The following is a 57671-nucleotide window of genomic DNA, read 5'->3' on the forward strand; positions in this document are numbered from 1 at the left end:
CTCAGCGCCTGCTCGGCCGCCGCCAGCAGTTCCCCCGCCAGTTCGGGGTAGGGCGCAGCCAGCCGGGCGGCGGCGCTCAGCGCATACACTTTGATAGCAACTGGCTCGGCAGGGGCGGCCAGCATTGCCAGGCACGTATCGAACGCCAGGGCCTGCCATTCTTCCGGTACGGCCATGAATTGCAGGGCTTTGGCCACGCTGCGGCGCACGGCCGGGTGGTGGTTGGTGCCCGGCTGCGCCGCTGCCAGCAGGCCGGCCAGGTGCGGCACCAGCCATTGCGGGCGTTGAGGGCCGGCCATGGCCAGCACATCGGCAGCCAGCTGCTGCCCGCGCGGGGTGCCGTACCAAAACGCCTGGAGCAATTCAGCGAAGCAAGCAGGATGCGAACAAGCGTACTCGGTCAGTCGCCGCGTCTGGCGCGCCGAATGTTCCCGCAGCAACTCCGTTCGAATGTTCATAGCCGCGAAAATAGCGCCGCCTGGGCTTCGCGCTACATGCCGACGGCCCCGGCCTGCCGCAAGCGCTACACCGTTACCGGTGCCGGAACGTGGGTTTCAATCACCGCGCCCAGCTCCGTGAGCAGCGCAAACAGGCCCACGTACGTCCGGTTGAGGTAAATGAAATGCTCGGAACCGCGCGGCTCGCGCTGTTTGCGCAGTTCGGGGTCGGCCATCAGGTCGTCGCCCAAGGCATACAGGGCGGCCATGTAGGTGGGGTCGCCGAAGTCGAACGTGGCTTGATGAAAAGGACGGCCCACCAGTTCCAACGAGGTTTGCATGGTGCGCAGATACAGCTTCCGCATGGCGGGGGCATCGGTAGCGCGCAGCACGCCGGCCTGGGTGAGCAGTGCGGCCAGCCGGGTTTCATCGGCAATGGTTTCGGCGGCCAGCAGGGCGGTAAAAAGCTGATACACCTCCTGCGGCACCACTTTTACGCAGCCAAAATCGAGAACGCCGAGGGTTCCGCCGTTGTCGGCGCGCATCAGGAAATTGCCGGGGTGCGGGTCGGCGTGCAGCTGGTGCAGGGTATTGAATTGAAACTGATAGAAGTCCCACAGCGCCTGGCCGAGCTGGTTGCGCACCTCCGGGCTGGGGTTCGTAGCCAGGAATTCCTTCAGGTGCCGGCCCGTGAGCCAGTCCATCGTCAGGATGCGGGCCGTCGAATACTCGGGGTAGTAAGCCGGGAATTCCAGGTTGCCCAGCCCCTGGCAGCGCGCCGCGATTTCCTGGCCCCGGCGTAGCTCCAGGGCGTAGTCGGTTTCTTCCAGCAGCCGGGTTTCTACTTCCTCCAGGTAAGGCCGCACCTGGGCTTCGCTCAGGCCCATCACCCGCAGGGCAATGGGTTTCACCAGGCGGATATCCGACTTAATGCTGTCGGCCACGCCGGGGTACTGCACTTTCACAGCCAGCTCTTTGCCGTCTTTGCGGGCAAAATGCACCTGCCCGATGCTGGCCGCCTGCCGGGCCTCGGGCTCAAACTCATCAAACAACTGATACGGTGACTTGCCAAAAGCGTCCCGGAACGCCTTCACTACCAGCGGGCCGGAGAGCGGCGGCGTCGAATACTGGGCTTTGGCAAACTGGTCGGCGTAGGCCGTGGGCAGCATATTTTTTTCCATGGCCAGCATCTGAGCCACTTTCAGTACGGAGCCCTTCATCTCGCTCAGCGTGCCGTAGAGCTCGGCGGCGTTGGCGGCGTGCAGGTCGGCGGTGGTCGACTCGGCGCCAACGGCTTTTTTGGCGTAGTGCTTAATATAGTTTGTGCCCACATTAAAGCCGGTTTTGGCAAAGCGGGCGGCGCGGGCCACCTTGGTGGTGGGGATGTCATTTAACATGTATCAATTAACATTTAACAGGTTCTGGGAGAATAAACTGCGGCCCATTTTTCAGGAGCCGCGCACGCTAAAATTGCTGCGAAATACAGAGTGTTAAATGATGAATGTTAGTTGTTAAATGAATTAGCGCTTTGCCAAAAACCGCACGAAATCCACGGCGGAATCAATTGTATTGCGGCCCACCAAATCGAAGCTCAGCGTCACGGCTTTTTCCACGGCGGCGTCGGTGCGCTCGAAGTTGATGGTGTCGTCTTTGGCGAAGTAGCCGAGCACGAACAGCGCCTGCTGCCAGAAGAAGCGCGGGTAGCCGTCCTGCACCAGCGGGCGGTTGGCAATTTCGCCACTCACGCGGCCCTCGCTCAGCAAGTCGCCCACAAACACCTCAAAATCCTGCCGGAAATCGTCGAGCACGCGGGGCGAGAGCGCCGGCACCCGATGCAGCGAGCGGCGCAGGCTCATCAGTGCGTAGGAGCGGTTGTTTTTGAGGATTTCGAGCAGCGTGTAGTAGAACGCCAGCAGCTTTTCGCGGCTGCCGTAGCCTTCCCACACGGGTTCGGCGGCGGCGGTTTCGCGGGCCTGCCGGCCGAAATCGGCCCACAGCTCGCGGTCGATGGCCTCGAAGTTGGGGTAGTATTTGTAGAATTCCTGCTCGGCCAGGCCCAGCTGCTGGGTCAGCTTGAACACCGAGGCGGGCGGGTGGCCTTCGTTGAGCACAAAAGCGAGATAGGCTTGTTTGATGCGGTCCTTTTCCATGCCCTAACAACCGCTAAGGCCCGGCTACGGTTCGGCTGAAACGATGTTATAAACGAATGATATTATGGCCTCAGCTCGCCGCAATGCGCGCCGCCCGAATGGCCTCCACGGCCCGCTCCCGGCCAAACTTGTGCTCTACAATGGGCGCCGGGTATTTCGAGGTGCCCACTTCGGGCACCCAGCGCTTCACGTATTCCAGCTCGGGGTCGACCTGGGCGAGCTGGCTCTCCGGGCTGTACACCCGGAACCAGGGAGCCGAAATGGCGCCGGTGCCGGCCATCCACTGCCAGTTGCCTACGTTGTTGGCCATTTCGTAGTCCAGCAGCTTGTCGGCAAAATACCGCTCGCCCCAGCGCCAGTCGATGAACAGGTGCTTCACCAGGAAGCCGGCCACGGTCATGCGCACGCGGTTGGGCAGGTAGCCGGTTGCGTTGAGCTCGCGCATGCCGGCGTCCACCAGCGGGTAGCCGGTGCGGCCCTCGCACCAGGCCCGGAACTCGTCCTCGTTGTTGCGGTAGGGGACGTGCCGCATTTTGGGGTCGTAGCTCTCGGTGGCCGTTTTGGGGAAGTGCCAGAGCAGCATCATGAAGAAATCCCGCCAGATAATTTCCGCCAGCAGCTTTGGGTTCAGGGCTTTGGCCTGCTGCATCACCTGGCGCGCGCTGAGGGTGCCGAAGCGCAGGTTCAGCGACTCGCGCGTGGTGCCGTGTTCGTTGGCGGGGGTGTTGCGCGTGAGGTGGTAGCCGCGCACAATGCGCTCGGCCGGCAGCTTCGCGGGGGGATAATATTGCGCTTTGCGCTCAAAACCCATGCTTTGCAGCGTGGGGCGTGGGCCGGCTTGCTCCCTGGAAACGTGGTGCAGGTTTTCCTTTTTAAAATCGCCTTTTGAGCCGTAGGGCAGCAGCATTTCATCCGTCAGCCGGGCAATAAAGGCCTTGTGGTAAGCCCCGAACACCTTCGGCACCGTGCCCGATTTCGTCAGAATTTCATCCTTAGCGAAGACGACCTGGTCCTTATAAAGAAAGAAGCCCACGCTGTGCTCTTGCAGCATTTTGGCTACGGCCGTATCGCGCTCCGTGGCGTAGGGCTCGTAGTCCTCGTTGGTGTGCACGGTGGCTACGTCAAAGTCTTTCACCAGCTGTTCCAGCACCTGCAGTGGCTGGCCGTAGCGGGCCAGAAAGGTGCCGCCCGCCGCTTCGGTTTCCTGCGCCAACTGCTCCACTTCGTCGAAAATGAAGGTGAGCCGGGCATCGGCCTTCTCAGGCAGGTGGGCGAGAATTTCCTTATCGTAGATGAACAGCGGCACCACCGGCAGCCCACTGGCCAGCGCCGCCGCCAGCCCGGCATTGTCGTGAATGCGCAGGTCGCGCCGGTGCCAGAAGATGCAGATTTTCATTTTACGTTGTTTGTTGTCAGTTATTCGCTGTCAGGGTTCAGAAAGCGCTGTCGGTAGAAGCTGACAACGAACAACTGACAACTATAAACCCTATTTCAATTTGCCCATGCCGCCGTCAACGGCCAGCACCTGACCGGTTACGAACGAGCTGTGGTCGGAGAGTAGGAACGAGGCCGTATAGGCCAAATCCTCGGGCTGGCCGATGCGCTGCAAGGGGTGGCGCCTGGCGCCAGCCTCGGCCTTTTCGGGCGAGTTGAGCAGGGCAGCGGCCAGGGGCGTGTTGGTGAGCGAGGGGGCGATGCAGTTCACGCGCACGCCGCTGGCGGCGTACTCGGCGGCCAGGGCGCGCGTGAGGCCTTCCACGGCGGCCTTCGCGGTGGCAATGCTGGTGTGGAAACTCATGCCCGTATCGGCCGCCACGGTGCTGAATAAGACCACGGACGCCCCCCCTTCGGCCTTTTTCAGGCGCTTGATGGTGGCTTGCAGCACCCGCACCGCGCCCAGCACGTTGAGGTCGAAGTCGGCTTGGAAATCCTCCGTTGGGATGCGCTCGAACGGGCGCAGCTTGATGCTGCCGGGGAAGTAGGCCACGCCGTGCAGCACCTCGGGCAGGGCGTCGAACGCGGTGCCCACGGGCTGGGTGGCATCGTAGGCAAAGTGGGTGGTGCCCAGGGCTTCCAACTCGGGCGAAAGGTGCCGCGAAGCCGTGAACAGGTTCACGTGCAGCTTGCTCAGCAGCTGCGCCGTGGCCAGGCCGATGCCCGACGAAGCGCCGATGAGTAGAATGTTTTTGTCAGTAAAATCCATGCAGGAAAAGCAAAACGGTGGCAGTGCCTTGCTAACCCGAGGACTCCTGGAAGGTTTGGGGCCGGAACCGGCCCGAAAGGCCGGCAGAATGCGGGAAGCGGAACCGTAGGCGCAGGAATCAACCCAAACAAAAGCCGGCCGAGAAGTGGTTTGTAGCAGCCTTTCGCGTAGTTTCGCCGTAAGCGCGCCTATTACTCAATGCTTCTATGAACATAACGAAACTCCTGGTCGCCAACCGTGGCGAAATCGCGATTCGCGTGATGCGCGCCGCCAACGAGCTCAATATCCCCACGGTGGCCGTGTACACCTTCGAGGACCGGTACTCGCAGCACCGCTACAAGGCCGACGAAGCCTATCAAATCGGCCGCGACGACGAGCCGCTGAAGCCCTATCTGGACATCGAAGGCGTCATCCGCATCGCCAAGGAAAACGGGGCCAATGCCATTCACCCCGGCTACGGCTTCCTCTCCGAAAATGCCACCCTCTCGCGCCGCTGCGCCGAGGAAGGCATCATTTTCGTTGGTCCGCGCCCCGAGGTAATGGAAGCCCTCGGCGACAAGGTGCGCGCCAAAGAAGTGGCCATGCAGTGCCAGGTGCCCCAAATTGAAAGCAGCGAGGCCGAACTGGTCGACTTCGAAACTGCCAAAACCGAGGCCAACCGCATCGGCTACCCCGTGATGCTGAAGGCGGCCAGCGGCGGCGGCGGGCGCGGCATGCGCATCATCCGCAACGACGAGGAGCTGGAAAAAGGCTTCTTCGAGGCCCGCAACGAAGCCCTGAATGCCTTCGGCGACGATACGGTGTTCCTGGAGAAATTCGTGGAGCGCCCCAAGCACATCGAAGTGCAGCTGGTGGGCGACCACCACGGCAACCTCGTGCACCTGTATGAGCGCGACTGCTCGGTGCAGCGCCGTTTCCAGAAAGTGGTGGAAGTGGCCCCGGCCATGAACCTGGCCGACCACCAGCGCCACCTCTTATATGAGTACGCCCTGCGCATTGGCCGGGCGGTGGGCTACGACAACGTGGGCACTGTGGAATTTCTGGTGAACCCCGAGTTCGACCGGATTTACTTCATCGAAGTGAACCCGCGCATTCAGGTCGAGCACACCGTGACCGAGATGATTACGGGCGTCGATTTGATTAAAACCCAGATTTACATCGCCGCCGGCTACAACCTCGCCGACCCCGAAATCGGCCTCGGGCCCGATGTGGTGCCGCTGCGCGCCGGCTTCGCGGTGCAGTGCCGCGTGACCACCGAAAACCCCGAAAACGACTTCAAGCCCGACTACGGCACCATCGTGGCCTACCGCACGGCCGGCGGCTTCGGCATCCGGCTCGACGAGGGCTCCGTGTACCAGGGCGTGGTGGTGTCACCGTTTTTCGACTCGATGCTGGTCAAAATCTCGGCCCACGCGCCCACGCTGCACGGCGCGGCCCAGAAAATGCTGCGGGCGCTGGACGAATTCCGGGTGCGCGGCGTGAAAACCAACATTCCGTTTCTGAAAAATATCGTCGGCAACGAGGAATTCCAGGCTGGCAACGCCACCGTCGATTTCATCAAGGACCACCCCGAACTGTTCAACTTTGAAACCCGGCAGGACCGGGCCACGCGCCTGCTCGGCTTCATCGGCGAGACGGTGGTGAACGGCAATCCCGACGTGCGGAACCTGCTCGACCCGCGCGCCAACCCGCGCCAGCCGCACCTTCCGGCCTTCGATTACGCGGCCCCCGCGCCCGGCACCAAGCAGAAGCTCGACGAGCTGGGCCCCGAAGCCTTTGCGAAATGGCTGCGCGACGAACCCCTGATTCACTACACCGACACCACTCTGCGCGACGCGCACCAAAGCCTGCTGGCCACCCGCATGCGCACCTGGGACATGGTGAAAGTGGCGGGCGCCTACGCCCAGCAGCACCCCCAAACCTTCAGCCTGGAAGTGTGGGGCGGCGCTACGTTCGACGTGGCCCTGCGTTTCCTGCACGAAGACCCCTGGGAGCGCCTGGCCCGCCTGCGCGCCGCCATCCCGAATATCCTGCTGCAAATGCTCATTCGCGGGGCCAACGGTGTGGGTTACAAGGCTTATCCAGATAACCTGACGGAGCGGTTTGTGATGCAGGCGGCCGAAACCGGCATCGACGTGTTCCGCATTTTCGACTCCCTGAACTGGATGAAGGGCATGGAAGCCTGCATCGGCTTCGTGCGGAACAAAACCGACCGCCTGGCCGAGGCCAGCATCTGCTACACCGGGGACATCATGGACCCGAACCGCACCAAATACAGCCTCGACTATTACCTCAAGCTGGCCAAACAGCTGGAAGATGCCGGGGCCCACATCCTCTGCATCAAGGACATGGCCGGCCTGCTGAAGCCCTACGCCGCCACCGAGCTCATTGCCGGCCTGCGCGACACGGTGAAGCTGCCCATCCACCTGCACACCCACGACACGTCCTCGCTGCAAGCCGCCACCTACGCCAAGGCCGTGGAAGCCGGCGTCAACGTCATCGACGTGGCGCTGGGCTCGCTCTCCGGTCTTACTTCGCAGCCCAACTTCAACTCGGTGGTGGAAATGCTGCGCCACACGCCGCGCCACCGCGAGTTCAACCAGCATTCACTCAACGAGTTTAGTAACTATTGGGAAGCTGTACGCGAGATGTACTACCCGTTTGAATCGGGCCTGAAAGCGGGCACTTCGGAGGTGTTCCAGCACGAAATTCCGGGCGGGCAGTATTCCAACCTGCGCCCGCAGGCGGCCTCCTTGGGCCTGCTCGATAAATTTGAGGAAGTGAAGCAGCGCTTTGCGGATGTGAACGGCATGTTTGGCGACATCGTGAAAGTGACGCCCAGCAGCAAAGTGGTGGGCGACATGGCCCTCTTCATGGTGAGCAACAGCCTCACGCCCGCCGATGTGATGGAGAAGGGCGAAACCCTGAACTTCCCCGAGTCGGTGCGCGAGCTGTTTCGCGGCGACATCGGCCAGCCCGAAGGCGGCTGGCCTGCCGAGCTGCAAAAACTGATTCTCAAGAACGAAACACCCTTCACCGACCGGCCCAACGAGCACCTCGCGCCCATCGATTTCGACAAAGAATGGGCGGCGTTCCAGGAGAAATTTCCCGGCGCGAAGTTCACCGATTTGCTCTCCTCGCTGCTCTATCCGAAGGTGTTTGAGGAATATTGGGCCTTCCGCCTGAAGTTCGGCAACGTGAGCAAGGTGCCCACCTCGACGTTTTTCTACGGCCTGAAACCCGGCGAGGAAACCATCATCGAAATTGCGAAAGGCAAGTCGGTGATTGTGCGCCTGGAATCGGTGGGCACCATCAATGAGGAAGGCCAACGCACCATCTTCTTCACCCTCAACGGCCAGACCCGCAACCTGCAAGTGCGTGACCAGTCGGTGGAAGTTACCAAAATCAGCAATGCCAAAGCCGACAAAGCCAACCCGCGCCAAATGGGTGCCCCGCTGCAAGGCATGCTCAGCAAAGTGCTGGTGAAACCCGGCCAGGCCGCACCCAAGAACACCCCGCTCTTCGTCATCGAAGCCATGAAGATGGAAACCACCATCACGGCTCCGCAGGATTTGGTGGTAGCCGACGTGAACCTCGTCGAAGGCAGCCGCGTGGCCGCCGACGACCTGGTGCTGACGCTGGAATAATCCCCACTCAGGAAAAAGCCAACGGGGACCCGACGTATTGGCGTCGGGTCCCCGTTGGCTTTTTCCTGAGTGGGGCGGGTTTGGCAACTGGCTGCCAGCAAAGCAAAAACGACAAAGTGAGGGCGCATGGCAGTAGAAATGAGTGGAGACTCAGGTTAACGCAAAAAAGCCTGCGTAGTAGCGCAGGCTTTTTCATGAATAGTAGTTGCGTGCAAAGGATTCGGCCGCCGGAATAGGCACTACTTGCCCACGTTAAATGTCAGCCCGGCCCCCACGGTGGAGGTGCCGGCGGCCCGGCCACTCACGGCCTGGCCGGCCGTTACGTCGAGCCGCATGGCGGGGATGGGGCGCCAGTACAGGCCCGCCGTGGTGCCGGTGCTAAAGGAGGAGCGGCCCGAGCTGTAAGCTTCTACAAAGAAACCGGCCTTCTCGCTCAGCGGGCCATTCAGAGCCAGGGTGCCCAGAAACTGGCCTTTCCCGACGTCCTGCGTGGTGAGGCCGCGCTGGCTGAAACCCAGGTTGGCTTCCAGTCCAAACCGCTGGCCGAGCTGCTCGCTCACCAGCAGGCGGCCGCCGGGGGCCCACTGGCGGCTGCGCAGCCCCTGGCTCCCCGAGCCCGGCAGCGCCGACTCGACCAGAATGGCCACCTGCGTACGGGTGTTGTAGTTGGGCGAGAGCATGAACTTGGCGCCCACCACCACCGGCGCCCAGCCGCTGGAATCGACCCGGCCGGCATCGGTCATCCGCGAAGGACCGTTGTGTAGATAAGGCTGGCTGATGCGCAGCTCCATGCTGTTGAAGAAACCGATGCGCAGCGTGGCCGCGCTTATGCTTTGGGCCAGCCCCACCCCGCCGAACTGGCGCTGAAACCCGGTTTCGAGCTGGAAGCGGCCGGGCTGCAGCACCTGGGCAGTGATGGTTTGTCCGGGGCGGTCGGCGCGAATGTTTCGCACGAAAGGGGCCTCCGAATTGGGGTTGTTTTCTTCCGGCGTGTTCTGGGCCAGGGTGAGGCCGGGGCTGCCCAATAAGGCAGCGGCGGCCAGCAGAGTGGTCTTGCGCATGCTTAAAAGACCGCCGCCACTACGGCATGGTTCAATTTTGGTTGCGATTGATAGAATTTTCACTTGATAATGCAATAGTCTTGGCGCGCGGTGCCACCATGCCGCCATCCGACGTAATTTTGTGTACAATCCTTCTACAAATGAGAAATTCGTACTTTTTCCGCCTTGCCGGGTTGTTGCTGCTCACCTCGGGCCGCTTGCTGGCTCAGCAATCCCAGCAGACTTTTCCGCTCTATTCCGGCTCCATTCCGAACTCTATTCCGAGTGCGGTGCAGGAAACCAGCCTCACGCTGCCGGGCGGAGGAGTGCGTGTTTCCAACGTGGTGCAGCCCAATCTCACGGCCTTTCTGCCGGCAGCGGGCACCGCCAACGGCACGGCGGTCATCATCTGCCCCGGCGGCGGCTACGCCCGGCTGTCCATCGACAGCGAGGGCTACGACGTGGCCAAGCGCCTGAACGAAATGGGCGTGACGGCCTTTGTGCTGAAGTACCGCCTGCCCAACGACCAGACCCAGCCCGACAAGTCCGTTGCCCCGCTGCTCGATGCCCAGCAGGCCCTGCGCCTCGTGCGCCAGCAGGCCGCCAAATACAGCCTCAACCCCGAGCGCATTGGCATCATGGGCTTTTCGGCGGGCGGGCACCTGGCGGCCACGGCGGGCACGCATTTCACGCAGCCGGTGGGTCCCAATTCCGGCCCGGTATCGGTGCGGCCGGCATTTTTGGTGCTGATGTACCCGGTCATCAGCTTCAGCGACACGCTTAAGCATGCCGGCTCGCGCGATAACCTGCTGGGGAAAACGCCCTCGGCTGACCAGATTCGGCAATATTCTGCTGAGCTGCAGGTATCGGCCCAGACGCCGCCCACCTTCCTGGTGCACGCCGAGGACGACAAAACGGTGCCCGTCAACAACAGCATCGTGTTCTATCAGGCCTGCCTGCGCCACGGCGTGCCGGCCGAGCTGCACCTCTACCCCAAAGGCGGCCACGGCTTCGGCCTCAACAATAAAACCACCAAAGACCTCTGGACTGACCGCCTGCGGAACTGGTTCGATGCCAACGGCTGGCTCACGAAATAATGCGCACCTGGATTGTTGTTGGGCTGCTGGGGGCAGCGCTGGCGTTGGCGACCCTGGCGGGCTGCGAGCAGAAAATCCACTCCACCAAGTCGGATTCGCCCGCCCTGCCCAGTGTGTCGGTAGCCCCGCTGCCCGCGCCGGCCGAAGCCCCGGCGCCTGTGGTCAGGGCGGCCCCCAGGCCCGCTCCCGAGATTCCCGGCTGGGCCCCGCCCGCCGCCGCCGATACGCTCGTGCTGCTCAACGGCCAGCCCTACCACCTGCTGCTGGAGGCCGAAACGGACTCGAACCGCCATCTCACGGCCACCTACGAGCCCACCCCCGGCCACCTGGAGCGGGTGCGTGGCTACGAGGGCCGCTACACCGTGACCCTGCGCGACCGCGCGGGCCAGCAGGTGTTTCAGCGGCAGCTGCGCAAGGCCGCTTTTTTCAAGCGGGCCGGGGCCGATATCGTGACCGAAAGCGAAGCCTATCTGCCCGAATTTCTGGGCTACAGCCGGCCGCTTGGCGCGCTGGTGTTTACTCTGGATTTCATGGTGCCCGACAGCGACGTGGGCGCGCAGGTTGTCCTCATGCTCGACCTGGCCGGCAACGTGATGCGCCTGAGCGACGGCCGCGGGCCCGGCGGCGGCCCCGAGTGCGAGCCCGCCCTCTCGGCCGACGGCTCGGTGCTGCTCACGGCCTCCGAGCTGCTGCGCCCCGGCCGGCCGCCGCTCCGCCTCACCCGGCTCGATGCTGAGCTGGTGGGGGCTTCTTTCCTGAGCGATACCACCATCCTGGTGGTGTATGCGCCCGGCAAAACGCACCTCATCCGCTCGCCCGATGGCATGGAAACCTTCGGGCGCACGCCCAGCCCGCAGCAGCTGCGCGCGCCCAATGCCTTCGTGCGGCACACCCGCAGCGGGCGGGTGCTCAGCAAATTTCGCTACCACGGCTTCTATGAGGAATTGGGCTACACCATTCCGGGCTTCCGGGCGCATGGCGTCCTCTACCTGCTCGATGCCAAACGGGGCCTGTACCTGCTGCCGCTCGGCACGCCCGGCAAGCCCACGGAAATGCGCTTTGCCGCCATGCCCCGTTTCATCCCGCCCCAAAAGCCCGTCGAAGTGCGGTTTGAGGTGCAAAGCGAAGGCAATGCCTTTGCCTTTTATGTGGACACCGTGAGCGTCGCGCCCCGTATTCGCTACCAGCGGCTGGAGAACTAATGCCACTTGCCCCGGTCCGACCGGCGCTTACCATTTGCTACATTTCGGTCAGCACCTGCTCAATCTCGGCAAACAGGGGCCGGGCGGCCACGTTGGGCTGCACGCAGCGGCGCTGCAAGTCCCAAAGGGCCGCGCTGGCGGCGGGGGCGGTTTCGGCTTCGTCGCAGTGGGTGAGCAGTTCTTCCAGCAGGCAGCCGAAGGCCCGCACTTCCAGCTGCTGCAAGGCGGTGGCAGTGGCCGAGGCATCGGGCGCGAAGAAGCAGGCCGCCCCGAAATCGCCCAGCAGGGCCTCGCCCGTTGGGGTGTTCAGGATGTTGTGGGCGTACAAATCGCCGTGCAGAATGCCCTGGCCGTGCAGGTGCCCGGCGGCGGCGGCAATGCCCACGGCAATGCGCAGGGCCGTTTCGAGGCGGAAAGTGGTGCTGGGCGCGTACACGTCGCGGGTGCAGGTGGCCAGGCTGGGCGGCCCGGCCAAGTTGCCAAAGGCGGGGTCAATCAGCTCCAAAACCAGCCCCTGGGCGGCGGCGGGGTGCTGGCGCACGCGGCCCCGCACGGCAATGAGGTTGGGGTGCTGGCCGGCGCTGATGCAGGCCGCCATCTCGCTGCGCGGCAGGCCGTCGCTCGTCACGGCTCCCTTAAACAGCTTCACGGCCACCTCGGCCGGCATGGCCCCGGCGTGCCGCCAGTTCGCCCGGTATATTACCCCCGAAGCGCCCTCTCCCAATTGCTGCTCCACCGCCAGCTCGGCCCAGGCAATGGTGCGGATGGGGTGGCTGGCCACCGCCTCCGCCTCGGCCCGCTCGCAAAACGGGTTGCCCGCGTAGGCCAGCCACGCCAGGCGCGGCAGGGCCAGCAGCCACGCGGGCAGCTCGGTGAGGTGGTTGGCGGCGATGCGCAGCAGCTCCAGGTTGGTGCAATTCGCCAGCGTTTTGGGCAGGGCGGTGAGCCGGTTGCCGGCCAGCATGAGCTTCTGGAGCTGCTGGCAGTTGCCGATTTCCGGCGGTAATTCTTCCAGCCGGTTATCGGTGAGAATGAGCCAGCGCAGGGCGGGCGGGAGGGCCGCCGCTGGCAGCGTGCGTATCTGGTTGGCTTTGAAGCCCACCATGCTCAGCTGCGGGCACTGGCCCAGCACGGCGGGCACCTCGGTAAACTGGTTGTCGGAGCAAAACAGCACTTGCAGCTTGTGCAGTCGGCCCAGGTCATCAGGTAAAGAGGAGAGGGCATTGCCGCTGAGGTTGAGGACTTCCAGCGTATCGGCGAGGGCGAAGATTTCGTGGGGGAATTCGGTGAGGCTGGCGCTCAGGTCAAGGCGCTTGAGGCCGTGGAGCGGGCCGGTGCGTAGTTGGTCAAGGGTGTGCATGGGGGCAAAGGTCGGCGTAACTAGAGTCCGCGCTACTGCTTTACTCCCCGTTCACCGACCGCGTGCCCGCATAATAATATAGCTCCGCCACCGCCTTTTCGTAGCTGGCGCGCAGGCTTTCCTGCTTGATGCGCAGGTCGATGAGCTTGGTTTCGCGGGCGTTGATGAGGAAGATGGTGCTTTCGCCGAGGTCGTATTTCTGGAGCTCGGCTTGCAGCAGGGTGCGCTGGTTGGCGATGGTAAGGGTCTGCACGGCCAGCTGGCGCTCGTAGGCGCGCAGGGAATTGTATACAGATGTGACCTGGTTGCCGATGGTGCGTCGGCTCTGCTGCTGCTCCAGCACGGTTTCGCGCACGTTGAGGCGGACCACTTGCAGCTGTCCCCGCGCCTGGCGCAGGAAAATAGGGAGGGCGAAATCTACCCCCACCTTGTAGTTGTTCAAGCCAAAACTGTAGCTCGCAGGCAGCTCCGGGCGATAAAAATCGCCCTGGCTTAGCAGCGTGCCGCTCACGTTCAGCGTGGGTTTGAGCAGCTCGCGGCGGTACCGCTCTTCCACGCCGAGCTGGAGGATTTTGGCGTCGAGCTTGCGCAGGGTAGGGTGCTCGGTGGCCGCCCGCTCGCGCAGGCGGGCGAACTCCTGGCGGGTCACGCTGTCCACGCGGGCGGGCTGGGGGATGGCGCGGGCGGGTAGCTCCACGGGCTGATTGTCCTGGTTCCAAAGGTGGTTGGAGAGCACTAGGCGGGCGTTTTGCAGGTCCACGGCCAGCTGTTCGGCCTGCACCTGGCGGTCCTGGGTGGTGATGCGGGCTTCCACGGAATCGACGGGGGCCTGGTCGCCCAAATCGACGCGCTGGCGGATGGCGCGGAAGCGGGTTTCGGCCAACTCAACCCCCTCTTGAATGAGGGCGGCCTGCTGGTAGGTGTAGTACCAGGTCCAGTAGTCCTTGGCGGCCTGTAGCCACACGTCGTTGATTTGCTTCACCCGGTCAGCCTCGGCCGCCGATACCAGGATGCGGGCCTGCCGCAGGGTGCTGCGCCGGGCATCGATGAGCAGGCCCTGACCCAGCGGCACCGAGAGGCCCACGCCAGCCAGGCCATTGAGCGGGGTGCGGGTTTCGGGGTTCACGTAGGTGCCCACGTAGCGGTCGTAGCCGGCTTTCAGGTCGATGCCGCCGAGCCAGATGGGGACTTTAAACTCGTTGGCCCACTTGTTATAGTAGTCGGTGCCGCCGAAGAGTTTGCGGTCGAACCCCGACGTGGCCTTGGGGTCGAAGCCGCCGCGGGCTTGCAGCACCTGGCCCCGCGCCCGCTCGCTGAGCAGGGCGGCCTGTTTCACGATGGGGTGGTTGGCAAACACCAGCTCGGCCAAATCCCGCAACGAAAACACGCGGGCCGTGTCCACGGGCACCACGGCCGTGAGGGGCTGCCCCCGCACCGGCAGGGGCGGGGCTACGGTGGGTGGCGGGGCCGGGCGCGGCACCTGGGCCCAACCAGTCGCCGACAGCAGCACCAGCAGGCTGACTTGCAGGAATAAAATATGCATCCTCATTTCGACTTTTCCTCCTTGCTGCCCCCGGCCGAAGTGGGCGTTGCGCCGTCGGGCTCCGCTTTCAGGCTGGGCGGGAAGCCGTTGAGCTGCCGCCAGATTTCGTACCACACCGGCACCGAATCGAGGATGACCCAGCCGTACACGCCCGAACCCAGGCGCAGCTGCCGGGGCCAAATGTGCGCGCGCTCGTCGCCCGCGCCGCGCAATGGCCGCACCAGCAGGCGGTAGCGGCCGTTGGTGCTGCTCACCACGTCAATCACCGACACCACGCCGCCGAACGTGCCCACCGCCACCGACGGCCAGCCCGAGAACTGGATGGCCGGCCAGCCATCGAACTGCAGCCGCACCCGCCGGCCGCGCTGAATGAGCGGCACGTCCATGGCCCGCACGTACATTTCGGCGGCCAGCACGGGGTTTTCGGGCTGGAGCGTGGCAATGGATTCGCCCTCCTTGATGTTCTCGCCGATGCCCGCCTTGAGTGTGCGGACCACGATGCCCGACTGCGGGGCGCGCACGATGTAGCGCCCGCGCCGCGCCTCCACGTTGCTGATTTTGTTCTGAAGCACGGCCACTTCGCCCTCCGCGCTGGCCCGGCTCGACACGGCCGAGCTGCGGTCGGACTGCGTTTTGGCCAGGTTTTCCTGGTACTTGGCCCGAATCTCACTGAGCGCGATGCGGGCGTTGGCCAGGCCCTGCTGGCTGCTGGCGAGCTTGTTGCGCTGCGAGGTCACTTTGGCCAAATCCTCCTGTAGTTTCAAGCGGCGGGTTTCGATGTCGGTGAGCGAAAACAGGCCGTTGCGGTAGCCCACTTCGTAGCGGGCCAGGCGGCTTTTGGCGGTTTCGAAGAAGTTGGTGACGGCTACCAAATCGGCCTGGTCGATGGCCACCGTGTTGCGGGCCTGCGCTACGCGGTTGGCCGCCGCCGCGAGCTGCACTTGCAGGCCGGCTTGCAGGGCGTCAATCTGCGCGCCGGCGGCCACCACGCGGGCGGCGTTGGCGCTCACGTTGCCGCGCTTGGCGGCCAGCTGCTCGCGCAGGCGCTCGGGCAGGTTGGGGTCGAAGTATTCGGAGTTGATTTCGGAGATGGTGAGCAGCGTATCGCCCTTGCGCACGCGCTGGCCCTCGCGCACGGCCCAGTGCTCGATGCGGCCCGCGATGGCGTTTTGCACGGCCTGGGGCCGGTCCTGCGGGGTGAGGGCCGTGAGGCTGCCGCTGCCCTCGATGGTTTGCCGCCAGGGCAGAAACAGGATGACTACGAACACGAGGCCCACCACCAGCAGCGTGCGGCCCAGCCAGTGCCCGCGCTCGGCGCTCAGCAATTCCTGCTGCGACTGCCGGGGTTTTTCGTGCCACACCGTTTCGGCCACGCTTTGGTTGCTGAGGTTAAGCATGGATTTTGGTGGTTTGGGAGTTGGCTTCTTCCAGGGGCAGGTCGGTGACGGCGGCCAGCTTTTCGGCCCCGGTCAGCATGTCGAACACCGTGCTCACGCCGCTCACCAGCTTCTCGATGGCGCTGCTGATTTGCACGATGAGCACCTCGGCGGCCACGAACTGGCCCAGGCTCATCTGGCGCGACACCACGAACAGGGTGCCCGCAATCAGCAGCCCGCCCGTGAGCAGCAGGCGCAGCGCGATGCCGTAGTTAAAGTAGGTTTTCAGCACCCGGAAGTGGCCGTTGCGGGCGCGCAGGTAGCCGGCGGTGAGCTCGTCGGCGCGGGCCAGGGCGTATTCGCGCCGGGCCTCCTCGTCGCGGTAGGCGGGCAGGTCGGCGGCCACCTGCTCCAGCCAGTCCACCACCTCGTACTTATAGGCCGATTCCTCGATGCTCGTGCTCAGGGCGCGCCGGTAGTTGAGGGCGTAAATCCCGACGATGCTCAGAATAGTGAACAGGCCCAAGGCAATGAACACCGGGTGATAAAAAGCCAGCACCAGCACCCCAAACACTATCTGGAACGCGGCAAACACCAGGTCAATCAGCAGCTTGGTGAGGCCCTTCTGCACCGTCAGGATGTCGAAAAAGCGGTTCACCAGCTCGGGCGGGTTCGCGCCGGCCAGGGCTTCGGCCCTGATGCGCGGCAGGCGGTAGGCAAACTCGATGGCCGCCTTGGCAAACAGCCGCTGCTCGATGGCCTCCACCAGCACCATCTGGCCCAGCAGCAGCACGCCGCCCAGCAGCACGCCGCCCACCACCACCCCAATCAGGATGTAGGTCGAAGCAAACACGGCCCCGGTCGAAACCAGATTAAACACCGCCTGGGTGCCCAGCGGCAGCGTCAGGCTGACCATGCCCGCCACCAGGGCATAAAAAAAGATGTAGCGAATGGTGTCGCGCTCGGTGTCCAGCATCCGCACCAGGCGCTGCCAGGGCGTGGGCGGGGGCGAAGCAGAAGCGTGTGCAGAGTGAGCCGCCATGCCAGTGGGTAAGGGTAATAATGGAATGCAAAATTACCGCCACCCGCCCAGGCCTCTGATTTGAATTCAGTTAAGAAGGAGTTAAAAAGAGGTTAAAAAGTGCCATGAGTGCAGTTGTGCGCTGGGGCTACCCGCTGGCCAAAAGCAGGAGCCACCGGGAGTAGCGCGAACTTTTAGTTCGCGTCCCCGCGCCGTGAGGTCGATTCAACCGGCGCAACGACGCGAACTAAAAGTTCGCGCTACTAGTAGCCCTCCTTCCGGAAGCCCCAGCTCCGCAGCTCGGCCTCGAACGTATCCGGATAATTCGCCTTCAGCGCGTACACCACGGCCTGCAGCACCTTGCGCAGCTCCAGCTTCGCGGTGTCTTTCTGGCTCACCGACTTGCTGACTTTGCCGGCCAGGCCATCGGTCTGGCCCAACAGGATTTTGTATTCATCGAAACGGGTTTGCCAGTAGGCGCTGCCGAACTCGCGGGCGGCAAAAGGTGCGGCGGCCACGCTGGGCAGCAGCATATCGCGCAGGGCCACGAGGCGCTGGTCGCGGTCGCGGCTCAGGATGAAGCCGCCGTTTTTGTTGGCCAGCAGGCCGAAGCCGGGCAGGCGGGCATCGGTGCGGGCTTTGTCGTAGCCGCTGTCTTCGTTCACATACTTTTTCAGGATGCGCAGGCCCTCGTCAAACTGGTCATCGAGCTCCTGCAAGCGCTGGCTTTGCGGGGTGCGGGCGGTGGCAGCCCCACGCTTTGCGGTGATGGCGGTGCTGAATTCAGCCACCAGCTGGGCAAAGTCGGCCTGGGCTTTCCAGCGCAGCAGAAACCACGTTTCCTTGCCCCAGGCATCGGCCACGAGCCGGGCCACCTCCGCCAGCGGGCCGTCTTTTTTGGGGATGAGGAGCTTGGGATTCACCACCGCATCGGTGGCTGGAGCGGGGGTGGGAGAGCCGGCCGGAATGGGCGTGGTAGATTGGTCTGCCATGAGGTAAAGAAGTAAGAATGAGGGATGAAATGCACCGTAAGGCTACGGCCCGCCTAAGGTGCGCAAAATTTTGGGAAAGCCGCTATTTCCCCCGCCATTTTGGGCCGCCGGGGCCGCCTGCCCAGGGGCATCCCTGCTGGCTTCGGCCCGCCGTGCCGGTGGCAACGGGGGCTCCCCACGGTGCCCGGCTCCGGCAGCCAGGTGCGCCGGGGGCTCCCCACGGCCTTCGGCACCCCGCGCCCAGGGCTCCGGGGGCTCCCCACTGCTCCCGGCACGAGGTGACATGGGCAGCGGGGGAATTTTTTCGGGTCCTGCTGGCGCGCTGCTTGCTGGCGCGCGTCTGCGACGCGCTGCCCATTGGCTTCGAGCCGGTGGCTCGGGCAGTGGGCCGGGTGTACAAGCCTAGCCGCGAGTCGTTCGCCCCCGAGCCACCGGCTCGGTTCCAGTCGGCAGCGCGTCGCAGACGCGCGCCAGCGGGGTGGAAATAGAAGAGGCTGACGTTCTTTACCGTTTCCTTATAACCCTCGCCACTTTCTTTCTCACATGCGCCTTCCATCTGCTGCGCTATTAAGCCTCGCATTTCTTATTGGCTGCGACCAGCGCACTACCAAAACTGAAACCAAAGCAGCGGCGTCCGCGCCAGTACCTGCGCCACCAACTGCCGCAATTCCGGCGACAGCTGATACTCCTTCTTTGCCTTATTGGGTACCCCCCACTTCGACCGATACGCTGCTCACCCTAAATGGCCAGCCCTACCATCTGCGTGTGCAGTCCGAATTGGATTCCACGCAACATCTGACCACGATGGTTGAATCTGAACCCGGCCGCTCCGATATGATACGAGGCTACGAGGGAAGATTTACTTTCACCTTGCGCGATTCACTTAACCGGCCAGTATTTCGGCGACAGCTGCACAAGGCTGACTTCTACAAGAGAATTGGCGCGGAAGTGGTGGTGCAAAGCGGTGCGGAAGCCCCCACCTTTTTAGGATACAGCGCGCCTTTCGGGGCGCTGGTCTTCACGCTCGGCTTTGCAGTGCCCGGCACCGACTGGGGCTCCGAAGCGGTGCTACTTCTTGACTTACAAGGCCGGGTGATACGAATGGCCAATGGCAACGATTATGGCGGTGGCCCCGAAAGCTTCCCCACGCTCTCCAAGGATGGCTACACCCTGCTCACGGAAGATGAAGTCCTGAGGGCCAATCGGCCCGCTATTCCTTTAGAGAAGCCCGATGCAGAATTAAGAAGCGCTTTTTTCTTGAGTGATACTGCCTTAGTTACTGTGTATGAACTGGGGGAATGGCAAAAAAAACGCACTCCTAAGGGCACTGAACAGGAATTTGTGTCTACTTCGGCGCAGAAGAAAATCCCCAATGCTTTTGTGCTGCATACTCGTACAGGTCAGCTGTTGGGTAAGTTTCGCTACGATGGATACGTAGAGGAAATGGGTTATACAGTGCCCCGGTTTTATTCGCCCGCTTCGTATACGCTATACCTTTTAGATGAAAACAAAGGCCTGACGTTATTGCCACAAAAAGACCCTGCAAACGCTGTTTTTCTTCCCTTTGCGGAGATGCCTAAATTCATTGCGCCCAAACGCAAAACGGAAGTAAGGTTTGAAAAGCAAGCGGATAGAAAGCAGTATGCCTTTTATGTTGATACGCTTGAACCAACCCATGCGCGCTGCCAACTGCTATACGATGGGAGGTAGTAGATTTTGCTGCATCACTTCGTAATGCCCTCACACCTCCACCACTTCCCCCGTCCCGAAGTAATAAATAACCCCGCGTACCTCCGCGTACCCCAGCTGCTCGAATAGCGTGGCGTAGTTCCGTAGCAGCCGCTTATGTTTCTCCTGCGGCGGGGGCAGGCGGAAATCCATCAGCGTGACGCGGCCGCCCAGGCGGTGGTGGGCTTCGAGGGAGGGTTCGAGCACCACGCGGTCGGGCTTGTAGTCGCGCAGCTTCACGCCGCCCACCAATATTTCGCGCTCCGTTTCCACGCTCAGGTGCGGGGCGAAGTAGGGGGCCAGGCGCGGGTCGCTCACCAGCCGTTCCAGGCTCTCGACCAGCCGGGGCCGCTCGCGGGCGCTGAGGATGCCCTCGGCCACAAGCTGGCTGGCCACCCGGCCCACATCGGCGGCCGTGAGCAGGCGGCGCAGGGCAAAGTGCAGCTTGCGGTCCCACTCGCCTTGGGCCTTTTGCTCGTCGAAATCGAAGAGCGTGGTGGCGTGGCGGCGCAGTTTCAGGCGGTCTTCCCAGGGCGCGGCGGCCAGGTTGGTGAGGTTATAGTTATTGGTTGTTGGTTGTTGGTTGTTAGGTTTTTTGGCGGCTGGTGTGCCTTGGGATATAACGAAAGACACTTGTTCCTCCTGCCACTCGCCGCGACCCAACAGGTAACCATGCAGCAAATCGGCCACCGTGCGGGCGGCGTCATTCGTTGTTCGTTGTTTGTTGTCAGTTGTTAGCTCCTTGTCGCCCGCACCAACAACTGACAACGAAGAACTAACGACTAACGCCGGCCGCTTGCTGATGACGTAGAGCCGGTGGCGCGGCCGGGTGAAGGCCACGTACAGCGTATTCAGCCCTTCGAGGAAGGTTTTCTCGCGCTCCTCGTCGTACTGCGCCCCCAATACCGTCTGCTGAATGCCCTTGCTCAGGCTCACCACCGCCACGTCGGGCATCTGCTCTATCGGCTTCTGGCCCGCCTCCAGGTGCCCCCACAGCAGGGTGCCCCGGTGCGGCTCTAGGCTCCAATCGGCAAAGGGCACAATCACCACGCCATACGCCAAGCCCTTGGCCTTGTGCACCGTGGTGATGGTGATGGCCGCCCGCCCGCCCGGCGCGTTGATGCTGATGCGCCCCTTGCGCTCCTCCCAGTGCGTGAGAAAATTGCCCAGGTTGTTGCCAAATTTCAGGCTGTATTCCAGCGTCAAATCGAGGAAGCGGAACAAGTAGTCGCTCTCCCCGTTGCGTCCCAACAGTCCGAACAGGTTCAGCAGCCGTTCGGCCAGCTCGTAGAGGCCCAGGTTGCCGGTTTCGGCCTCGTGCACGTCGTAGCCCAGCGCCCGCAGCTCATTAAAAAACGACGTGCCGCCCGCCGCATTCGCCACCTCCGCAATGTGGCGGGCCCGCGCCGGCGTGGGAGCCAACCCGCGCACCACCTTGTCCACGAGCAGCAGGGCTTCGGCCCGCGCCAGCGTATCGGCCGGCTGGTGCAGCACCCGCAGAATGCTCACCAGCAGGTTCACCACCTCCGCAAATTCCAGCGCCAGCGAATCGGCCGAAATAATGGCGTAGCCCCGCTCTTTCAGGAACTTGGCAATGGTCTTGCTGGCCCCGCGCGTGCGGCATAGCACTGCGATGTCCTGTAGCTCGTAGCCGTCGCGCAAGGCCTGCTCCACCAGTTGCAGGGTGAGGTAGCAGGTGCTTTCGTCGTAGCCCAGCAGCGCCTCCGGGGCGTGGCCGGGGAGGGGCTCGGTGGTGTAGGCGCCGGCCGTGGGGTCGTAGAGCAGGGCCGGGGCGTCCTTTTGGGTGAAGAGGAGTTCGACGTGGCCAACGGCCACCGCACCCCCCCGGCCCCCCGCAAATGCTTGATGCGCATTACCCGCGGAGAGGGGGGAGCCTGGCGATTTCGTTTGGGTGTCGTCTGGCTCCCCCTCTCCGCGGGAGAGGGGGCCGGGGGGGGAGGTGACGGCACCGGGTGCCAGCTGCCCAAAATGCGCGTCATAAATCCCCGTCACCAATCCCAGCGCCTCGTGCCGCTCACTCACCGCCTTAAAAAACGAGTTGTTAAAATCAATAATCTCCCGCGCCGACCGGTAGTTCACCTGCAGGGCGCGCGGCTCCAATTTGCCATTGAAAGACTCATACCGCCCGCGCAGCAGCTCGCGCATCTCCGGTTCCCGGGCCCGCGCCGCCAGCGCTTCCGTGTTGCCCTGGTGCAGGCGCAGAATCTGCTCCATCTCGCCCCCCCGCCAGCGGTAAATGGCCTGTTTGGCATCCCCCACCGCCAGGCTGGAGTGCCCATTCGCCAGGGTATTTTCCACCAGCGGCAGCAGGTTATTCCATTGCAATACCGACGTGTCCTGAAATTCGTCAATCAGAATGTGCTCATATTTCTCACCCAGCCGCTCGTACAAAAACGGCACCGGTTCGGTGAGCACAATGCTGGCAATGCGTCGGTTAAATTCCGATATTAAAACCACGTTGCGCTCGCGGCTGATTTGTTCCACTATTTTATTTAATTCACTCAGCAGCGAGGCGTGAAATAAATACGGCTGCATGGCCGCCAGCAACGTGTAATTTGGTAAATAGTCAGCGCGCAATTTATCCAGCGTCGCCACCAATTGGCTCAGCGGTTCCTTCACCGCATCCACGCGCTCCCGGTCGGCGGCGGTTTTTATTTTGCCGCTGTACCATTTGTCATCGGCCAGCGTGGCGCGCACGTAGCTGTTCGGCCCGGCCTCGGGTGCCAGCAAATCCACACCCTTCTGCACGTACCCAAAAATGCCGCGCTTGCCCTGAAAAAAGTCGGCCTCCGCCGCGCCCGCCGCGTCCAGCACCGCCAGCGCCACCTCCCGCGTCTGCCCAAACGCCGCCTCAATCTCCCCCCGCCGCGCCCGGATTTCCTTGTCCAGCCGCCGGAAATCGGCCAGGCTCAGCTTATCCAGCTGCGCCACCGCTTCCTGCACCGTCTCGTTAAACAGCACCCGGCCAAACCCCGCCAGTTCCTCCGGCAGGCGGCTCCAGCTTTTGCCCTCGTCGGCTTGTCCCAGCGCATATTCCGCCAGCGTCTGTGAGAGCAGCTTGCTGTTCGGGTCGCGGTTCACCTTATCCAGCAGCGCGGCCACGGCGCTTTGCAGCACTGCATCCGTATCCAGTTCCACCTCAAACGTGGCCGGTAAGCTCAGCTCCCGGGTAAACGCCGTCACAATCCGCTGCACAAACGAGTCAATCGTGCTCACCCCAAAATCGGCATAGTGGTACAGCACCAGGCGAAACGTAGCCGCCGCCCGCCGCTGCACCTCCGTCGTCGACAGGCCCAATTCGCTGGCTACCTCCGCCAGCAGCGTATTCGTTTTGCCCTCCTTGGGGTAGGCAAAATCCCGCAGCGCATCTACAATGCGGTGCTTCATTTCTCCCGCCGCATCGTTGGTGAAGGTAATGGCCAGCACCCGCTTGAAATACGCCGGGTCGTCGGCTCCCAGCGCCAGCAGCAGGTATTCTTTGGTGAGCTGATAGGTCTTGCCCGACCCAGCCGAAGAGGAGTAGATGCGGAAAGAAGGCTTCATTGCAATGTGTGCCAAACGCTTTTTCTAAAACTTAACCTCGGCTGCAACTTGCACCGATTCATACATGAATTCTGTGATGTTCGACCGCTGCCCAATTCCAATATGGTTCAGCCCGTGCATATAGCGCCCCGTCAAACTCACGTTTTTCAACACGTAATATTCCACCCCCGCCGTCGCCCCGACACTTCTTTCTTCCGTGTCATGTGTTATATCCAAAGAAGTTCCGCTCACTTGTTGTTTCGCCTGAATTAAGAAATCAAATTGCGGCCCTGCAAACACCGCGAAGCGGGATAGAAGCCCATATTTTAATAATAAAGGCAACGATAAATAGCTGAATTTGTATTCCGTGCCGGAATCCGTAATCTCGCCGCCCATCTGCGAAAAAAGATATTCCTGCTGCAACGAAAACGCCCTGCTGATAGGAACCTGCACCAGAAACCCAACGGCGATTCCGGACTTCCACTTAGTGCCGACGGGAACAACCGGGGGCGGCACCCCGCGATTGAAATTGGTATTGGATACGTTCAAACCAACTTTAGCCCCGAAACGAACTTTTTCTATTGGCGAAAACTGCTTAGAGCTTTCCTGAGCATTCGAATTCGCAGCAAGACAGCATATCAACGAAAGTAAAAGTAGAATGTGTTTCATATAAAAAAACGGGTGGTTGGATGGGATGAAGTTGAGCTATCGGGTGCCAGTATGCAAGCAGCAAATAATCCTTCATTGCTTAGTGCGTCTTACCCGAATAAGTCGGATAAGAGTAAATGCGGAAGGAGTGAGGATGACTTTATTCTTTGAATCCTGAAATGCTAATTCCAGAAATTAAATTAATTATGTCGCCAGATATTGAAGAATTAAGAGCGGCTGTTAGATGCAATTGGAATGAGGTAGCGGGAATAAGAAATAAATTAGGCGGAGAACCTGTCAGTGAAAATGTTGAAATGCCATTATGCACGATGTGCAGTCAATAAATGACCTGCTACGCGACTATTGATTCTGTTGGCGATAATTACGACTTGGGTGATTGTTGGGTAATCAATGTTTTCGTCTGCATGAAGTGTGGCACAACGAGCAGCCAAATAGACCAGGCTTACGCTTAAAGTAAGTCTTCAATTTGGCCGTAGCCAACTCACCATCTCCGCCGTCACCCGCACCGGCCGTCCGCTCTTTGGGTCGAGCAGCACCCAAGTGGTTTCCGCCTCGCACAGTAGCACGCCATCGGCGGTGCGGGTGAGGCGGGTGTAGCGCAGCGATGTGGCCCCACTGGTTTCGCCCACCCAGGTGCTGGCCCGTAGCGTTTCACCCGCGAAGGCCGATTGCAGGTAGCGAATGCGGTGCTCGCGCACCACCCAAATGTATAGGTCATGCGCCTCGGCCGGGCAGATGGACAGCCAGTGTGCCCCCGCCACGTCCTGTACCCAGCGCACATACTCCACGTTATTGGCATGCCCAAGGGCATCAATGGCACTTTCTGGTACTTGAAACTCGTGGGAAAAGCTGTGAGCTGGCGCGTCAGTCATATCGTACTAGAAGTGGGGAGCAGGCAAAGGTCGGCAGCCATTGAAAAAAATACCTATTGACTTGGTCATTTGGAATTTCTGCCTATCTTTGACGCAACCTAAGAAACCAAGCCACGGTGGCCCAAAAGCTTAGGGAAACCCACAACACAACCACCATGCCCACCGGAACGGTAAAATTCTTTAATGAGACCAAAGGCTTTGGTTTCATCAAAAACGACGAAACTGGCGAAGACATTTTCGTTCACATCAGCGACCTGCAAGTAAGCTCGATTCGCGAAAACGACAAAGTTCAATTTGAAGTAGCCCAAGGCAAAAAAGGCCCGAACGCTGTTAAAGTATCGCTGGTTTAGTCCTGCTTTAGCTTTGTGTTAAGAAAGCCTGCCTTTGGTGGGCTTTTTTTTGTGCCCGGTGGATGGGACAAAATCTGAAAAAGAATATCATGCTGAGCATAGCTGAAGCATGACGTTCAGTTATAGACTGGATAAATTCGTTTAATTGTTATAGCTTTTTCAAATAAAAACTCCTACCTTTGCACCCGCATTTGAGGATGGCCCTGAGTCCGCGCAAGCCTGTAGAGGCGTAACGCGTTGGCCGCGTAGTTTATTGGTTGTTTTTCCCGCCTGATTGTGACAAGGTAGAAGGAGGGGAAACGTCGCTGAGTACGGCTGTTTTCGGAGCGAAGTCTCTTACCCCCTTACCTTTTTCCACATTCATGGAAGCTGATAAAATTGTTGTTCGTTTTGACGAACTGAACCTCTCTGAGGAAGTACAACGCGCCATTACCGAGATGGGCTACGAGGAAGCTTCGGCCATTCAGGCTGCTGCTATTCCCGTGTTGCTCGCTGGCAAAGACGTAATTGGCCAGGCCCAGACGGGCACCGGCAAAACTGCCGCTTTCTCCATTCCCGCCATTGACGGGGTAGATGCTGAGAGCAAAGACGTACAAGTTTTGGTGCTTTGCCCTACTCGCGAACTCGCGGTGCAGGTTTCGGGCGAAATCCAGAAGCTGGGCAAATACAAGCGTGGTTTGATGGTGGTGCCGATTTACGGCGGCAGCCCCTATGACCGTCAGCTTCGCGCCCTGGAGCGTGGTGTTCAGATTGTTATCGGCACGCCCGGCCGCATTATGGACCACATCGAGCGTGGCACCCTAAAGCTGGAAAACACCACCAAAATCATTCTCGATGAAGCCGACGAAATGCTCGATATGGGCTTCCGCGACGACATCGAGTTCATTCTGAGCAAGATGCCGAAGGAACGCCAGACGGTGTTCTTCTCGGCTACGATGAGCAAGCCCATCATGGAACTCACCAAGAAGTACCAGCGCGACCCGCAGGTAGTGAAGGTGAACCACCAGACGATGACGGTGACCAACATCGAGCAGAGCTACTTTGAGGTGCGCGGCCCCCAGAAAAAGGATGTGCTGACCCGCATTCTCGACATGTATAACCTGAAGTCGTCCATCGTTTTCGCCAACACCAAGCGCATGGTGGATGAAATCGTGGCGGATTTGCAAGCCAAAGGCTATTTCGCCGAAGGCCTGCACGGCGACATGGGCCAGCAGCAGCGCCAGAACACACTCGATAAATTCCGCAAGTCGACTATCGAAGTGCTGGTTGCTACCGATGTGGCCGCCCGTGGTATCGACGTGGACAACGTGGAGGCCGTATTCAACTACGACTTGCCCGCCGATGAAGAATACTACGTGCACCGCATTGGCCGCACGGGCCGCGCTGGCAAGTCGGGTAAAGCCTTCACGTTTGTGAGCGGCCGCGACATTTACAAGCTGCGCGACATCATGCGTTTCACCAAGGCTCAAATTAAACTGGAGCAGGTGCCGTCGTTTGCCGATGTTTCGGAAGTGAAAACTACGCTGTTCCTGAATCAAATCAAGGAAATTGTAGAAAAGGGCAACCTGGAGAAATACGTGGGCCGCGTGCAGCGCCTGCTCGACCAGAGCGAGGAAATGACCTCGCTCGACATCGCCGCGGCGCTGCTGAAAATGACTATGAAAGAGGATAAGAGTGCTCAGCAGAGCCTCGACGCCAGCAAGGCAGCCGGCACAGCCCGCGCTGGCTTTACCCGCTTGTTCATCTCAATGGGCAAAAAAGACCGGATTCATCCCCGTGACATCGTGGATTTGATTTCGGAGTCGAGCAACCTGCAGGGCAGCAAAGTGGGCGATATCGCTCTCTACGATAAGTTCAGCTTCGTGGAAGTGCCGTCAGAATATGCCGATGAGATTGTGAGCAAACTGGGCCGCACCAGCATTCAAGGGACTCCGGTTACCTTCAGCGTTGCTACTCCGGTGCAGGAAGGCGCGGCTAAAGAAGAAGGATTCAACCGCACGGGCGGTGGTCCCGGCGGCTTCGGCGGCGACCGTGAGCGTCGGCCTTTCAGCGGCGGCGAACGCCGTGAAGGTGGTTTCGGCGGGGGCTACAAAGGTGGCAACCGCGGTGGCAGCAGCTACGGTGGTGGCGAGCGCCGCGAAGGCGGCAGCAGCTACGGCGGGGGGTACAAAGGTAACCGCGACGGGGGTAGCAGCTTCGGCAACAAGCCCGCCTACGGCAACCGCGAAGGCGGCAGCAGCTACGGCAATAAGCCGAGCTACGGTGGCAAAAGCAGCTATGGCGACAAGCCGAGCTACGGCAGCAAGCCCGCTTATGGCAACAAAGGCGGCTTTGGTGGTGCTCGCGAAGGCGATGCGCCCCGTGCCCCGCGCAACGAAAGCTTCGACGAATAGAACCACAGATTGAACGGATTCCAACGGATTGAACTGATTTTTTGTGGTTCCCCCGCCTGTGCAGCCCGAGCAAGTCGTTATGTTATTTATTGCTTGTTGAAAATGACTATTTGCTGATTTAGCTAAAAATATTTTTAACAAAAAGGCCCCTCAATTTCTTGAGGGGCCTTTTTGCTGTTTGACGAATTAGATTAAACGGAAATAGAATTACAGAAAATAAGTGGAACCACAATCAATCTGTTCAATCCTTTCAATCTATGGTCTTTATTTCGACGAATCGCGCAGGGCTTTAATTGCGTCGTGCGCTGCCTGAACGCCTTGGTATTGCTTTTCGATAACTGATTTCAGAGCAGAGGGCAAGTCTTCGGCTTTCAGAGCGGTTTGATAGGCTTTTTTGGCGTAGTCTTCGCCGCGCTCGCATTCGGCCAGTACGGCGTGGTTGTCTTTGCTGGTCAGGGCCGACTTCAAGTCAATCCAGGCGCGGTGTACTGTGCCCGTTACTGACGAGCCTTCATCGGTTTTGGGGTGAAGGTCCAGACTAAACATCTGGTCCTCAATTTCGGTGATGTAGCCGGCTCGCTGAGCGGCGTATTTTTTGAAGGTGTCTTTCAGGTTCGCATCCTCAACGTCGGTCATAGCATCGGCATAACCTTTTTGACCGTCCTTAAGGGTTTCGACCAATTCGTTGAGCAGGGCTTGAGTGGCTTTGGCTTCCATGGGAAAAGGGAAAAGAGTGGTATTTTAAGTGTAAAAACCTACCCGCTCTTTTACTGCCTCACTGCTGCGAAGGTTACACCGCCACAATTGCCGGGACGGCCATCGCCCTGCCGGCCAGAAAACCGGTGGTCCAGGCCGCCTGGAAATTGAAGCCGCCAGTGATGCCGTCGATGTCGAGCACTTCGCCGGCAAAGTACAGGCCCGGTACGCGGCGGCTCTGCATGGTTTTCAGGTCTACTTCATCAAGTGAAACACCGCCGCAAGTCACAAATTCTTCTTTATAAGTCGTTTTACCGCGTACAGCCAACGGAGTGCGGAGCAGTAATTCCAGCAACCGGTTTTGGGCTTTAGCCGGCAGGTCGCTCCAGCGGGTTTCCGGCACAGTGCCGGCTTGTTCGGTTAGGGTGCGCCATAACCGCTGGGGTAGGCCAAATTGGGGGTTGGAAGCCACCGTTTTTTTGCCGTTTTCCTGCCGAAACTGTTGCAGCCAGGGCCTCAGCGTTTCTTCGGTGTGTGCTGGTGTCCAGTTGATAAGCGCCGTGCCCACGTACCCCAGCTCGTGAAGGCGCCGGGCGCCCCAGGCCGACAACTTGAGCACGGCCGGCCCGCTTACGCCCCAATGCGTGACCAGGAGTGGACCTTCGTACTGCAGCTTTTCGCCGGCCAATACAATGCGGGCGTGGGGCACGCTGACGCCCATCAACTCACTCAGAGGAGAATTTGGGACGTTGAAAGTAAAGAGCGAAGGCACGGGCTCGACAATATGGTGGCCCAGCGCGCGCAGCCAGTCGTAGTTGGCGCTTTTGGGGTTGCCGCCGGTGGCTATAAGCAGGCGTGTAACCCGGAGAAACGGGCCGTGCTGGGCCGCGCCGCTGCCACTCAGCTTCAACTGAAAGCCGCCGTGGGGCAGGGGGTGAATTGCGTCGACGCTGGTGTTGGTAAGGATGCGAACGCCGGCTTGGCGGGCGGCATCTTCCAGGGAGCGGGCAATGGTTTCACTGGAATCTGTGAGGGGGAACATGCGGCCGTCGGCCTCCGTTTTTAGCGGCACGCCCCGCTGGGCAAACCAGGCGATGGTTTCGGCGACGCCAAAGTGCTGGAAAGCGGATTTAAGCTGCTTGCTGCCGCGTGGGTAATGCGCAACCAACTGGGCAGCCGTGTCGCAGGCGTGGGTCACGTTGCAGCGCCCGCCACCCGAAACGCGCACTTTGCTCAGCAGCTTGCCCGTTTTTTCTAATAGTACGACCTGGGTGTTCGGATTGGCCTCGGCGCAGGCAATTGCGCCGAAAAAGCCGGCCGCGCCGCCGCCAAGCACGGCCATCAGGGGTTGGACTGCATCACTATTCACGATGCAAAGGTACGGCGCCGCGCAAGGCGTGAACCGAGAAACCTAACAATAAGGCAGCGCCGCGAGCACGTCATCGTGCCGGAACTCATAGGGCAGCACGTTGCGCACCAGGCTACTGTCGATGGTTTTGCCGCTCACGTCGTTGCCGGCTTTGAACGTGGGCGATTCCAGTTTCAGGTATTGGGCTGCGGCGGGATAAAAGTCGCGCCGCAAAGGGTGCTGCGCCGCGCACACATTGAACGTATGGCCCCACGCGCCGTGCTTGATGATGGCGGAAAGTACGCCCACCACGTCGGTAAGGTGAACCAGGTTAACGGGCGCATTGCCCTGCGCCAGGTCACGACGGCCGGCCAGGAAACGACCAGGAGCCCGCTCGGGACCAATGAGCCCCCCCAGGCGCACCACGGTGCTTTTCCACTGGCCGTAACGCGGCACGAAATGGCCCTCGGCACGCAGCACATCCGAGGCCGCGTCGCGGGTGCTCACGGCATCCGACTCACGCATCACGCGGGCTTCATCGGGGTACACACTTGTGGAGCTGACAAATAGCACGTGCCGGGTGCCGGCCGCAGCCACAGCCCGGTGCACGGGACGCAGCAGCGCGGGGTAGGCTCCGGCGGCGGCCGCGCGAGGTGGTACGTTGAGCACCAGAACGTCGGCGGTGTGCAGCAGCCGGTGCAACAGCTCTTCGGCCGCGGTGCCAAAATCCGACCCGAGACGCAACAGGTGCGGTTCTATGCCCGCGGTCGCCATTGCCGAAAGGTGTTCGGGCGAGGTGGTGGTGCCCAGCACCCGATGGCCGGCGACAGCCAGGGAACGGGCGAGGGCCATGCCCAGCCACCCGCAGCCAAGAACTAAAACGGTTGAGGATTCCGCTCCCGAAACTGTGCTCGTGGAGCCCCCGGAATTGGAACTATTCATGTAAAATCAACACATTTGTCTGCTTAGCAGCACGAAGGTGCGAATAAATTGCGTAACACTATATTCGACATCAAAAATAATTAATCCCAGCTTCCGGCGGCCTTGGGCTAACATTCGCACCAGCAGCCTTGTACCTTCGGCCCGCGGATTAAGCCGCTCATCCCACCCTCATTCTTGCTTTCGCATGAACAATCCCTACACCCAGCCGATGCTACGCGACAACGCACTGGCCGGCAAAAACATCATCGTCACCGGCGGCGGCACCGGCCTGGGCCGGGCCATGACTACTTATTTCCTGCAGTTGGGCGCCAACGTTACTATTACCAGCCGCAAGCTGGAAGTGCTGGAAAAAACCGCCGAGGAATTGCGCCAGCAAACGGGTGGCAAAGTGCTGGCCATTGCCTGCGACGTGCGCAAATACGACGAAGTGGAAGCCATGCTGGAGCGTACCATCCAGGAATTTGGCGGCGTCGATGTGCTGTTGAATAATGCTGCGGGCAATTTCATCAGTCCGACTGAACGCCTGTCGCACAAGGCTTTTGATGTCATTGTAGATATCGTGCTACGCGGCTCCTATAACTGCACGCTGGCCGTGGGCAAGCGCTGGATTGCCGATAAAAAGCCCGGCACCATCCTCAACATCGTCACTACTTATGCTTCGGTGGGGTCGGCCTTTGTGGTGCCATCGGCGGCGGCCAAGGCCGGGGTGCTGGCCATTACCCGTTCTCTGGCGGTGGAATGGGCCAAATACGGCATTCGGTCGAACGCCATTGCGCCCGGCCCTTTCCCCACCGATGGCGCGTGGAGCCGGTTGTTTCCCGAGCCGCTGGCCAGCAAGCTCGACCCCGCCGCCAGCGTGCCGCTAAAGCGGGTGGGCCAATACCAGGAGTTGGCCAATCTGGCGGCGTATCTGGTGTCCGATTTTTCAGCTTACGTCAACGGGGAGGTGGTAACCATCGATGGTGGCGAGTGGCTGAACGGAGCCGGCGAATTCAATAAGCTGGAAATGCTGACGCCGGAAATATGGGACCAAATTGAAAAAACCATGCGCCGCTAATCATGGATTCAGCCGGATTTTTTGGATTTTACAGATTGGGCTTTTGCAGTCGTTGGGATATTGAAACAGCCAACTCTAAATAGCTGCGAACTAATTGAGTTAAGCGCAACCGGTAATCCCTGAAATCCAAAAAATCCGGTTAAATCCGTGGTTATAGTTTGTATCCTTTATAATCCTTGGTAAATTCTTCCAAAGGAATTGGTTGGTTAGGAACGACATCAAAAAATTCGAATTTCTCAAAGAATCCTTTATCATCATCTACCTGCACCATGGTGGGCAAGTAGGTTCTGGGGTCGACGCAGAGAATGGTGCGTCGACCGTAAGCGTTAGGCACTTGCAGGACTTTACCCTCCGGGATTTTCTCGCCAATACTTAGGTTGTTGCGGTCGATGATGCGGTATTCTCCGCAGCCAAACCGCTCGGCAACCGTGCCAATGGTTTCATTCTTGCCGGCCTTATAGTTTACATAGCGAAACTGTGGGAAATCGGAGCGCAATATGTGATTTGTGTGGCCCAGCAGCACGGTATCGCCGGTGTAGCGGAACGAGCGACTGTAGAAATTGTCCTGGCGCAGGCCGGTAGTGCGCAGCAAATCGGAGATAGTGCCAAAACCTGCCTGCAACGCGGTATGGTGCTGGCTGCTACGCATCAGTTTGCCGTTGGGGTCAAGGCTGAGTGTCACGTAAGGGAAGCTGGCCGGATACACCCAGGCATCGCCGCCGTTCTGGCCCGTTAGCCATAGCACTTCCACGCCCTTTTGGTTCTTGATGTATATCCGCAAAGGCTTGTAGGTGAGCTTCATGATGCTGCGGGCCTGATGGATAGTCCCATCGATGCGCTCCTGCGCCTTTACCGTGCAGCGCAAAAATTTCAGGCTTTCAATTGCCGAGCTCATGCGGGTAGTGAGCTGCTCAGTGGTGATGGTGGGAGGGGGCGCTGGCATTGCGGCCACTAGTAGAGCCAGGGCGCCAACGGGCCACGCGATTTTGAGGGGTGCAAGCAACGCTGCCATAAATACTAGAAAGCGGAAATTGGAGGGCAGCCAGTAATTAAAATGGTTGTACCAGGTTTATTAATTTAGGCTGATGTGAGGAAAGCGCGAAGCCGTACTATCGAAAATAAATAACTCATCAATTTCCACACCGTGCAAATAGCGATAGAGCGGAAACTGGGCTACCACGGCTTGTACAGCCGCCGCGTCGTCGCCATTGATGGTGACCCAACCCCGGCTCCGGTCGCTGCTGATGGCATATGCTTCCACTACTTTCTCGTTCAGCAGCTTGTTGATGAAGGCCCGGTGGCTGGGAATGAGGGCAACAAACTCCTCATCAAAGGCGTCGGGCAGGCGAATGGAAACGACAAACGTAGGCATAAAATTAAGGCGTTATAGCTAACGACTCAACGTTCGCTATTGCCGGAAAGTTGACGGTTGCGCGGCCGAAAGCATTCTTTTAGCTGGGCCTATAACCTCATATGTCCGGTCATTACTGCTCTTAAGGACTATCCTCCCGCTACGAATGGCCTAGTTCGGCCACGCTGGGTTGGGCAATGTCGCCGGCAGCAGGCCGTGCGGCCGCATCCGGACTGGCCACCGTGCGCCGCGCACTGAGGCTTTGGCCGCGCCCGGCGCGTTCCCAATCCCTAAACTTGGTGATTTCGCCATGAAACTTGCCCACATACCAACTGACCAGGCTCAAGTCGTCCAGAAAGCCGAGTACTGGAATGAAATCCGGAATAATATCAACGGGCGAAAGCACGTAAAGCAGCACGGCCAAGCCTGAGACGATGGTGCTGGTGGCAACCTCGCGGTATTCGCCGCTGATGTAGCTGCGCACCAGCCGCACCAACGTGAGCGCAACCTCAAAAAGCTGCCGGAATTTGTTGGTCTTGTTTTCCTGGTCTGCCAGCTTATCGGCCACCTCGTTCAGCACCGTAACCACTTTAAAAGGCCGCCCGAGCAGCTTGGCAGCCCGGCCAATAAAGAGCGAGAAGAGCGCGTTTTTGGATAGTTTAAGACCTTTATCGGAAAGTGAAGACATAAAATTCGGGTGAAGAAGGTGATAAGCCGGGCTTTACGCGCAACAGTTGCCTTGCGTTGTTTGGGTTCGTGCAAAGCACGCTCGCGCTGCCTTAGCGCTCAAATAGCGGCGAAGTACCGCCCACCCAATCTTTGTCTTTGTTAAAATCGACCCCAATCATTTCGCCGCGACTCAAACGGCTAAGGCCGGTTAATAACTCGGGTTGGTCGGTACCAGCAGGCCAAATATATAGCAGTCGAATTTCGCACTTAACCAAGCCGTCGGGCGATTGCACAACGGGCTCATACACGACTTTGCGCTGCAATAAATAGTTCTGTTTATCGGGCAGTGCATCCAGTTCCGCAGCCGTAACGTGCAGGCGAACACCTGCTCCGGCAAATGAAAACAACGGTTTTAGTACGTAATTGTGTAAATCGGTCGGATACGCTTCCAACTCGTGCAAATAGAAGCTGGGCGGTACAAATGGCCCTTGCAGCAGTGGCAGCGTGTATTTGCTGATGCGGAAAAACCAATTAGGATGCCCAACCCAGGTTACATCAACGTCATCGGTTAGCTCAAATTCCGGATTTAGATTCGGGTAGCGCGCTAATTCATCAAAAATAATGCGATTATAAATTCGATGAATTCGAATTAAGCGCCCGTCCTTTTCATAAAATAACTCTCGGCCTTTTTTCTGAATTTTGGTTAGGCAAACGGCTTCGATTCCCCAGAGTTGCTTCGATAAAACGAAGTCAATCCGGGTTTTTTGCTTCTCCGGAAATAACTCCAATAAAATAACGTTTTCTGCCGGTTGGTCAGCCAGGATTAAGAGCCGCATATGCTCCTGATACATCTGAAAATCAGGAACCGCAAGAAAAGGAGTGACCGAATCGGCAATTGGAAAGAAGCGACTGAATTCGCCGGGCAGCCAGGATTGAAACGCATAAAGCGACGGAAACCCTTGCATTTCGATGAGCTGCGGCTCCAACTCGCCAAAAGCGTTACGGCATACAGCGAAATCAAACGTCAGAAACTCCGGCCGTCCTTCTTCGCCGGGTACCCGCTGGTGTGCTGGAATGGCTGCTTCGGTTAATGCCTGAAAGTTGGGCTGCTTTATTACCTCAATGATGCTTTCGCCCGCCGCAATCAATTTGTCGCGCAAGCCCGCCGGAACAAATACCGGAGTTTCGGCCACCCGAAAATCAAGCTGGCCGGGCAGCTGGCGCTCGATATCGGCCAGCATTTCGTGGTAGCGGGCCGGAGTGAACGCGGCATTGTATGTCTGGCGGTGCTCGGGAATCATGGATTTTAGCGAAGGGTTAGGCGGCCGTGAGTTGGCTCAGCTGGGCCACGGCCCGGCGCAAAAAAGTGGGCACCACAATGGACTCGGTGTGCTCGATGGTGTCGGGATTGGCCAGCAAACGCACCATCTCATGGTATTTGGCTTCGCCGTAGGTGCTGATTACCTGCTGTTTGCGCTCATCGGTGAGCATGTAGCGCAACATGCCTTCGCCGTCAGCTTCGGGGTGAAACTGGGTGCCGAATACTTCGGGCGTGAAGCGAATGGCCATCACGGCGCGCGCCAGGGGCACGTGGGGCCGCTCTTTTTCCAGGCACAATATTTCGGCGCCTAGCTCCTCCAGCCGCACCAGGTTGAGGTCGGCAAGCTGGTAGTCGCGCGAATCGACGACGTAGAACGGCTCGGTCAGGCCCCTGAGCAATGGCTCGGCCAAGCCGGCGGGCGTGAGGTGCACCGGGAGCACGCCAAACGACGTGGATTTGCGCCGGCTCACATCGCCAATGCCCAAATGCCGGCTCACCAATTGGAAAGAATGGCAAATCAATAATAAGTGCTTTTTGTGCTCATGCGTTTGGTTATAAGCCAGCAGCGAGTCTATCAATTCAAAGTAGGGGGCCTCCCAGGCCTCGCCCGACGGGAGGGGGCTGCCGGGGCCGCCTGAGGAAACGTAAATATCGTAATCCAGGCCAGGGAGGATATTTTCGGCCCGCACATTAAACGTGTCGACGTGAAAAGGAACCTCGTTTTCGGCCGAACCCCGGGCCAGCAGCTGCCGGATGCAACGCATGCCCTCGTTCGGCGCATTGTTGTACATATCTAAAATGGCAATGCGAATAGCCTCCATAAAGCGGATAATTAATAGGTCATTCTGACCAAAAAATAGAAAAAAACCAAGCCAAGGCCCAGCCAAAAAAACAAGCAACGCCTACCGGACGGCAGGCGTTGCGCGTGCAAAGATAATTTACCTAGAGTCCGAAAGCAGTCTCGGCCAGAATGTAGTCAACCACCTTGCTCAAATCGCCGGTTTCGCGGAAAACGTGCAGCTGGCGGTCTGCGCCGGTGCCCATTTCCATCATTTTCAAGACGTATTCTACTTCGTGGCGGCTGCCGAGGTCGTCCACCACGTCGTCGATAAAATCGAGCAGTTCCAGGATTAGCCTGCGGGTGGGCACTTCTTCCTGAATGCCGAAGTCAATCATGTTGCCATCGAGGCCGTAGCGGGCGGCGCGCCATTTATTCTCCTTAATGAGCGCACTGCGGTAGACGCGAAAATTGAGGTTCTGGGCCTTGAGCTTGTAGATTTTGGCCACCAAAGCCTGCATGACGGCCGCCACGGCAATGGTTTCGTCGGCGCGCATCATCATATCACAGATGCGGTATTCAATGGTATCGAAGAAGGGGTGGAGGCGCACGTCCCACCAGATTTTTTTCCCGTTGTCGATGCAGCCCGTTTTTATCAGCAGCGCGATAAATTCGTCGTAGTCGCTGGCACTATGGAAAAACCCCGGAATGCCGGTGCGCGGGAATCGTTCGAACACCTTGGTGCGGAAGGACTTGTACCCGGTTTCGCGCCCTTCCCAAAACGGCGAGTTGGTACTAAGCGCAAACAAATGCGGCAGAAAATACCGGAGCGTGTTCATCATGTACACGCCCATTTCGCGATTTTCGATGCCGATGTGCACATGCATGCCAAACACGAGGTTGGAGCGGGCGGCCTCCTGCAATTCTTCCACGATTTTATCGTAGCGAGCGTCGGGCGTGATGGGCTGGTCCTGCCAGCGTGAAAACGGATGGGTCCCGGCCGCCCCAATTTTCAATCCCTGCCTATCGGCCAACTCGATGACCTGACGGCGCAGATGCAATACCTCAGTGCGGGCTTCGCCAATGTTGTGGCAAATATTCGTGCCGACTTCCACCACCGCCTGGTGCATCTCGGCTTTCACCTGCTCGTGGAGCGTGACCTTGCCGCCTTCCACAATTTGCGAAAGATGCGAGCGTAACTCCCTGGTTTCGGGGTCGATGGTCTGAAATTCTTCCTCGATGCCGAGGGTAAAAGTGCGCATGGCCATGGAAGGAGCAAATGAGGTGGGGAAAGGATAAGCACGGCCGTATCCGGCACGCTCTACGAGGGTGCCGGATACGGCCGACTCACAAAAAGCTATTCAGCTTTCTTGGGGGCGGCTTTTTTTGCCGCCGGAGCTTTAGGAGCAGCGGCTTTCTTTGCGGCGGGCGGGCTGGCGGCTTTGGTCGCAGCTGGTTTCGGTGCAGCGGTTTTGGGGGCGGCGGGCTTCTTGGCAGCGGGGGCTTTGGCTATGGTAAACTCGGTCGCGCCGGCTTTGGGGTGGTGCGGGTGCACGAAAGTGCCCCAGGTGAGATTGTCCTGGCCGGGCTTCTGGGCAATGGCGCGCTCGATGGCCATGTTGGCGGCGGCTTCTACCACCCACTCAAAGTTCTTCTCGCCCACGGAGTTAATGTCGGCGTCGGGGGCGGGGTTACCGAAATCGATGGCCAGTGGGATGCCATCACGCACGGCAAATTCCACGGTGTTAAAGTCATACCCTAAGCCGGCGTTGAGCTTCAAGACATAGTCTTTCATGGTTTCCAGCAGCTTCTTACCTGCCTCGCCGGTGGTTTTCATCTCGGTGGCGTAGCGCAGGTGCGGCTCGTTGCGGGGCTCGTAGGGCATGATGAGCACCTCTTTGCCGCCGATGCAGTAGCAGCGGAAGTAGTCGGTGAAGTCGACGGCTTCCTGAAAAAGCATCACCAGCTGGCCGGTTTCGTTGTAGGCCCGGAAAAAATCCTCGGGCGAGTCCAACTTGTACACGCTCTTCCAGCCGCCACCAGAATGAGGCTTCATGTAGGCTGGAAAGCCAATGTGGGCAAAAGCCGCCTCCCAATCCATCATGGCCAGGTTACGGAAGCTGCGCTCGCTGGTGTCGGCGGGGCGCTCTTTGCTGGGCAGCAGCAGGGTTTTGGGCACGGGCACACCGAGGCGCACGGCAAGGGCGTTGTTGAAGAATTTTTCGTCGGCCGACCACCAGAAAGGGTTGTTAATGACAGCGGTGCCCATGAGGGCGGCATTTTTGAGGTAAGCCCGATAAAACGGTACGTCCTGCGAAATCCGGTCGATAATGACGGCGTAGTCACTATCGATGTGCTGCTCAACCTGGTTGATTTGCACGAACTCGGCGCGGATATCAGCCGGTGCTTTCTCGTTCACGCGGTCGATAAAGGCTTGAGGAAAGGTGTTTTCTTGTCCGAAAAGAATGCCAATTTTTTTCATAGTCTGCGGTGTTGGGAAGTTAAATTGCGGTTAGGCGAGGTGGTGAAAAAAAGGGAAATTAAGGTTTGGCTTAGCCAATGGTGTCGAGGTATTGGGGAAACATTTCGCGCCACACGGGCCAGTCGTGGGTGCCGTAGGGCTTGACATCCAGCGTATAATGGATGCCTTTTTCGCTGAGCAGGCGGGCCATCTGGAAGTTGGCTTCTTTGCAGAAATCGTGCTCTGCCGTGCCCATGATGATGTTCATCCACTGGAAATGCTCGTTGTGAGCACCCGGCATGAACTCGGGTGGGTTGTTGTAATATACGTTGTCGTCGTGGTAGCCGTCCACGAATTGCCGGATATCAAAGGCCGCGCCCATCGTGAAAACATGGGCCACCTGGTCGGGGTGGCGGAAGGCGAAATTGAGCGCGTGGTAGCCGCCAAAGCTGCACCCGGCCACGGCAATCTTGTCGACGTGGCATTCATGCTGCAGCATGGGCACCAGTTCCTCACTCAGAAACTGGTCGTATAAAACGTGGTTTTTTACCCGGATATCCGGCGCTAAGTGCTTGGCGTACCACGAGTGCCGGTCAATGCTGTCGATGCAGAACAGCTTCACCCGGCCGGCTTCCACCAGGAGGCGGGCTGCCTCGATGAGCTTGAAGTCGCGGGCCTCGTTATCGTGGCCGCCCGAAGTTGGAAAAATGACTACCGGATAGCCCCAAGTGCCGAAGACCAGCATGTCGATGTCCTGGCCGAGGTGATGCGAATAAAAGCGGCGGTGTTGTTCGTGCACAGTGCGGGCGAAAGAAGGTGGGGCGGGGTGCTGCGGTCAAGCAGCACGGCAAACTAGCAAAGAAATAATGGACCCGCTACATTTGGCCGCGCTTATATTCCATTCCAGGGTCCATCGTGGGCGGGCGGCGTTAACTTTGTCTGATGCTTTCAGATACTATCAGCCCGCTTACGTCCCCCGCCGGTTCTCGGCTGTGTCGGGAGGTTCTGGCTTCCACCTTTTTGGGCCGCGACGTAGAATTGAGCATTCTGCTGCCTCCCCTGGGAAATACCGCGCCGGCTCCGTACCCGGTACTTTACCTGAACGACGGCCAGGACCTTGAGCGCCTGAACCTCCAGGCCACGCTTGATGCGCTTTATTCGCGCCAAGCCGTGCGGCCCTTCGTCCTCGTGGCTCCCCACGCCAACGACTTGCGCACCCAGGAATATGGCACGGCGGCTCATGCCGATTTCAACGGCCGCGGCAGCCTGGCGGGGGCGTATTCCGATTTTGTTCTGCACGAGCTGCTGCCTTTTGCCCAGGCCCGTTACCACGCCACCGCCGACCCGGCTCAGGCCGTAATGGCCGGCTTTTCGCTCGGCGGCTTGTCGGCGTTTGATTTGGTCTGGCACCATCCCGACGCTTTTGCGCGGGCCGGCGTGTTTTCGGGCTCGTTCTGGTGGCGGCAGCGCGCCGTGGGCGCTGGCTACACGCCCGCCGACCGCATTATGCACGGCCTGGTACGGGCCGGGCAGTTGCATCCCAGCCACCGTTTCTGGCTGCAAACCGGCACGCTCGACGAGCGCAACGACCGCAACGAAAACGGCGTCATCGACTCCATCGAAGACTGTCTGGATATCATCGATGAGTTGATTAAAACCGGCCTGGATGCCCACCGGGCCCTTCGCTACGTGCAGGTGGAGGGCGGCCACCATCACCCCGACACCTGGGGCCGGGTGATGCCCGATTTCCTGATTTGGGCATTTGGGCAGGAGGGAAGCCGCCCTCTGCTGCCGGCCCCACTGCCCGTGGTGCGCCTGCCCCTCAACCCCGACCTGGCCCCGGCCATTCTGCCGGCGTCGGCCGCAACGACGGCACCGGTTCTGGTGCCGCTTGAATTGCCGCAGGCCCCGCCCGTGGGGCAACCCGTCCCAGTCGCCGCCGTCTTTACGCCCACTTTATCATCTCCCGACATGCCGACTACCCGCCCCCTCGACGGCGACTTCCTGCCGTATGCCGCTGGCTACATCAACCTGGTGCCCGACGGAACGGACCCGCGCGAGGCGCTTCGCTCGCAGCCGCAGGAAATCCACGCCGCATTTGCTCATCTCAGCGAAGCACAAGCGGAAAAAGCGTACGCACCCGGCAAATGGACTCTCAAGGAAATGTTGCTGCATCAGATTGATAGCGAGCGGGTTTTCGCCTACCGGGCCATGCGTTTCGCCCGGGGCGATGGCCAGAACCTGCCCGGCTTTGAGCAAGACGACTTCGTGGCACATAGCGGGGCCAATTCGCGCTCCATCGTCAGCTTACTAGCCGAGTACGATGCCACTCGCGCCGCCACGGTGGCGCTGTTCGAGAGCTTCACGGAGGAGCAGCTCAGCCGGCGCGGCGCGGCAAACGGCGGCCCCGCCACGGTGCGGGCCCTGCTCTACATCGTGCCCGGCCACGAGCGGCACCATCTCAATATTATTCGCGAGCGGTACCAGCCCATTTTGTAGGGTTGGGACAAAATTTCTACCTTCGCCCGGCACAACACACCGGCCCGACCGTGCGTTGAAAACTTCGTATTACTCCATTCATTCATCACCTAAACTTCTTTTCAATTATGGCCAAAGCCCAGGATGCCCGCAAAGAGAAAAAGAAAGAGCCCGTAAAAACCACCAAAGAGAAGAAAGCGGAGAAAGACGAAAAGAAAGTAGCCCGTGCCCGGAAGCAAGAATAATGACCATAGAATTGCTCCGATTTTTCGGATTTCGCAGACGGTTTACAGAATAAAAAAGCCCGCGTCAGCGGGCTTTTTTTGTGCAGGGTACGTACCGTCCAAGTAATGCTTTTCACTGAGTGAGAACCGAGACAAGTGAAGCAACTGACTCATAAGGTGTAATATGGCTCTTTTTCTTTGTCGTGGTGGCGGATATAGCCGTGCAGCACGAGCTTGATTAACGTCTGAAAGGCTCGGCGCTTGCCAAAATTCACCAGCTTCATAAACTGCGCGAGTATGATGCGCGGGTGGCTGTTCAGATAGTCGATTACGGCCAGTTCCTGTTTGCTGAGGGGGATTTTTTCGAAGCGGGATTCGGGCTGCTGGCGTTCCAGCAGCTTTTCGGTGAGGCCGCTGGTTTGCACGCTGGCGTCGCGCACGCGCACGTAGCCGCGCCAGTCGCCGGGAGCCACTAAGGCGCGGTGGGGCTTGTGTTGGCTTTCGGGTACGGTCACTACCAGCACAATTCGGCCGTCTTCTTCCAGTTCGCGATAGCGCAGAGTCGTGAGCGGTGGTTCGATGTAGTGCGCGGCGGCATCGCGAAGCACAAATAGCTCTTCCTCAGCGTCGCGCACCCCCAACACGCGGCCGGCGTCGTCTACGCCTACCAGCACCTGCCCGCCCCTGGTATTGGCTAACGATACCAGGGTGCGCGATATTCGGTGCGGATGAGTGGTTTTTTGCTTGAATTCCAGCTCCTCGCCTTCGCCCCGCGCTATCAGCTCGTGTAAATCCATGCCCCATTATACAACGGCCGGCCATAAAAAATGCCGCCTCCGATGGTCGGAGGCGGCATTTTATCAGTGCTCGGGGGACTGGGTCCCACCACGTCAGCCTTAGAAAGGCAGGTCGTTGTCGTCGTCGCTCGCGATGGGGGCCGCCGAAGGCTGGGCCCGCAGCGTGGGGTTCTGGTTCTGAGCGGCTGGGCGGGGAGCGGCTTGCTGGCCACCGCCGTAGCTGCCACCGCCGGTGCTGGCGCCGGCGGGCTCAATTTTCCAGGCTTCGAGGTTGGTGAAGTACAGCATCTGGCCGTTTTTGTTGAAGCCACGGCCGCGGAGGTTGAAGGTAACCTTCACTTCGTCGCCCATTTTAAAGGGGTCGATGAGGCTGGTTTTATCCTGAACCATCTGAAACTTAATATGCTCGGGATACTGGCCGTCCTGGACTTCCAGCACGAATTCGCGCTTGCGGAATTTCTCGCTTACCTGCTGTTCGTCAAAGATTTCGTGCAGCCGGCCGGTTACGTCGTATGCCATAAAAATAGGGTGTTTTGGAGTTTGTAGACTTGAACATCAAACCTACGAAAAAAAACGCAAGCGGCCGGTCGGCCGTTCCCTCCGGCTACCTTTGCAGCCGCTTTTCTACGACTTTTTTTACTCCTTTATTTCAATGTTCGCACTCGCCATTCACGGCGGGGCCGGCACCATTGCCCGCGCCTCTCTCACCCCCGCCGACGAAATGCACTACCGCGCAGCCCTAGAGGCCGCGTTGGCTCTCGGCTATGACTTGCTGTGCAACGGTGGCGCGGCCCTCGACGCCGTAGAAGCCGCCGTGCGCAGCCTCGAAGACTGCCCTTTGTTCAATGCCGGGCGCGGGGCCGTGTTCACCCACGACGGCCACCACGAAATGGACGCCGCCATCATGGACGGGCCCAGCCGCCTTGCCGGGGCTGTGGCCGGGATACGTGAGGTTCAAAACCCCATTCGGGCCGCGCGCCTGGTAATGGAAAAAACGGAACACGTCCTGCTCGGCTACCCCGGCGCCGACGCCCTGGCCCGCGAACATGGCCTGCCGTTGCAGCCAGCAGAGTATTTCTTCACCCAAAAGCGCTTCGACCAATTGCAGGATGCCATCGCCTCGGGCAAAATGCAGCTGGACCACGCTGCCGACCCCAACTGGAAAAAAGGCACCGTGGGGGCCGTAGCGCGCGACACTCACGGCCACCTGGCCGCTGCCACCAGCACCGGCGGCATGACCAACAAGCGCTATTCCCGCATCGGCGACACGCCCCTCATTGGTGCGGGTACCTGGGCCGATGAGCGGTGCGCCATCAGCTGCACCGGCAACGGCGAATATTTTATTCGGGCAGTGGCAGCTTATGATGTGGCCTGCCTGATGGAATATAAGGGCTTGACTTTGGCCGAAGCGGCCCGCATTGTGGTGCAGGACAAACTGGCGCCTGTTGGTGGGGAAGGCGGGCTGATTGCGGTGGACGCGGCCGGTAACGTTACGCTGCCATTTAACTCGGAGGGCATGTACCGCGCCAGCCGGGTAGCAGAAGGCCCGGCCGAAGTAGCTATCTATAAGGAGTAGGGTGGGATTGGCAGAAACAACAAGCGCGGCATCCTTTAGAATGCCGCGCTTGTTGTTTCTGCTGAGTTGTTAGTGATTAGTTCTCATTGTTAGTTGGCTGGCAACTGCCTGGTTGACAACTAAGAGCGAGCAACTATTCCCTAACAACTAACACTTTACCAGCTGTAATGCACTTGTGGCCGGATTTTTTGGGCGTAAATGTCCCGTACGGCTTTCATTTGCTCGGGGGTGAGGGGCGGCAGTTCGGCGGCTTGCAGATTCGAAAGAATCTGCGCGGGGCTGGAGGCGCCAGGAATAACGCAGCTTACTTCATCGAACATCAGCACCCAGCGCAAGGCTTGCGCGGCAAGGGGCTGGTTGACAGGAAACACGTTTTTCAGGGCTTCCACGGCTTCGAGGCCGGTGGCGTAATCGACGCCGGAAAAGGTTTCGCCCTTATCAAACGCCTCGCCGTGGCGATTGAAGTTGCGGTGGTCGTCGGCCGAAAAATGGGTTTGCGCCGAAAATTTGCCCGTTAGCAAGCCGCTGGCCAGCGGCACTCGCACAATCAGGCCGATGTCGCGCCGGGCGGCTTCCTTGAACAGCAGCTCTGGTGGGCGCTGGCGGAACATGTTAAAAATCAACTGCACCGTAGTCACATTTGGGAATTCGATGGCTTTCAGGCCTTCCTCCACTTTCTCGACGCTGACGCCGAGGTGCTGGATTTTGCCCTCCTCCCGAAGCCGGTCAAACAACTCAAAAATCTCCGGCCGGTAATACACCTCGGTCGGCGGGCAGTGCAACTGAATCAAGTCAATGGTTTCTAGGTGCATGTTGCGCAGGCTATCTTCCACAAACTGGCGCAGCACGGCGGGCTGGTAGGCCTCGGCCGTGTGCGGCTGCAGGCGGCGGCCGCATTTGGTGGCCACGTAGATGCGCTCGGAACGGGAGCGTACCAGCCGCCCAACGGCTTTTTCGCTTTCGCCGTCGCCGTACACATCGGCGGTGTCGATGAAGTTGATGCCCGCATCAGCGGCGGCGTTCAGGATATTATCGGCGTTGGCGTGGCTGAAGGGCTCGCCCCATTTGCCGCCCACTTGCCAGGTGCCCAAACTTATTTCAGAAACGGAGAACCCGGTTTTGCCAAGCTTGCGGTAGTTCATCGTTAGTGGAGTTGGTAGCGAAAAAAGAGTTTTATTCAACCGTCGGAGCCGTTACAGCTTCGGGCGGGGCTACGCGGGCGGCCAGTGCGTCTTTGCTGGCGTAAAATTTCCGCTCTCGCATGTCGTACACGTTGCCTTTGGCCAGCACATGCATGGTGATATTTTCAATCGACAGGACGGTGCCCTTCTTGGCCGCCGCCGCGTTGTTGTGTTGAATATTGTGGCCATCCAGAATGATAACCAGGTTAGAGCCAACGGTTTCTACCAGGTTGCCCTCCGTGATGAGCACACCGGTGTCTTCGCCCAGCCCAATGCCGATGAGCTTGGGATGCAGGGCCACGGACTCGATAAGCCGCCCGAACCGGCCGCGCTTCACGAAGTGCGAATCGATGATGGCCGCCGGCAGCAGGCCCAGGCCGGAACCCATTTTCACGGCTCCTTTGAGCAGCGCATCGGGCACGGAGCCACCCCGAATCATGAATTGGGACATGGCCATGGCCCCGGCGCTGGTGCCGGCAATCACGAAGTTGGGCTCGGCGTAGTAGCGCTGAATCATGCGGTCGAGAAAGTCGGTTTCACCGAACATTTCGCGCAGCCGCGACTGATTGCCGCCCGAAAACATGACGACGTCGGCCGCCAGCAGGCGCTCCAGGTACTCGGGTTGGCGGGCATCTTCGGGCGTGCGAATGTCCATCACGCCCACGTTCAGGCAGTTGAGCATGGCAAAAGAGCCGGTGTAAATCGGGCCCACTTCCGCCGGAATCATGGAGGCGGTGGTGATGACTTCGATGCGCGGGTCAGTTTTGCCGGTTTCCAGCACAATGCGCTTGAGAATGCCCAACTCGAAAAAATTGAGGTAATACTTGCGGCGGGTTCGAGGATTGGGGTACGTGCCCTTGTCTTCGTTGCCGCCCACGGCGATGAGTTTGCCGAGAGGAATGATGGTTTTCAACGGATAACGGGATAACTGAGAGAATATAGCAGGGAGGGCCGCACGGCGGCCAGTGGAAGCGAAGCTCCACGCAAAGTTCGGGCCGGACGGCCTATATATACACTACGTACGCCCGCTTAATAGCGCGTCGAGTGTGCCGGTGGCCACGGAGTGGTAATTGGGCCGCGCCTCGGTGTAAATATTTCGGGCGCGCTGCAAGCCATTGGGCGCGGCGAGCAGTGCCCGGTAGAGCGGCACCAGAAACTTGCGCCGCCCAATGTGACGCAGAAAATTCTTCAGCGCCGGCTCAGCGGCTTCATAGCCTGCCCGCAGGGTGTGCGGAAACCAGGCCGCCAGAATTTCGGCGTTGCCGGAAGCCGTGAAGTGAAACGTGGCGTCGATGGCGGCCAGCTGCCCGGCGGGCAGGGTGGGCGGGAGGCCGTGCAGAAAATGCACCCACTCGTGGCTGCTCCAGGCGGCGGTGAGGGGCAGGAGGGCGGCCGGGGCGGCACCGGCCTGTAGCTGCGCCAGCGTGTGGTCGACCGCCTCGAACCGGCGCGACGTTACGGCGGGTGCGTTGGTGGGAAGGCCAGGGCCGTCGACCCAGGTGGCCAGATTCAGGCGGGCTTCCAGCCCCGGTTCCTTATCCAACAGCTCGGCGCGGAGGTAGTGCAGAAAGGTGGCCGTGTCCATCGCCTGAAAACTGAAGCGCGCGAAGTACTCCTTTATAAAGGTGTCGAGCCGGACCCGGCCGATGAGCGACTCCAGCGTGAGGAGCAGCGCGCAGCCTTTCTCGTAGGCAATTTCCGTCAGGCCCTCGTCGGGGTCGCGGCCAGCCAGGGCCAGGTGTAAATGGGTGTCGGGGCTGGCCACCCCAATTTCTTCGATGGTGTGGTGCAAGGCGTCGCGGCCCAATACCTGAAGCATGTCGGCATATTCGCGGCCATACAAATGTTCCATAATGCGCCGCTCAAAATAAACCGTAAACCCTTCGTTGAGCCAGAAATCATTCCACGTTGCATTTGTAACGAGGTTGCCTGACCACGAGTGGGCCAGCTCATGCGCTACCAAACTGGTCAGGCTGCGGTCGCCGGCCAGAATGGTTGGTGTTACAAATGTTAATCTTGGGTTTTCCATTCCGCCGAAGGGAAAGCTGGGCGGCAGCACCAGCAAATCGTACCGGTCCCACCGGTAAGGGCCGTAGAGCTGCTCGGCGGCGGCCACCATGTTTTCCAGGTCGGCAAACTCGTGGGTGGCGCCGGGCAGCGTGGCCGGCTCGGCATAAATGCCGGTGCGGCTGCTGAGCGGCGCAAACGCCAGGTCGCCCACTGCGAGCGCCATGAGGTAGGCCGGAATGGGCTGGGCCATGCGGAAGTGGTACTCGCCGGTGGCGTTGCGCTGCTGCGGGTTCTCGGCGCTCATCAGGGCCAGCAGGTGAGCGGGCACGCGCACTCGGGCCTCGTAGGTGAAGCGGATGCCCGGCGAGTCCTGGCAAGGCAGCCAGGTGCGCGCCAGAATGGCCTGCGACTGGGTGAAGAGGAAGGGCTGGGTGCCGGCCGTCTGCGCCGGAGCCAGCCATTGCAGCGCCGCGGCCGCAGGCGCCGTGCGGTAGCTGATGCGCAGGGCCGTGGTTTCGGCCCCCAGCGCGACGCGCAGGGCCTGGCCTAATATTGGGTTCGCTTCGCCCAACGAATATTCCACGGGGCCGGTCTGGCCGCTTGCGTTAAGTCCTTCCACCAACTCGATGGCCAGGTCGCGGGTATCGAACACTGCCTCCTGGGCAGCGCCAGGATTGGCCAGGTGCCAGGTGGCGGAGCCGGCCAGGGTCCGACTGTCGAAATCAACCGTGAGGTCAAGCACCAGGTGGCGCACCCGCACCGGGCTGTTGCCAGCGTGGCTGTGCGGGTCGGCGGGCAAGTTGAACGGCGCGGCAACGGAAGAAGCCATAGGAACAATCAAAAAGGTGTGTGATGTATAAAAAACGATAAGTGCCGGAAGCAAGCAATACGAGGCGGTCTGCCGGTGCCCGGAAACTCGTTGGAGTGCCCGAAGATTTGTCAAGGGCTTCAGTGTTTACCTCTCCTGGCACGGTAAGCCTGGCCTTAAGACCCGCCGGAAGCCAGCCATCGGGGCCCATTGCTGCAGCGCAAGTTTTACTGCCGAGCTGCTTGAAGTACGAAATTGGCACGATTCCGGCCGATGCAGCAAAGGCAGTGGCCGGTGGGTGCGTACTTTGCAGTCAAAGCCGCCCAAAGGTGGCCCGGCGCAACCCCGCCCCCCGCTTCGCAGTAAACCGCCCGGCCTCCGGCGGCTGCCCGAGGCTTTTATTCCGTTCGCATTCATTCGTTCAATGACTTTTTTATTTCGTTTTACTTTTTTGCTGTGGCTGATGGTCGCGGGGCTCGGCGGCCTCGCGTTGCAGTCGTGCGGTTCCAATACCGATACTAGTGGCCAGGCGGCCAATGGCAGCCCCGATACTTCGACCACGGCGTTGGCCGGACCACAGCCGCTGCTCGACAGCACCTTCGTCATCAATGCCATTCGGGCCGAGCCGCGCTTCAAGCCGCAGCTGCTGGCTGCCCGCCGCTTCTACCGCGAGCGAAAATTCCGATTGGGGTGGTTCAAGGACCACCAGCCCGTGCCTCAGGTCCAGACGCTGCAAAACATTATTGCGAAAGCTCAGGATGAAGGACTTAATCCTAAAGACTACCAGGTTAAGGACTTTAAAAAACTATTTGCTGACCTTGACAAGGTGCGGGCCGACTCCGTGCGCCGCAACGCTCTGGAGCGCCAAATCGACGTTGCCCTTACCGGTACCTACCTAAAATGGGCGTCGGACTATTACCGTGGGGTAGCCAACCCGCGCGATTCCAAGAGCACCTCCTGGCAGGTGAAACCGAATAAAATCAAGCTGAATAAGGCCTTGATGACCTTCTTGGGCGAGCGCAAAAGCCGGTACAACTACTACGAGTTTGCCCCGCTGCACCCCGAATACGACCAGCTGAAAAAGGCCCTGGCCACCTACCGCGCCCAGGAGCGGGCGGGCGGCTGGCCCACCCTGGCAGCCGGACTTACCTTGGCCCCCGGCCAGGCTTCGCCGGCCGTGGCAGCTTTGCGCAAGCGGCTTCTGGACAGTGCCGGCGGTGCCGCCAGCACGCCACCCACGGCTACGGCATCGCTTGGCAGCCCCGCACCTGTGGCGCAGACCTACGACGCTGAACTGGTGCAAGCCGTTAAATTATTCCAGCAGGATGCCGGCCTGAAGTCCGATGGCATCGTGCGTGGCGAAACGCTACGCCAGCTCAACGTGCCCATTAGCGCCCGCATCGACCAGCTGATTTTGAACATGGAACGCTGGCGCTGGCTGCCCAAGCGCTTCGAGCCAAACTACTTGCTCGTGAACATTCCCGAGTACACGCTGCACGTGGTTGAGGACAATAAGGAGGCCTTCAACATGCGCGTAATCGTGGGCAAAGTGCTGCACGAAACGCCGGTTTTCAGCGATAAAATGGAGTACGTGGTGCTGGCGCCTTACTGGAATGTGCCCTTCAGCATCATCGAAAACGAGTTGCGCGACAAACTTGTGGCCGACCCAAACTACCTCGACCGGCTCGATATGGAGGTGGTGAAAGGCTCGGGGCGCAAAGCCGTGGTGATTGACCCGGCCACCGTCGACTGGGCCAATGTGACTCAGGAAACCTTCAAATACACCCTCCGCCGTCGGCCGGGCCCGAAGAACGACCTGGGTGATGTGAAGTTTATTTTCCCCAATGCAAACGATATCTACCTCCACGACACGCCCCACGACGAGCTTTTTTCGCAGAGTGCCCGCAGCTTCAGCCATGGCTGTGTGCGGCTTTCTGAGCCCATTAAACTCGCCACTTACCTGCTGCGTGACAAGCCCGGCTGGGACCAGCAGACCATCCTCGACAGCATTGCCACGCACCGCGAGAAGTACATCACGCTCAAACAGAAGCTGCCCGTCTACCTGGTGTATTTCACTGCCTGGGCTGATGCCGCTGGCCACCCGCACTTCCGCGACGACATCTACGGGCTCGACAAAACCCTGGCTAAAGAATACTTCGATTAAGCCGGTGCCAGCCCACCGTCCGCCAGGCGCAAGCTGAGCCGCGCTCAGCTTGCGCCTGGCGAATGACCCCAAAAAAGGCCCGACAGCGATATCGTTGTCGGGCCTTTTTGGGGTATGAGTTTTGACGATTTGCGATTAACAATTCTGTTTATCCGTAAGTGAGCGAGAATTGCCCAAGACTGTTTATAATTGTAACAGGTGACACCCAGGCGTATGTGTCAATTGTAAACAACCGGGAGCAGGCAATATTTCCGAATAGTTGAGAATTGCTGCTACATTTGTAATTATAACGAAATACAATGGTTGAGCGCATTCGGCTGCTTTTGGATACTCGGCAGCTTACTCCTACCCAATTTGCTGATGCTATCGGCATTGCACGGCCTATTGTAAGCCACATTCTATCGGGCCGCAATAAACCCAGCCTGGAGGTAGTACAGCGCATTCTGGCAGCCATGCCGGACTTATCAATGCCTTGGCTGCTCAACGGTACCGGCCCAATGCTTGCAGCCACTGCCGGTCCGCCAGCAGTATCTCCGTTACTCACGCAAATGGCTGCAAAAGAGGCTGAAACACCTTCGATAGTTCCTGCTTTTAGCCCGGTAGCCCCGGCCCCATCCATTGCCGCCGTGCCTCCGCCCCGGCGGAGCGGCCCCCCGGTAATCCCGGCAGCGAAACCAGTAGGAGCCATCATACCTACTCCTAAGCAGTTTGTACTGCCGCCTAAGCCTGGTTTCGCGCCAGTTCCACCGGCTCCTCAATCGCCCGACAGCGCTGAAGTACCCAATGTCCCGGCACCTCAACCTGAAATTGAGGAACAGCCCACACCAGTAGTGCCGGTTGCTGCCGCGGACGATGTAAAGAGTGCCGTTGCCTTGCCCTCCGCGCCCGCCTTGTTTGTCGGGATTGAGAAGCCCATTCGGCGGATTGTGATTTTCTATCGGGACGGCTCTTTTGCCGATTACCAGCCCGAGTAGCGAAACGCGTCCACTACCTCCTCTTTGCTTAGGCGGAGGGCACCCGGCCGCTATGGCACAATGCGTACTACTGTGCGGTGAGGACATCGTGGCAAAAGCCATGCACCGATTAAAGCTGGCCTGGCTACCCAGCCGGGCGCTCATCTGAATGGGTAATTCAGTTCCGTACACCGCTCTGCTTTGGGTTGTCTCCTGAGGATACGAAGAGTTACTGGTGTTGGTGGTACAACACCAGCGGTAATCTAAGCTGGTCATGGATAATGCAATTTGTCATGCTGCCCATACGCCGGGAAGTGCCCTGGTATCCAAGCGTGACATCGTTAGCAGAAAAGATATGGAAAACCTATATACAATTTTATCCTATGCTAATTTTCGTGGGCTTATCCCTGCTGTTTTATTAGTTGCTGATTTAATGTTATAAGGTTATAGCTTTCAGGTAGTTTTGTACAACTAATGAAAGTTTTGGATTACGAAAAAAACAGAGCGATTGTCGCGGTTTAATGCGGATGGTTTGTGTTATACCTTTCTAACGTAATGAGCGTGGTCTTCGACATATGCGGTAGTTGCGAAACGGTGATGTGCTAATGTAATTGACTAAAGTATAGCTGGTAAAAATCTTAATATGCCGCAACGTCCAGGTGGCCCGATACTAAACTTTTGAGTGGTGAATTACCTTGCCAGAACGGATACTGCGGGCTACATTGGGCAATGCTTTAAAGTGCGTTGGCTGCTTGTAGTACGGTTTGATGCGCTATGACATTCTGCTCCGTATAGTGCGCAAGCAATGGCAATGGTCAAGCGGCCTGTTATCATATGTAAATGAGTGAGAGGAGTGCGGCGGTCTGGCAAAAAGACGGGAGCTGGCAGGGCCGTTCGCCTGTATGGAACCGTTAAATTTGAGCAAGGGAAGCGCTGGAAACAGCGGTTGCGGTTGTTCGTTTGGCGGCGGCAGGCTACCTTCGTGGCATGAAACTGACCCGCACGAATCTTTGGTTGGCCGCCGCTGCGGCAACGCTCCTGACGGCCTCTTGTGCCCAGGCCCCCGATGCCGCTGAAGCTGAGAAGAACCCATCGGCCGACGCCGCCTACAAGCGTGACCATCGGGCCGAAGGCTACCGCGAAGCCCAGCGCTCCAACGTCACCCGCAACTAATTCAATCCGGTTTCAACGGCTGGCCGCGAATTGAGCCTTCCGTTTTACTGACAAAATAAAGCCCCCACCAAATTCTTGGTGGGGGCTTTTTGCATAGCGCCTCGGTTAGCTAGAGCAATGCTGCCCGATAAGGCGGGCTAGCCCACCGCGACCAGCACCGGCGTGGGTACTGGGGCTGCGTCGAAGTTTGGCAGGCTGATGCCGGCCAGCAGGTCGCGCTCCAACAGGTCGGCCCAGGTGTGGAGGTAGAGCAACACGTCGTCGCGCTGGTTATGGCGGAGGGCGTTACGGCGCTCGAAAGGGATAGCGGCTCGGATGCCGGGGGCGGAGATGCGTTCGAGGTGGGTGAGGTCGGCGCGGGAGAAACCAAGAGCCAGCATTTCATCAATGGTCTGGTCGATGGGCAGGCCGCTGGTGGGACAGTAGTCAATTATTTGACGCTCCCAGTCGCCGTAGCGCTGCATGGCGCGGGCGTGGATTTCGGCCTTGGTGAGGCGCGTCACGGTTTGGGCAAGGTGGCCGCAGTTGCAACTGCCCATGTGGCCCCACTGGTAGGGCGCTTGGGTAGCGAGGCGTTGGGCCGTGTCGCGCAGGGCCTGGATAATGGGGAGCGTGGGCTGAGCCATAGGGAGCGAAGGGTGTTTCGCGGAAAAAGCAAGTAATCAGGCTTAAAAAGCAGCAGCCCCGAAAAAAGTTTTCCGGGGCTGCTGCTTTTTAAGCCTGATTAGGCGTCGCCTGAAAAGACTGTCTTGCTGTGTTTACCAGAGCGCGACGTTCTGCGAAGCCTGTTTAGAACGAACCACGGCGCGAACCACCGGCGTCGCCACGGCGACGGCCGCCTTGGTCGCCAGCTTCGCGGCTGCCGCCCACGTTCACCCGGGCCCCACCGCTGCCGAAGCGACGAGCGGTATCCGACTGGCCATTGCCGGCCGGAGCCGCCGGCCGGCTGCGTTCGCCGCTGGGGCGACCACTGCCGTTGCTAGCGCCACTTGGGCGGTTGCTGCCAGAGCCACCCGAGCGTCCGCCGCCCTGGCCACCGCCGGAACGACCGCCGCCGCCATTGCCACCCTCGCGGGGGCCGGAGCGGGCCGGACGACCCGCCGGGCCTTTGGGTCGAATGATGCGCTCGTTGCCGTGCAGCATGACCGGCTTGACGTGCGAGGTCGTATAAGGATGGTCGCTCTCGATGTCAATCTGGCGGCTGATGAGCTTCTGGATATCCTGGAGGTAAGCGCGCTCCTCGTCTTCCACGAAGGAAAACGCGGTGCCAAAGGCCCCGGCCCGGCCGGTGCGGCCGATGCGGTGCACGTAGGTTTCGGGCTCGTTGGGAATTTCGTAGTTGATGACGTGGGTCAGCTCGTCGACGTCGATGCCGCGGGCGGCGATGTCAGTGGCTACCAGCACGCGGGTGCTGCCGGCTTTGAAGTTGGAAAGCGCGCGCTGGCGGTGGTTCTGGCTCTTATTGCCGTGGATGGCTTCGGCCGGAATCTGATTGGCAGCCAAGGCTTTCACCACTTTGTCAGCGCCGTGCTTGGTGCGGGTAAACACGAGTACGCGCTTGATTTCTTTGTCCTGCAGGATGTGGCGGAGCAGGGCGGGCTTGTCGTTGTTTTCAACGAGATACACCGACTGCGTCACCGTATCGGCGGTGCTGCTGACGGGCGTAACGGCCACGCGCACCGGATTGGGGCGCAGGATGGTGCCGGCGAGCTCCTGAATCTGACCGGGCATGGTGGCCGAGAAAAACAGGGTCTGGCGCTTGGTGGGCAGCTTGGGCAGGATGCGCTTGATGTCGTGGATGAAGCCCATGTCGAGCATGCGGTCGGCTTCATCAAGCACGAATACTTCTACCTGGCGCAGGTCCACGAAACCCTGGTTCATGAGGTCGAGCAGGCGGCCGGGGGTGGCAATGAGCACCTCCACGCCGCGCTTGAGGGCGGCAACCTGCGAGCCCTGGCTCACGCCGCCGAAAATAACGGTGTGGCGAATCTGGCTCAAATGGCGGCCGTAGGCACCAAAGCTTTCGTTGATTTGGATGGCCAGCTCACGGGTAGGCGTGAGCACTAGGCAGCGGATGGCACGCGGGGCGTGGTTCGACACCTGGGCCGTGCGGTGCAGCACTTGCAGGATGGGCACGGTGAAGGCGGCCGTTTTGCCGGTGCCGGTTTGGGCCACGCCAAGGAGGTCTTTGCCTTCCAGCACGTGGGGAATGGCCTGCTCCTGAATGGGGGTAGGGGTGGTGTAGCCTTCTTCTTTGAGGGCTTTGAGAATGGGGTCAATCAGATTTAAATCGTCAAACGTCATGTTGAGTAGTAAGTATTGAGTACCGGGTAATAAGTACTTGGTGCCGTAGTAAAATGTTGATAGACATTGGTCTGCCAAACGAGTGGTTCAGCCTATGGGGTTGCATAGGCTAGCATGGCCACGCCGGACGGTGCCAGGCGTGGGCGGGGTTGGCGGCTCGTCGGAGGCCGTCAGATTCCCTGAATGAAGAGAAGTTGGGGTGAGGTGCGCTTACTTCGCGGAGGCAGCCGAGGCGCGGGGCTTTGCCCAACGCAGCCGGGCAGCGGGCTGCTCCGACGGCGGCCCTGGTTTCAACAAAGGTACAACACAGCAACCCGAACATGCAGATTATCGAGCGCAGCCGCGTTTTCAACGGCCATTACAAAGTCAACCAACTAATCGTTCAGGATGGCGACGTGCAACTCAAGCGCGAGCAGTTCGCACCCGGCAAGGCCGTGGCCGCGCTGGTCTACGACACGGCCCGCCAAGTGTACGTCCTCACCCGCCAGTTCCGCATCGGCCCGGAAATGGAGATTCTGGAAATCGCCGCCGGCATGATTGACGCCGACGAAACGCCGGAAACGGCTGTGCGCCGCGAGATTCACGAAGAGCTGGGCTACGAAATTGATAAGCTGGAGGAAATCGTGGCCATGTGGCCCTCACCGGGCACCAGCTCGGAGGTCATCACCATCTATTACGCCGAGGTAAGCCACAAAACCGGCGAAGGCGGCGGGCTGGTTGAGGAAAACGAGAAGATTGAAATGCTGGACTTTACCTGGGAAGCGCTGGTAGCTGAGCCGCTACGCGATGCCAAGACGGTGATTGCTGTGCAATGGGCGCGGCTGCGGCGGTAAAATAAATTGCATTTTAAGTTTTACTATGGAAAAATTGACACTGCCTGGCGTTTTGAGCTACTTGACTATTCCCTTTCGCACAGCATTCTGCTATACAGAAAAATGGAATGGGTAGGTGAAGCTCATTTTAATACGGATATTTTTCTCATTGACTTTCTATATCAAAGCGCCTACCAAGTTGTATAACGTAACGATTAAGCAAGGTTAAAAAAAAGACTGTGCTTATATAAGTGATAAAATTGACAAGAGCCATTATGCCATCCCAATTTCTCCTGAAAGTGTTTACGTGAAATACCACGGAGGAAAAAGTACTACGTCGGTGCTAGAGCATTAACCGTAATTAACAACAATTATAAAGACGGCGAAACAAGTATTGGCCTTAAAAGAAGCTAAATTGAAGTTCAGCGTAACGATGGAAAAAGCCGCCACGGCGCCATCGTCTCCGCATGCAACAGCAGCGCCTCCGCCAGCGGACTGACGGATAAATCCACGAAGCGGACGCGGTAGTGCAGTTCGTTGGGCGTTTCTACTTCGCGGCTGCCGAAACTGATGATGCGGCGCAAGCGCTGGCCGTTGCGCCGGTCGCGCAGGGCCACGGCGTTGCCGAAGGCGAAAGCGTTGGCCGGGATGCTGTAGCCCAGAATCAGGGGGCCGCTGTCGACGTCGCCGGCACTGGTTTCGTACTCGCCGGCCCGCTCGTGGTAGAGGCGAATGACGCCGAAGTTGGTGCTGAACTGCTGCTGGTAGAGTCGGTATTGCTCGGCGGCGTAGGCGGGGGCAAAGCGGTAGAGGAAGAAAATGCTCCAGCCCAGGTGGGAGCCGCGCGGCTCCTCGGCGGCCTGGTGGCGAGTGGCCGGCTTGGAAAGCAGCAGTCCGGTGGTAGAGTCGGTGAGGTGCTGGCGGGCGTAGGCAACCCACTGCTGGCAAAAGGCGCGGTAGGGGCTGCCCGTCAGGTCGCTGTGGAGTTGTAGCGAGGCCAGGGCCACGGTATTATCGGGCACCCACACGCCGCCGGGGTACGATTCCAGGCAGTGGCTGGGGGCGGCGGCGAGCCGGCGGTACAGGGTGGCGGAGAGGGAATCGTGCAGCGTTTGGTAAGCCGAAGCGGGATTGAGCAGGCGGTGGCAGCCCAGCATCAGATTGAGATGCCCCAGGTACAGCACCGAGGTTACAGAATCGGCGGCGGTGGTGGCGTCCGGGTTGCGGAAGGCTTGGGCGACGCGGTCAGCCAGCATTTTGCGGATGGCCAACTCGGTGTAGTGCGCGGCTTCCGGGCGAAAGCTGGCGTCGAGCTGCGCCATGTTGGTGAAGGCGTAGACCGAATACGAGAGCGAGAAAAGGGACCATTCGGAATTACCCAGTGCGCTAAGCTCCGACGCCTCGTTCTCGGGCGTGCGAATGAAGCGCTCCAGATAATGGGCCTTCTGGCGTAGCTCGGCGGAAGCCGGGTACTGGTACGTCGGGCGGCTGAAGGCCCCAATCAGCACCAGTTGCAGTACCGTAAAAACAAGGGCCGCTTTGTGCTTCATGCGGCTTTTGCTGCTGAAAGAGGCGAGCTATTGGGCGAGTGGTGTTGCAGCATGGAGCGAGATGGAAGGTTACTGGAAGGCCCAACGCCGTGCTTCCGGTTCGGCGGTGTTTAAAGTGTAGAAAACCTTTATACATTTGCGTTTGTAAAAAAAGCGTATAAAAAATAAGGGGCCGGGCACGCGGCCCAACCCCTTACCACTACTTGAGGTAGTGAGCCAGCAACAGAAGGACCAGGTCTTTCGCTACTCCGCTCACCAACCCCAGCAAAACCGGTTTCCACCAATCTTGCAGTAGTTGTTTCGCACGTTCCCGTTTCATCTTGCTCAGAAGTTAGGGTGTACGTTCCACCCACTTCTTGAAGCCCCGGTTGTGTCCAGCAGCCGGGGCTTCGTCTTTTTACGGACGGCGCTTTGGCGGGAGACTACTATGCGATATGCCAAAGATAATAGCTGGGATTTGTTGATTACTAATTATATTAGTTTAATGCGCGTTATTTTTTAGCATGCAATTCAGGTCATCCCCAGTTCCATCGGGACCTGTGGTAGCAGGTAGCTGCATGCATCGAGTAAGGCGGTGGCGAAAATCAGGCATTCCGGCAGCACTTGGAAGGAGCGGGTGTTTAGAGGTGCCGTTGGGGCTTGGGCACGGATTCAACCTCTTGTCACGCAGTATGGAATAAGGTCAACGGTTTAGTTCATAAAATAGGACATTGCTGCTACAAGTAAAATATTATTATATTTAGTAATATTTTCAACTTTAGCTAATTAAGGCAATGGCAGAAATCATGATAATGACGGAAACAGTGGTTCATGTTCCTGAAGCTAAATGGGCTGGGACTATGAATTTCTACCAGAAGGAACTCGGCGAGCCGGACAAGGTGGTGCCCACGGATTCTCCGCTGAAAGCAGCGAGGGAGGTTGAAAGGGAGGCGCTTCATTTTGTGCGGGGGTGGCATGATTTGGTGACGGAAAATGGCCTCGACGCTTTGGTGGGCCGGGATAACGCCAGCGCATTTGCAACTGGGTTAGCGGACTTATTGCACTGGACGGGAGGAAGCTTGCCAACGGCCCTCACCAGCACGTTGGGGCGCGTGGCGGTGCCCGGCCAGTTCGTCAACGAAATGGCCGACGGGCCGGACCCGGAGGATGAGTCCTCGGCCGATGGCAATGCTGACGCAATGCGCTCGGAAGATTCGGAAAAGCAATCGGAAGGGCTATCGGACGAAGCGTTTGAAAAAAACACGTCGGAATCGGTAGTTGAGGGAGTCATTCACAACCCGAATTTTTAGTGCTGTTTCCGAACCGGCGAGGGCCCGGCGCAGTGCTGCTCCAGCCGCAAAATCGCCTGATTATCTGCGCTTTTTCCCCGGTCCGGCAGCGCTGCTTACTACACCT

The 57671-nt window shown here is 59.5% G+C and carries 48 protein-coding genes (1 of these 48 only partly in view); 15 read left to right on the forward strand and 33 right to left on the reverse strand.

Annotated elements, in window-relative coordinates; all coding sequences use genetic code 11:
- From J4G38_RS11325 to J4G38_RS11345, 5 genes are all read right to left on the reverse strand, one after another.
- Window positions 1–458 carry the 5' portion of a hypothetical protein gene (locus J4G38_RS11325; RefSeq protein WP_210519362.1) on the reverse strand. Its footprint begins 88 nt before the window's first position, so 458 of the gene's 546 nt are visible here — the first part of the coding sequence; it begins with the start codon at window positions 456–458; the stop codon falls past the left edge of the window.
- Between the two features lie 65 nt (window positions 459–523).
- Window positions 524–1834, reverse strand: a complete 1311-nt coding sequence (locus J4G38_RS11330) for an ABC1 kinase family protein (RefSeq protein ID WP_210519364.1) — start codon at window positions 1832–1834, stop codon at window positions 524–526.
- 123 nt (window positions 1835–1957) lie between these two features.
- Window positions 1958–2587 (reverse strand): TetR/AcrR family transcriptional regulator, encoded by a 630-nt coding sequence (locus J4G38_RS11335; RefSeq protein ID WP_210519365.1) that lies wholly within the window; start codon window positions 2585–2587, stop codon window positions 1958–1960.
- A gap of 70 nt (window positions 2588–2657) precedes the next feature.
- Window positions 2658–3983, reverse strand: coding sequence for a cryptochrome/photolyase family protein (locus J4G38_RS11340; RefSeq protein WP_210519367.1), 1326 nt, complete (start codon window positions 3981–3983; stop codon window positions 2658–2660).
- A gap of 90 nt (window positions 3984–4073) precedes the next feature.
- Window positions 4074–4790: an SDR family NAD(P)-dependent oxidoreductase gene (locus J4G38_RS11345; RefSeq protein WP_210519369.1), complete on the reverse strand. Its 717-nt coding sequence runs from the start codon at window positions 4788–4790 to the stop codon at window positions 4074–4076.
- A gap of 206 nt (window positions 4791–4996) precedes the next feature.
- Here J4G38_RS11345 and J4G38_RS11350 point away from each other — a divergent pair, with 206 nt between their 5' ends.
- On the forward strand, window positions 4997–8437 hold the full coding sequence (locus J4G38_RS11350; RefSeq protein ID WP_210519371.1) for a pyruvate carboxylase: 3441 nt from the start codon (window positions 4997–4999) through the stop codon (window positions 8435–8437).
- Between the two features lie 239 nt (window positions 8438–8676).
- Here the strand turns inward: J4G38_RS11350 and J4G38_RS11355 are convergent, their stop codons facing one another.
- On the reverse strand, window positions 8677–9498 hold the full coding sequence (locus J4G38_RS11355; RefSeq protein ID WP_210519373.1) for a transporter: 822 nt from the start codon (window positions 9496–9498) through the stop codon (window positions 8677–8679).
- Window positions 9499–9638: 140 nt separating this feature from the next.
- Between J4G38_RS11355 and J4G38_RS11360 the strand changes: the two genes are divergently transcribed.
- Entirely contained in the window at window positions 9639–10574 is a 936-nt protein-coding gene (locus J4G38_RS11360) for an alpha/beta hydrolase (protein ID WP_210519374.1), read from the forward strand.
- Window positions 10574–11776 carry a hypothetical protein gene (locus J4G38_RS11365; RefSeq protein ID WP_210519376.1) on the forward strand — a complete coding sequence of 401 codons (1203 nt, stop codon included), beginning with the start codon at window positions 10574–10576 and terminating at the stop codon, window positions 11774–11776. The genes J4G38_RS11360 and J4G38_RS11365 overlap by 1 nt, the downstream gene beginning before the upstream one ends.
- A gap of 37 nt (window positions 11777–11813) precedes the next feature.
- On the opposite strand, the gene J4G38_RS11370 is transcribed toward J4G38_RS11365, so the two are convergent.
- From J4G38_RS11370 to J4G38_RS11390, 5 genes are all read right to left on the reverse strand, one after another.
- Complete coding sequence (locus J4G38_RS11370; RefSeq protein WP_210519378.1) at window positions 11814–13136, reverse strand: leucine-rich repeat-containing protein kinase family protein; 1323 nt, start codon at window positions 13134–13136, stop codon at window positions 11814–11816.
- A gap of 40 nt (window positions 13137–13176) precedes the next feature.
- Window positions 13177–14679 carry a TolC family protein gene (locus J4G38_RS11375; RefSeq protein WP_210519379.1) on the reverse strand — a complete coding sequence of 501 codons (1503 nt, stop codon included), beginning with the start codon at window positions 14677–14679 and terminating at the stop codon, window positions 13177–13179.
- Between the two features lie 2 nt (window positions 14680–14681).
- Entirely contained in the window at window positions 14682–16076 is a 1395-nt protein-coding gene (locus J4G38_RS11380) for an HlyD family secretion protein (RefSeq protein ID WP_210519381.1), read from the reverse strand.
- On the reverse strand, window positions 16069–17097 hold the full coding sequence (locus J4G38_RS11385; RefSeq protein WP_226163360.1) for an ABC transporter transmembrane domain-containing protein: 1029 nt from the start codon (window positions 17095–17097) through the stop codon (window positions 16069–16071). The genes J4G38_RS11380 and J4G38_RS11385 overlap by 8 nt, the downstream gene beginning before the upstream one ends.
- 242 nt (window positions 17098–17339) lie before the next feature.
- Entirely contained in the window at window positions 17340–18068 is a 729-nt protein-coding gene (locus J4G38_RS11390) for a hypothetical protein (protein WP_210519383.1), read from the reverse strand.
- Window positions 18069–18611: 543 nt separating this feature from the next.
- Here J4G38_RS11390 and J4G38_RS11395 point away from each other — a divergent pair.
- Window positions 18612–19778, forward strand: a complete 1167-nt coding sequence (locus J4G38_RS11395; protein ID WP_210519385.1) for a hypothetical protein — start codon at window positions 18612–18614, stop codon at window positions 19776–19778.
- A gap of 30 nt (window positions 19779–19808) precedes the next feature.
- Here the strand turns inward: J4G38_RS11395 and J4G38_RS11400 are convergent, their stop codons facing one another.
- Together J4G38_RS11400 and J4G38_RS11405 are read right to left on the reverse strand one after the other, a co-directional pair.
- A complete protein-coding gene (locus J4G38_RS11400; protein WP_210519387.1) occupies window positions 19809–23360 on the reverse strand; it encodes a UvrD-helicase domain-containing protein in 3552 nt (1183 codons plus the stop codon).
- A 24-nt stretch (window positions 23361–23384) separates the two neighbouring features.
- Entirely contained in the window at window positions 23385–24008 is a 624-nt protein-coding gene (locus tag J4G38_RS11405; RefSeq protein ID WP_210519389.1) for a porin family protein, read from the reverse strand.
- Between the two features lie 146 nt (window positions 24009–24154).
- Between J4G38_RS11405 and J4G38_RS11410 the strand changes: the two genes are divergently transcribed.
- A complete protein-coding gene (locus J4G38_RS11410; RefSeq protein ID WP_210519391.1) occupies window positions 24155–24331 on the forward strand; it encodes a hypothetical protein in 177 nt (58 codons plus the stop codon).
- A gap of 138 nt (window positions 24332–24469) precedes the next feature.
- Here J4G38_RS11410 and J4G38_RS11415 read toward each other — a convergent pair whose 3' ends face one another.
- Window positions 24470–24880 (reverse strand): acyl-CoA thioesterase, encoded by a 411-nt coding sequence (locus J4G38_RS11415; RefSeq protein WP_210519392.1) that lies wholly within the window; start codon window positions 24878–24880, stop codon window positions 24470–24472.
- 155 nt (window positions 24881–25035) lie between these two features.
- Between J4G38_RS11415 and J4G38_RS11420 the strand changes: the two genes are divergently transcribed.
- Both J4G38_RS11420 and J4G38_RS11425 read left to right on the forward strand, forming a co-directional pair.
- The gene (locus tag J4G38_RS11420; protein WP_035564390.1) at window positions 25036–25230 is read left to right on the forward strand and encodes a cold-shock protein; all 195 of its coding nucleotides are present in this window, start codon (window positions 25036–25038) and stop codon (window positions 25228–25230) included.
- 362 nt (window positions 25231–25592) lie between these two features.
- Window positions 25593–27623, forward strand: a complete 2031-nt coding sequence (locus tag J4G38_RS11425) for a DEAD/DEAH box helicase (protein WP_210519393.1) — start codon at window positions 25593–25595, stop codon at window positions 27621–27623.
- A 264-nt stretch (window positions 27624–27887) separates the two neighbouring features.
- Here J4G38_RS11425 and J4G38_RS11430 read toward each other — a convergent pair whose 3' ends face one another.
- The 3 genes from J4G38_RS11430 to J4G38_RS11440 all read right to left on the reverse strand — a co-directional run bounded on the left by J4G38_RS11430 (window position 27888) and on the right by J4G38_RS11440 (window position 30519).
- Window positions 27888–28340 (reverse strand): PA2169 family four-helix-bundle protein, encoded by a 453-nt coding sequence (locus J4G38_RS11430; RefSeq protein WP_210519394.1) that lies wholly within the window; start codon window positions 28338–28340, stop codon window positions 27888–27890.
- 73 nt (window positions 28341–28413) lie between these two features.
- Window positions 28414–29688: a BaiN/RdsA family NAD(P)/FAD-dependent oxidoreductase gene (locus tag J4G38_RS11435; protein ID WP_317198193.1), complete on the reverse strand. Its 1275-nt coding sequence runs from the start codon at window positions 29686–29688 to the stop codon at window positions 28414–28416.
- A 42-nt stretch (window positions 29689–29730) separates the two neighbouring features.
- A complete protein-coding gene (locus J4G38_RS11440; protein ID WP_210519395.1) occupies window positions 29731–30519 on the reverse strand; it encodes a Rossmann-fold NAD(P)-binding domain-containing protein in 789 nt (262 codons plus the stop codon).
- A gap of 274 nt (window positions 30520–30793) precedes the next feature.
- Here J4G38_RS11440 and J4G38_RS11445 point away from each other — a divergent pair, with 274 nt between their 5' ends.
- A complete protein-coding gene (locus J4G38_RS11445) occupies window positions 30794–31666 on the forward strand; it encodes an SDR family oxidoreductase (RefSeq protein ID WP_226163361.1) in 873 nt (290 codons plus the stop codon).
- A gap of 151 nt (window positions 31667–31817) precedes the next feature.
- Here J4G38_RS11445 and J4G38_RS11450 read toward each other — a convergent pair whose 3' ends face one another.
- The 8 genes from J4G38_RS11450 to J4G38_RS11485 all read right to left on the reverse strand — a co-directional run bounded on the left by J4G38_RS11450 (window position 31818) and on the right by J4G38_RS11485 (window position 39045).
- A complete protein-coding gene (locus tag J4G38_RS11450; protein WP_210519396.1) occupies window positions 31818–32609 on the reverse strand; it encodes a LysM peptidoglycan-binding domain-containing protein in 792 nt (263 codons plus the stop codon).
- Window positions 32610–32738: 129 nt separating this feature from the next.
- On the reverse strand, window positions 32739–33038 hold the full coding sequence (locus J4G38_RS11455; protein ID WP_210519397.1) for a hypothetical protein: 300 nt from the start codon (window positions 33036–33038) through the stop codon (window positions 32739–32741).
- A gap of 139 nt (window positions 33039–33177) precedes the next feature.
- A complete protein-coding gene (locus tag J4G38_RS29150) occupies window positions 33178–33705 on the reverse strand; it encodes a YkvA family protein (protein WP_210519398.1) in 528 nt (175 codons plus the stop codon).
- Window positions 33706–33796: 91 nt separating this feature from the next.
- On the reverse strand, window positions 33797–34987 hold the full coding sequence (locus tag J4G38_RS11465; RefSeq protein ID WP_210519400.1) for a hypothetical protein: 1191 nt from the start codon (window positions 34985–34987) through the stop codon (window positions 33797–33799).
- Window positions 34988–35003: 16 nt separating this feature from the next.
- Complete coding sequence (locus J4G38_RS11470) at window positions 35004–35828, reverse strand: type 1 glutamine amidotransferase (protein WP_210519402.1); 825 nt, start codon at window positions 35826–35828, stop codon at window positions 35004–35006.
- A gap of 121 nt (window positions 35829–35949) precedes the next feature.
- Window positions 35950–37047 carry a carboxylate-amine ligase gene (locus J4G38_RS11475; protein ID WP_210519491.1) on the reverse strand — a complete coding sequence of 366 codons (1098 nt, stop codon included), beginning with the start codon at window positions 37045–37047 and terminating at the stop codon, window positions 35950–35952.
- Between the two features lie 95 nt (window positions 37048–37142).
- On the reverse strand, window positions 37143–38267 hold the full coding sequence (locus J4G38_RS11480; RefSeq protein ID WP_210519403.1) for an ATP-grasp domain-containing protein: 1125 nt from the start codon (window positions 38265–38267) through the stop codon (window positions 37143–37145).
- Between the two features lie 70 nt (window positions 38268–38337).
- A complete protein-coding gene (locus J4G38_RS11485) occupies window positions 38338–39045 on the reverse strand; it encodes an alpha/beta fold hydrolase (RefSeq protein WP_210519404.1) in 708 nt (235 codons plus the stop codon).
- 221 nt (window positions 39046–39266) lie between these two features.
- Between J4G38_RS11485 and J4G38_RS28635 the strand changes: the two genes are divergently transcribed.
- Complete coding sequence (locus J4G38_RS28635; protein WP_262906012.1) at window positions 39267–40745, forward strand: alpha/beta hydrolase-fold protein; 1479 nt, start codon at window positions 39267–39269, stop codon at window positions 40743–40745.
- A gap of 373 nt (window positions 40746–41118) precedes the next feature.
- Here J4G38_RS28635 and J4G38_RS11500 read toward each other — a convergent pair whose 3' ends face one another.
- Window positions 41119–41745: an AlbA family DNA-binding domain-containing protein gene (locus J4G38_RS11500; RefSeq protein ID WP_210519405.1), complete on the reverse strand. Its 627-nt coding sequence runs from the start codon at window positions 41743–41745 to the stop codon at window positions 41119–41121.
- Window positions 41746–41844: 99 nt separating this feature from the next.
- Complete coding sequence (locus J4G38_RS11505; protein WP_210519407.1) at window positions 41845–42264, reverse strand: DUF3127 domain-containing protein; 420 nt, start codon at window positions 42262–42264, stop codon at window positions 41845–41847.
- A 133-nt stretch (window positions 42265–42397) separates the two neighbouring features.
- Here J4G38_RS11505 and J4G38_RS11510 point away from each other — a divergent pair, with 133 nt between their 5' ends.
- Window positions 42398–43321, forward strand: coding sequence for an isoaspartyl peptidase/L-asparaginase family protein (locus J4G38_RS11510; protein WP_210519409.1), 924 nt, complete (start codon window positions 42398–42400; stop codon window positions 43319–43321).
- Between the two features lie 155 nt (window positions 43322–43476).
- Here the strand turns inward: J4G38_RS11510 and J4G38_RS11515 are convergent, their stop codons facing one another.
- The 3 genes from J4G38_RS11515 to J4G38_RS11525 all read right to left on the reverse strand — a co-directional run bounded on the left by J4G38_RS11515 (window position 43477) and on the right by J4G38_RS11525 (window position 47341).
- The gene (locus J4G38_RS11515; RefSeq protein ID WP_210519411.1) at window positions 43477–44463 is read right to left on the reverse strand and encodes an aldo/keto reductase; all 987 of its coding nucleotides are present in this window, start codon (window positions 44461–44463) and stop codon (window positions 43477–43479) included.
- Between the two features lie 31 nt (window positions 44464–44494).
- On the reverse strand, window positions 44495–45415 hold the full coding sequence (locus J4G38_RS11520; protein WP_210519412.1) for a cyanophycinase: 921 nt from the start codon (window positions 45413–45415) through the stop codon (window positions 44495–44497).
- A gap of 102 nt (window positions 45416–45517) precedes the next feature.
- On the reverse strand, window positions 45518–47341 hold the full coding sequence (locus J4G38_RS11525) for a M1 family metallopeptidase (protein WP_210519413.1): 1824 nt from the start codon (window positions 47339–47341) through the stop codon (window positions 45518–45520).
- Window positions 47342–47744: 403 nt separating this feature from the next.
- Here J4G38_RS11525 and J4G38_RS11530 point away from each other — a divergent pair, with 403 nt between their 5' ends.
- From J4G38_RS11530 to J4G38_RS11540, 3 genes are all read left to right on the forward strand, one after another.
- The gene (locus tag J4G38_RS11530) at window positions 47745–49484 is read left to right on the forward strand and encodes a L,D-transpeptidase family protein (protein WP_210519414.1); all 1740 of its coding nucleotides are present in this window, start codon (window positions 47745–47747) and stop codon (window positions 49482–49484) included.
- Window positions 49485–49783: 299 nt separating this feature from the next.
- Window positions 49784–50458, forward strand: a complete 675-nt coding sequence (locus J4G38_RS29155; protein ID WP_210519415.1) for a helix-turn-helix domain-containing protein — start codon at window positions 49784–49786, stop codon at window positions 50456–50458.
- A gap of 966 nt (window positions 50459–51424) precedes the next feature.
- Window positions 51425–51610: a hypothetical protein gene (locus J4G38_RS11540; protein WP_210519416.1), complete on the forward strand. Its 186-nt coding sequence runs from the start codon at window positions 51425–51427 to the stop codon at window positions 51608–51610.
- Window positions 51611–51747: 137 nt separating this feature from the next.
- Here the strand turns inward: J4G38_RS11540 and J4G38_RS11545 are convergent, their stop codons facing one another.
- Window positions 51748–52236: a hypothetical protein gene (locus J4G38_RS11545; RefSeq protein WP_210519417.1), complete on the reverse strand. Its 489-nt coding sequence runs from the start codon at window positions 52234–52236 to the stop codon at window positions 51748–51750.
- 163 nt (window positions 52237–52399) lie between these two features.
- Entirely contained in the window at window positions 52400–53914 is a 1515-nt protein-coding gene (locus tag J4G38_RS11550) for a DEAD/DEAH box helicase (protein ID WP_210519418.1), read from the reverse strand.
- Window positions 53915–54234: 320 nt separating this feature from the next.
- Between J4G38_RS11550 and J4G38_RS11555 the strand changes: the two genes are divergently transcribed.
- Window positions 54235–54747 carry an NUDIX domain-containing protein gene (locus J4G38_RS11555; protein ID WP_210519420.1) on the forward strand — a complete coding sequence of 171 codons (513 nt, stop codon included), beginning with the start codon at window positions 54235–54237 and terminating at the stop codon, window positions 54745–54747.
- Between the two features lie 401 nt (window positions 54748–55148).
- On the opposite strand, the gene J4G38_RS11560 is transcribed toward J4G38_RS11555, so the two are convergent.
- Window positions 55149–56276 carry a hypothetical protein gene (locus J4G38_RS11560; protein WP_210519421.1) on the reverse strand — a complete coding sequence of 376 codons (1128 nt, stop codon included), beginning with the start codon at window positions 56274–56276 and terminating at the stop codon, window positions 55149–55151.
- Between the two features lie 773 nt (window positions 56277–57049).
- Between J4G38_RS11560 and J4G38_RS11565 the strand changes: the two genes are divergently transcribed.
- On the forward strand, window positions 57050–57565 hold the full coding sequence (locus J4G38_RS11565) for a hypothetical protein (protein WP_210519422.1): 516 nt from the start codon (window positions 57050–57052) through the stop codon (window positions 57563–57565).
- Window positions 57566–57671: the final 106 nt, after the last annotated feature.

Source organism: Hymenobacter terricola, assembly GCF_017921975.2.
Taxonomy (GTDB): Bacteria; Bacteroidota; Bacteroidia; order Cytophagales; family Hymenobacteraceae; genus Hymenobacter; species Hymenobacter terricola.

Excerpts from the sequence above, each read along its gene's own strand:
- J4G38_RS11390 (WP_210519383.1), bottom strand. The coding sequence starts at position 18,068 with ATGGCAGACCAATCTACCACGCCCATTCCGGCCGGCTCTCCCACCCCC.
- J4G38_RS11425 (WP_210519393.1), top strand. The coding sequence starts at position 25,593 with ATGGAAGCTGATAAAATTGTTGTTCGTTTTGACGAACTGAACCTCTCT.
- J4G38_RS11350 (WP_210519371.1), top strand. The coding sequence starts at position 4,997 with ATGAACATAACGAAACTCCTGGTCGCCAACCGTGGCGAAATCGCGATT.
- J4G38_RS11455 (WP_210519397.1), bottom strand. The coding sequence starts at position 33,038 with ATGCCTACGTTTGTCGTTTCCATTCGCCTGCCCGACGCCTTTGATGAG.
- J4G38_RS11525 (WP_210519413.1), bottom strand. The coding sequence starts at position 47,341 with ATGGCTTCTTCCGTTGCCGCGCCGTTCAACTTGCCCGCCGACCCGCAC.
- J4G38_RS11360 (WP_210519374.1), top strand. The coding sequence starts at position 9,639 with ATGAGAAATTCGTACTTTTTCCGCCTTGCCGGGTTGTTGCTGCTCACC.
- J4G38_RS11550 (WP_210519418.1), bottom strand. The coding sequence starts at position 53,914 with ATGACGTTTGACGATTTAAATCTGATTGACCCCATTCTCAAAGCCCTC.
- J4G38_RS11370 (WP_210519378.1), bottom strand. The coding sequence starts at position 13,136 with ATGCACACCCTTGACCAACTACGCACCGGCCCGCTCCACGGCCTCAAG.
- J4G38_RS11555 (WP_210519420.1), top strand. The coding sequence starts at position 54,235 with ATGCAGATTATCGAGCGCAGCCGCGTTTTCAACGGCCATTACAAAGTC.
- J4G38_RS11335 (WP_210519365.1), bottom strand. The coding sequence starts at position 2,587 with ATGGAAAAGGACCGCATCAAACAAGCCTATCTCGCTTTTGTGCTCAAC.
- J4G38_RS11545 (WP_210519417.1), bottom strand. The coding sequence starts at position 52,236 with ATGGCTCAGCCCACGCTCCCCATTATCCAGGCCCTGCGCGACACGGCC.
- J4G38_RS11415 (WP_210519392.1), bottom strand. The coding sequence starts at position 24,880 with ATGACTGACGCGCCAGCTCACAGCTTTTCCCACGAGTTTCAAGTACCA.
- J4G38_RS11440 (WP_210519395.1), bottom strand. The coding sequence starts at position 30,519 with ATGGCCCTCGCCCGTTCCCTGGCTGTCGCCGGCCATCGGGTGCTGGGC.
- J4G38_RS11465 (WP_210519400.1), bottom strand. The coding sequence starts at position 34,987 with ATGATTCCCGAGCACCGCCAGACATACAATGCCGCGTTCACTCCGGCC.
- J4G38_RS11560 (WP_210519421.1), bottom strand. The coding sequence starts at position 56,276 with ATGAAGCACAAAGCGGCCCTTGTTTTTACGGTACTGCAACTGGTGCTG.
- J4G38_RS11500 (WP_210519405.1), bottom strand. The coding sequence starts at position 41,745 with ATGGATTTACACGAGCTGATAGCGCGGGGCGAAGGCGAGGAGCTGGAA.
- J4G38_RS29150 (WP_210519398.1), bottom strand. The coding sequence starts at position 33,705 with ATGTCTTCACTTTCCGATAAAGGTCTTAAACTATCCAAAAACGCGCTC.
- J4G38_RS11565 (WP_210519422.1), top strand. The coding sequence starts at position 57,050 with ATGGCAGAAATCATGATAATGACGGAAACAGTGGTTCATGTTCCTGAA.
- J4G38_RS11420 (WP_035564390.1), top strand. The coding sequence starts at position 25,036 with ATGCCCACCGGAACGGTAAAATTCTTTAATGAGACCAAAGGCTTTGGT.
- J4G38_RS11405 (WP_210519389.1), bottom strand. The coding sequence starts at position 24,008 with ATGAAACACATTCTACTTTTACTTTCGTTGATATGCTGTCTTGCTGCG.
- J4G38_RS11480 (WP_210519403.1), bottom strand. The coding sequence starts at position 38,267 with ATGAAAAAAATTGGCATTCTTTTCGGACAAGAAAACACCTTTCCTCAA.
- J4G38_RS11375 (WP_210519379.1), bottom strand. The coding sequence starts at position 14,679 with ATGCATATTTTATTCCTGCAAGTCAGCCTGCTGGTGCTGCTGTCGGCG.
- J4G38_RS11510 (WP_210519409.1), top strand. The coding sequence starts at position 42,398 with ATGTTCGCACTCGCCATTCACGGCGGGGCCGGCACCATTGCCCGCGCC.
- J4G38_RS11385 (WP_226163360.1), bottom strand. The coding sequence starts at position 17,097 with ATGGCGGCTCACTCTGCACACGCTTCTGCTTCGCCCCCGCCCACGCCC.
- J4G38_RS11330 (WP_210519364.1), bottom strand. The coding sequence starts at position 1,834 with ATGTTAAATGACATCCCCACCACCAAGGTGGCCCGCGCCGCCCGCTTT.
- J4G38_RS11400 (WP_210519387.1), bottom strand. The coding sequence starts at position 23,360 with ATGAAGCCTTCTTTCCGCATCTACTCCTCTTCGGCTGGGTCGGGCAAG.
- J4G38_RS11470 (WP_210519402.1), bottom strand. The coding sequence starts at position 35,828 with ATGGAGGCTATTCGCATTGCCATTTTAGATATGTACAACAATGCGCCG.
- J4G38_RS11475 (WP_210519491.1), bottom strand. The coding sequence starts at position 37,047 with ATGCGCACTTTTACCCTCGGCATCGAGGAAGAATTTCAGACCATCGAC.
- J4G38_RS11540 (WP_210519416.1), top strand. The coding sequence starts at position 51,425 with ATGAAACTGACCCGCACGAATCTTTGGTTGGCCGCCGCTGCGGCAACG.
- J4G38_RS11380 (WP_210519381.1), bottom strand. The coding sequence starts at position 16,076 with ATGCTTAACCTCAGCAACCAAAGCGTGGCCGAAACGGTGTGGCACGAA.
- J4G38_RS11430 (WP_210519394.1), bottom strand. The coding sequence starts at position 28,340 with ATGGAAGCCAAAGCCACTCAAGCCCTGCTCAACGAATTGGTCGAAACC.
- J4G38_RS11445 (WP_226163361.1), top strand. The coding sequence starts at position 30,794 with ATGAACAATCCCTACACCCAGCCGATGCTACGCGACAACGCACTGGCC.
- J4G38_RS11365 (WP_210519376.1), top strand. The coding sequence starts at position 10,574 with ATGCGCACCTGGATTGTTGTTGGGCTGCTGGGGGCAGCGCTGGCGTTG.
- J4G38_RS11515 (WP_210519411.1), bottom strand. The coding sequence starts at position 44,463 with ATGAACTACCGCAAGCTTGGCAAAACCGGGTTCTCCGTTTCTGAAATA.
- J4G38_RS11355 (WP_210519373.1), bottom strand. The coding sequence starts at position 9,498 with ATGCGCAAGACCACTCTGCTGGCCGCCGCTGCCTTATTGGGCAGCCCC.
- J4G38_RS11450 (WP_210519396.1), bottom strand. The coding sequence starts at position 32,609 with ATGCCAGCGCCCCCTCCCACCATCACCACTGAGCAGCTCACTACCCGC.
- J4G38_RS11505 (WP_210519407.1), bottom strand. The coding sequence starts at position 42,264 with ATGGCATACGACGTAACCGGCCGGCTGCACGAAATCTTTGACGAACAG.
- J4G38_RS11340 (WP_210519367.1), bottom strand. The coding sequence starts at position 3,983 with ATGAAAATCTGCATCTTCTGGCACCGGCGCGACCTGCGCATTCACGAC.
- J4G38_RS11530 (WP_210519414.1), top strand. The coding sequence starts at position 47,745 with ATGACTTTTTTATTTCGTTTTACTTTTTTGCTGTGGCTGATGGTCGCG.
- J4G38_RS11395 (WP_210519385.1), top strand. The coding sequence starts at position 18,612 with ATGCGCCTTCCATCTGCTGCGCTATTAAGCCTCGCATTTCTTATTGGC.
- J4G38_RS29155 (WP_210519415.1), top strand. The coding sequence starts at position 49,784 with ATGGTTGAGCGCATTCGGCTGCTTTTGGATACTCGGCAGCTTACTCCT.
- J4G38_RS11345 (WP_210519369.1), bottom strand. The coding sequence starts at position 4,790 with ATGGATTTTACTGACAAAAACATTCTACTCATCGGCGCTTCGTCGGGC.